Origin of the sequence: Leptolyngbya sp. FACHB-321 (assembly GCF_014695975.1) — a bacterium.
Taxonomy (GTDB): domain Bacteria; phylum Cyanobacteriota; class Cyanobacteriia; order Leptolyngbyales; family Leptolyngbyaceae; genus Stenomitos.
Genome location: NZ_JACJPI010000070.1, coordinates 57,672 through 99,176 on the forward strand (window position 1 = coordinate 57,672; position 41,505 = coordinate 99,176).

A 41,505-nucleotide genomic window follows, 5' to 3' on the forward strand; every position below is an offset into this window, starting at 1 on the left:
CGTCGTACGCCTGGTGTCCCAGAGCCAATCCAAACTTTGTACGTGCCCGCCTGCCAGTCAGTATCCGCAAGGCTGGCATCCTTCCCAGCTTTGGAATCATCACTGCAACGCACGCTCCCCTGCGGACCCTGAACGACCAGCGTAGTGTCGCTGCCGCCACTATTGACACGCAACCTCAAACTGGAGACGTTTTGTTGCAGAGTCAGAATGTGGTCTGGGGTTGGGTCGCCAAAGCCACGGCATCTGTTGTTGTTGCGATCGCGATTGCTAATAATTGCAGGCAGCGAAGTCGTTCCTCCCGTAGTACCCGTTAATGACCCTGACTGCTTCTCAGCGCTCAAGGTGAGACTGCCAAAATTGGCTTGTCCAAAGGCTGGTAATGCACTCAAAACTGCCAGTGAGACTAGCCAAACACTCCATTGCAAGCGACGTGCCATATCCTCTTCCCCTTTTCGTAATGGATGTTGTGTGTGACCTGATGCAGCACTTTCAATCTGCGATCGCTCATGCGACCCTATTACCATCATCGCTCGCGTATCGTGACGACGACGAATTGCTTTCACATCAGCATTCATGACAGCCGCCTCAACGCTGAGGTAAATGGTCGGCTCAATTAGATAGGGGGTTTAATCTAGACCAAAACTCACATTAGCTCAGACACGGCTGCTTGTTTCAATTGACTCTGCTTGGAGAGCGAAGTTCCCTCAGTTTTACATGGCGAGACTGGTAGCTAGTGCGGAATGAAAGTTTGCAGGAAGGAATGAGAGCAGGCGTTTTGGTAAAGGTATAGCAGTATAAATGCGATCGGCTTCATCCCGTCTTGTTGCATTTTTTAGAGTAGGCTCACTGGCGCTTCATCACTGCTTCAAAAGAAACGGAAAAGCCACAACATTACTTTAAGGTTTCCTCACTTTTATGGCTGTGTTGCGCTTGAAGGATGCCATAGAATGTAATTAACAAGCGTAAGCTGCTCTACTCTCAAAACGTCACGTTACCAGGTAATTAGTTGAAGGGTTGCTCCATTAAGGTCAACACCCCTATCTCTACCAGAGCGTGTTCAGCATCTATCATTGGTTCCGGCATACGCCACAAGCAATTACTTTGTGGCATAGGATTGAATTAAGAGAAAGGTCAATGATGGTAATGCCTGCGTTTTTTACGAGTGCGCCGTTGCTGGCTGCATTGATGCCAGTGCTTTCAGGGCTTCAGCAGTATGAGAGATGAAATCTTAGACCGACAGCCAGAACTCGTGGAGTATGTTGGCAGTCGTGATATTCTGACTCAACTGAACAGTGGTCAATTGTTAATGGTCAATAGCCGCAGACGTAACGGTTTGATCATTTACAAGCGGTTTCATGCTGAGTTTGCCGGACCGGGAGCAGCGATTGGCAGTTTCTTCGATATTGATTGCCAGCGTGCGGTTGCAGTCGGTGATCTCTCCCTTGTCTATCCAGAGACGCAGGAAGAACGTCAAAATGCTTATAAGATTCGACGGCAGTGGATTCGCTTAACTCAGCAATTGACTGATAACCCGGTGCCGTTGCAACGGGCGCAAATGATTTTGAACCAATTTGAGAACTACTTTGGTGCTGAGATGGTGGCGGAGTTGCCTGATGAGGCATTTGCCTTGCTAGTTGGTGTGCTGCCACAAACCATCAGGATGATGCGACGAAGCACTGACAATCTTGAGCTTAGAGTCAAGCTTTAACAAACATTGCTGCTTTTGATCTAAATATCAACTACAGTGAGCCGCTACCCAAGTAATAGAGCGAGCAGTCGAAGGTATCGTTTTTTTTCGCTAACGCAAAATTAATTTTTCGGGCTAGTTAACTTGCAATTACAGTTAGCTAGCCCTTATTGCCCTTCTGTCTCAAGTAAAGCGATCGCTCGTGCTTAGGCTGGATAAATTCGCAGACGGCGATTGGGTTCATCACCAAAACTGCGAGACTTCAGGTGGTAGTGTTCAACTAACTCATGCTGCATTTTGCGAACAATCGCAGAGCGGGGTAAAAGCTCCACAGGCTGCCCTTTAGGAATAACGATTTGTTCAACAGCGAGTCTTGCTTCTTCCAGTGCTTCGATTTCGTCGTCACTGCCACTGCTGGAGAATAGACTAAGGTCTGCAATCTCAGGCGTACCAGAGTCATCAATATCCAGCATTCGTCGCAAACCGTGAGCAATTTGAGGAATGGTGCTGGCTTTGATAGTGTGGATTGGCACCTGACGCGCCTTAGCAATATGACGCAGCTTGGAATGATTTTTGACATGCGATCGTAAGGCTAAAACAGCATCTGCATGGTCAATATCTTTGGTCAATACCACAGGTAGACTCAGCGTACGAATCACCTGGTCAAGCTGATGGCGACTGACTGCGTACGGGTATACATGCAGCATATCCTCACCATTCGGACCCACGCGCTGCCCCAGCCCTGTCTCACCAAAAGTTGCAGCAGCTTCGGTATCTAGCACCTCATGCAGAAAGGTAGCGTTGCTGCCAAAGTGATCTTGCAGCGATTCATCCAACATCTGTTCAAATTGCTGCTCATCTGGCGACAATTCTGACAGTGCCCTAGACGGCGGGCGCATCTGCCCAGACGATCGCCAGCCACGGCTTTGCACTCCACCTAGCCGCCCAGAGCTACTCATGAAAGCAGAGCGATCGCTAACATCACTTTGGCTACCCAGTGGATTAAGGGTAGTGCGAGCGGGTGTCAGACCACTACGGGTTGATCGCCGTCCCGGAGCATCTGACTCTGCACTCGACAGCTCATGGGTAATAATCACTTTCCCAGTTTCGCTTAGTGCACGCACCTGTGGATTGGGCTGGCGACCCCGCAGCAGGCTATCCACAGTTTCAGCTACCTGTTCATGCACAACCCAGCGCTGCCGCTCCAGCATTTCCACCGCGATGTCAAAGGTCGGTGGAGCTTTGCGCTCCAACACACTTTTTTGGCTACCACGGCGGCGGGCTTCTTCATCACCTAGCGTCACTGACTGGATGCCACCAACCAGATCTGAAAGCGTCGGGTTTTTGATCAAGTTCTCCAACCGATTACCGTGGGCAGTACCAACCAGTTGCACGCCACGTTCGGCAATTGTACGGGCTGCTAGTGCTTCCAACTCAGTACCGATTTCATCAATCACAATCACTTCCGGCATATGGTTTTCCACTGCCTCAATCATGACCTGATGTTGTAGTTCGGGACGCGCAACCTGCATCCGACGCGCTCGACCGATCGCAGGGTGGGGCACATCACCATCGCCAGCAATTTCGTTTGAGGTGTCAATAATGACAACGCGCTTCTCTAAATCATCTGCCAGTACACGGGCAATTTCTCTCAGCGCAGTAGTTTTACCCACACCTGGACGACCCAGCATGAGAATCGATCGCCCACTTTCAACCAGATCACGAATCATGCCGATCGTGCCAAAGATGGCACGCCCTACCCGGCAAGTCAAACCAATGACTTCACCTCGACGGTTGCGAATAGCGCTAATGCGATGCAATGTTCGTTCGATGCCTGCCCGATTATCGCCACCAAAGTCACCCACTTTAGTAATGCACTCATTCAGGTCTGCCTGCGAAACCAACGTTTCAGATAAATATTCTGCTAGACCGGGAAAGCGTGCTTCTGGACGGCGACCAATATCTAAAACGACTTCAACTAGCGTCTCTTTCTGAGGATGCTGCTCCAGGGAAAGGCGAATCGCGTCAGGCAAGATTTCTAGCAGCTTCGTTAAGTCATCTGTAATTTGCATACCAACACGGTTAGAAGCATCGGCAGAAGCGGATGTATCGGCAACGTTGTGCTGGTCCAACGAAGGTAGCGACGGTTGTAGCTTACTACCAGAACCGTCAGAAGACCCGTCAGAAGAATGAATGCCGTTAGGGTTTACCATTTGCTTACTAAAGGGAAAGAACAAGCGCAGCGGACAGAAGAGGTGGATAGTGGCTAACTCAGACGCGCTGTCAAAGGTTTAAGCGCATAAGCTGGCTGTCGTTAAAAGTTTTTAGTTGAGAGACAAGTGAGTGTGCCAATGTCACTGCCTGCCAGAGCAAAGCAGGCGCTTCCTCTAAATGCATCGGCAGTGTTCGTCCTTGATGCTTTATCAAAACGTTGCGGGACTCAGGAGAGTCTAACAACGGGGTGCCAACCATCGCAGCGCATTCTGAGTCATCCGCCTCTAGCCCGATCGCATCAAGCTGATTGAGGATCGGCGTGAGTAACGTACGAGCATAGCTACCATATGCAACTCCGGAGATATAGGAAGACCGCTGCTTGCTGGAGTGAGTCTCTAGCGGCTCCCTAGCAGCACCTACTGCTATTGCTGAAAGCCTGGGCGACGGTTGCAGCAATCCCAGCGCTTTAAGTTTCGGTACTGTATGGTGGTTAGTGCCTCCCGCTAACTGGATAGAACCCGGCAAGTTAGCCGCCAGAACTTTTTGACCCAGCTTGACTGCTGCCCTAGTAGTACCTATACCAATATCACCACTCATAGGACGACCATCCAACTGCCAAACCAACGGGCAGGGGAGCGGCGAAATCAAGTTGTACAGTGCTCGTAAATAGTCAATTAAACCGTCACCATCAGGACAACTAATGGCAATCAGCTTTAGATCACCCACCCAAGGCACGATCACCTCCCACAGCCGTCGAAACGCATCCAGCCGTCCGATTTGTGTATGAATCTCGATCGCATCTACACCTGCTTGCAGCACAAGAGGCACGATCACCGCTGGCGTAGAGCCATATGAATGCGTTGATATATGCTGTATGGGGCAAACTGGCAAACAGCGCCCACACCCATAGCACCGATCGCTCACCACGCCAGCGATCGGTTCAAGCACAGCAACACTTCCCTCAAAAGCATTGCCTTGTGCAGGACTTTCGCCTAGTGGGCTAGCACCTGTTGGTGCAGTATGGAACACGATTGCTTGCGCTGGGCAGATCGACTCACAGGGTCGTTTGCAGTCTGGTGGACAGGTAGCAGCATCAAAGTCAGCCTTGCGAAAATGAGGATCTTCGCCGTCATTCAGGCTCACCATAAGCCAAGGCAAACCACGCATGGGGAAGCGCTCATCACCCTTAGTAGCGGCGAGGTCAGCAGCAAGCTTTAAGGCCGTCTTTGCAGTCAAAATTACAGCCGGGTCAGCGGCGACATCAATACAATCCGCTCCGGCTAGCGTATACGCCAGTACCAGGCTTCGGATGGCTGGAAGGTGTTGAAAACTGGCTCCGCAAATGAGTTTAAACCAGTGCCCTTCTCTTAAAGATTGCAGAGGGTAGTACAGATCAGTCACCCCTACATCCTAGTACCCTGTACTAAAAAATACGAGGTATCTACAGAACTCTTTTCATCAACCGAGGTGATTCTACGCCGAAAGTAACGCCTTTGTCAGTGGTGCCCAACGGAATGCGCGATCACCGCCCAGTTCTACTACCACTTTCAAACGCGGTTCAACCTTAGGCAAGGCTACCAAGTATTCCAGCTCTTGGTTGGTCAAAATAGAACCCTCAATAATCCACAGCACTAAGCCTTTAGCAGTTGCTGGCAGTTGCTCAATTTGATAACTGACGAGCGGTGGAACGTAGTGCGTTTCGCCAACCGCTGGACCTGTACTAGTAGTTTTCTTGCCCAAGTGCGGCGGACGCACACCATGTACGCTTGTTAGATAAGCAGCCAGATCGCCTAAGCCACGAGCTGTAATGCTAAGCGACACATAACCTGTCGCCCGAATACGTCGTCGATATCGTCCCTCGAAGCCGCCTTCTAAAGGAACATACACACCTAAAGCGCCCTCTGTCTCTAAATCACGAATAAGCTGCTTGCCAGTTGTCAGTAGCGCCATCGATCTTCACTCCACCTAACTGATACGTGCTGAGACGTTGCCCTAACGGTATTTGATCGCCCAAGACCGTCCCTATCAAGAACTGTACCGGAACAGGAACTACTTTGAGCAAGCAAGATACTCACAATCTACAGCCTTAACTATAAAACTGAATGCCACTCTCGACTGCATACCAGTAAGAATGTTGAAAAATGGCAGCACAGTTATATAGTTGTAAGGCTATTGGGTGTTACTGAGAGATTCAGTTGATCGCGCTAGAGCGATCGCTGCCTCAGCAAAGAAGTTTCCAAGAGCACTAGACAATCAGGGAAGAATTGCCTTATAGTTAATAACTGCTGCCGAGTTATGCAAAAGCATTCCAGGCTAGAGTCTGAAACTGCAATAAGCAGCACTTTAGCACTAACTGGAAAATGACTTCCGCCTTATAGGGATACTGAGTAGCTTGCTACGCAAGTCCTGGCGGAACTAGCTAATAAATGTAGCGCTTGTTAGATGTCATCAGCTTTATCGGCTGATGAAGCGATTGGTGAGGTTTGTTCATCCTGGTGCTATCCAGACTTTTGGGTTGCATAGTTGATGACGTGACTGAGCTTTAAGAGCAGTTCAAACAAGGAAAGCAGCTTCGAGATTCTGAGCTGTAGAGCCTAAGTTTTAACGTGTAGAAATGGAGTCTAGTCACCGTGTCTGTTGGTATCCTTGGCACAAAACTCGGCATGACCCAAGTGTTTGACGAAGCAGGAAAAGCGATTCCTGTGACGGTCATTCAAGCGGGACCATGCACTATCACGCAAGTGAAAACAGTCCAAACAGATGGCTATTTTGCCGTTCAGGTTGGATACGGTGACGTGTCTCAAAAAGCGCTGACGAAGCCAGAGCTGGGGCATCTTGCAAAATCGGGTGCTTCTCCCGTACGACACCTTCATGAGTATCGTCTTAAGACTGCAGGCGAATTTGAGTTGGGTCAGCAGTTAAAGGCAGATGCCTTTGAGGTTGGGCAAGTTGTTGATGTCATTGGCACCAGCATCGGTCGTGGGTTTGCTGGGTATCAGAAGCGTCACAACTTTAAGCGCGGACCAATGGCACACGGTTCTAAGAACCATCGCGCTCCAGGTTCTACCGGAGCCGGTACAACACCTGGTCGTGTCTACCCCGGTAAGCGGATGGCTGGACGATTGGGCGGTGGGCAAGTAACCGTTCGCAAGTTGACGGTGGTGCGGGTTGACATTGAGCGCAATCTCCTGCTGATCAAAGGTGCGCTTCCTGGCAAGCCCGGTGCCTTGCTTAATATCGTCCCAGCGACGATCGTCGGTCGACAGTAGAGCGTTTCGGTTGGAATGCACCTCTACGCTGAATGAGAGACAAGGGTAAAACTATGGTTGATTGTGTCGTTAAGAATTGGCAGGGCGAAGAAGCGGGTACTGCTTCTTTGGACTTGAAGGTAGCAGACGAAGCGAATGCTGCTCACGTTGTCCATCGTGCTCTGACCCGACAGTTGGCAAATGTACGTCAAGGTACTGCCTCCACAAAGACCCGTGCTGAAGTACGCGGGGGTGGACGCAAACCTTGGCGACAAAAAGGGACAGGGCGTGCTCGTGCAGGTTCTAACCGTTCACCGTTATGGCGGGGCGGTGGCGTTATCTTTGGTCCAAAGCCAAGAGACTACACTCTTAAGATGAATCGCAAAGAGCGGCGTTTAGCGCTTCGCACCGCGCTTCATAGCCGACTTGAAGATCTGGTAGTTGTACAAGATTTTGCTGACCAGTTGACTCGTCCCAAGACTAAAGAAGTGGTAAAGGCTTTAGCCGGTTGGGGCATTGAGCCTAGATCAAAAGTGCTGTTGATTGTTGGAGAGCGAGATGAAAATGTCTATCTATCTGCTCGCAATATTGACAATCTACGACTGATCTCAGCAGGAAACCTGAACGTGTTCGATCTGCTTGCAGCCGAGCGCATTGTGGCAACGGCATCAGCTCTTACGAAAATTCAGGAGGTTTATGGTGACTGAGTATAACGCTGGGGCACTAGCTGATTTAGTACGTCGTCCGATCGTGACTGAGAAAGCTACTCTTTTGCTAGAGAACAATCAGTACACGTTTGAGGTTGATCCGAGAGCGAAGAAGCCAGAAATTAAGGCGGCGATCGAGACGCTCTTTGAAGTCAAGGTGGTTAACGTCAGTACCCAGAATCCTCCCCGTAAAGCACGTCGTGTCGGTAAGTTCGCTGGGCATCGACCACAGTACAAACGAGCTGTTGTCACTTTGGCGGCTGGAGACTCTATTACACTCTTCCCAGAAGTTTGACCCATCACAAAGGTTAGAGGCTCTGTCTCTAGCGGGCAACGTCTAACCTTCAATATTGCAAAAATCCCCAAGAGCTTAACGTTATGGGCATCCGTTTTTATCGACCGACTACTCCTGGTACACGCACCCGCTCAGTTTCTGCTTTTTCAGAAGTAACAAAGAGCGAGCCAGAGAAGTCTCTGACGCACTCAAAGCACCGACCCAAGGGGCGTAACAATCGTGGGGTCATTACGTGCCGTCATCGTGGTGGTGGACATAAGCGTCTTTATCGCATCATTGATTTCAAGCGCGACAAGCATAATATTCCTGCCAAGGTTGTTGCGATCGAGTACGACCCCAACCGGAATGCGCGAATTGCACTGCTCTTCTACCAGGATGGCGAGAAGCGATATATTATCCATCCAGCTAATCTAGCAGTTGGCACTATTATCCGCTCAGGTCCCGATTCTCCGTTTGAAATTGGCAATGCGTTGCCGCTTGGAAATGTTCCGCTTGGTACGACTGTCCATAATGTTGAGCTAGTACCTGGAAAAGGTGGACAGATTGTACGTGCTGCTGGTGCAGGCGCTCAGGTCGCAGCGAAAGAAGGAAACTTCGTCACACTGAAACTCCCGTCTGGAGAAGTACGTTTGATTCGTCGTGAGTGTTACGCAACGATTGGCTCAGTAGGCAATGGTGATATCCGCAACACCAGCTTCGGCAAGGCTGGTCGCAAGCGCTGGAAAGGTCGTCGCCCAGAAGTTCGAGGCAGTGTCATGAACCCAGTGGATCACCCCCATGGTGGTGGTGAAGGTCGAGCACCGATCGGTCGCTCGGGTCCTGTCACACCTTGGGGTAAACCAACATTGGGATACAAAACTCGCAAGAAGAAGAAACTCAGCAACGCCTTAATTGTGCGTCGTCGCCGGAAGTCTTCTAAGCGAGGCAGAGGCGGTCGGGATTCATAAATGACGGGTAAATGACGGAGGGGAGATAGACTATGGCTCGCTCACTAAAGAAAGGTCCGTTTGTTGCAGATCATCTGCTTAGTAAGATTGAAGCGCTGAACGTTAAGGGCGATAAGCAGGTAATTAAAACTTGGTCACGTGCGTCCACCATCCTGCCCCAGATGATTGGTCATACGATCGCAGTGCATAACGGGCGGCAACACGTTCCGGTTTATGTTACAGAGCAAATGGTTGGGCACAAACTGGGGGAATTTGCCCCTACCCGGACGTTTCGCAGTCACGCTGGTGGCGACAAGAAAGCACGTCGATAACGAATTGAGCGGATGCCGCTGACAGCTAAAGGAAAAATGTATGGCTATTGATACCACCACTGAAACTAAAGCGATCGCTCGGTACATTCGAATGTCACCGCACAAAGTTCGGCGAGTGCTTGACCAGATTCGGGGGCGCTCTTACCGAGAAGCGCTCATTATTCTAGAGTTCATGCCCTATCGTGCGTGTGAGCCTGTATTAAAAGTACTGCGCTCGGCTGCTGCCAACGCTGAACATAATGGGGGCCTAAGCCGGGCTGAGTTGTTGGTCAGCCAAGCCTTTGCTGATCAAGGACCATCTCTTAAGCGGTTCCGGCCTAGAGCGCAAGGGCGAGCTTACCAAATTCGGAAGCCCACTTGCCATATCACGATCGCGGTAGCTCCTGGTGCCGCAGCCGAGTAGATAAACGAACTCCTACTCAACATTTGATAGGCGGTTACAACCGTCATTGAGATTTAACTGCTTACTGGAGGACGCATTCGTGGGACAGAAAATTCATCCAACCGGGTTCCGCCTCGGCATTACCCAAGAGCACCGCTCTCGCTGGTTCGGCGACCATAAGCGGTATCCTGAACTCCTGCAAGAGGACTACAAAATCCGGCGCTTCGTTGAAAAAAATCTCAGCAGCGCTGGAATTTCAGAGGTTCGGATTGAACGCAAAGCGGATCAGATTGATCTAGAAGTTCGCACTGCGCGACCGGGTGTGGTAGTTGGTCGTGGTGGCACTGGTATTGAGTCCTTACGAGTGAGCTTACAAGCAGTGTTAGGCGGTGGTGATCGCCAGATTCGCATCAACGTTGTGGAAGTAGCAAGAGTTGATGCTGATGCTGCGCTGATTGGCGAATATATTGCCCAGCAGCTTGAGCGACGGGTTTCCTTCCGCCGAGTCGTACGTCAAGCAATTCAGCGTGCCCAACGCGCTGGCATTGAAGGTATCAAGGTTCAGGTTAGTGGTCGGCTCAATGGGGCAGAAATCGCTCGCCCAGAGTGGACTCGCGAGGGTAGAGTTCCCTTGCATACGCTTAGAGCTGACATTGATTACGCTTACTGTACTGCTCAAACAATCTTTGGCACATTAGGCATCAAAGTCTGGATCTTTAAGGGCGAAATCATCCCAGGGCAAGAGCAGGAACCTGCTCCAACTAATAATCAACCTCGCCGTCGTCAGCAACGTCGCCGCCAACAGTTTGAAGATCGATCGAATGAAGGGTAAGGGATAAAGGGTGAAGGGATGATTCAATCAATCTCTCTAGCTCCTGACTCCTGACTCCTGGCTCCTGAATTCTCAAGGTATGAGTCATGTTAAGTCCAAGAAGAACAAAATTTCGGAAACAGCAGCGCGGACGGATGAGCGGTCTGGCAACTCGTGGCAACGAACTTGACTTCGGTGAGTTTGGTTTGCAGGCGCAGGAGCCATCCTGGATTACGGCTCGACAAATTGAAGCTAGCCGTCGTGCGATGACTCGCTACATCCGTCGGGGTGGCAAGATCTGGATTCGGATTTTTCCCGATAAGCCTGTAACAATGCGTCCGGCTGAAACTCGGATGGGTTCTGGTAAAGGTGCCCCTGAGTTTTGGGTTGCTGTTGTTAAGCCTGGTCGGATTATGTTTGAGATCTCTGGCGTTACTGAAGAGATAGCAAGAGAAGCGATGCGCCTTGCCTCGTTCAAGCTACCGATCAAAACCAAGTTTATTAGCCGCGCAGCGGAGGAGTCCTAAGCTATGCCTCTTCCTAAAATTGATGAAGTCCGTGATTTGAGTGATCAAGAGCTTGACGAGCAAATTGTTGCAACAAAACGACAGCTCTTTGAATTGCGTTTCCAAAAAGGCACGCGCCAACTGGATAAATCTCATCGCTTTAAGCACACCCGTCATCGTCTTGCTCAATTGCTAACGATCGAACGAGAGCGGCAGTTGGCTTCAAAGGTCGAGGGCTAAGGGCTAAGGAATAAAAGCAGTTAGGGATTGTTAAGTAACCCGCTGTTGCTTCGCTCCCCTCAGTCTTTATCCTCCACCTTTTATCCTTTATCCTTCCTTTTACCCGGATACCTTCCATGGCAGCAAAAGAAAGAGTTGGCTTAGTTGTCAGCGACAAAATGGAGAAAACGATCGTCGTAGCAGTAGAAAGCCGTTCTGCTCACCCTAAGTACGGCAAGATCGTAGCTCGCACCAAGCGTTACAAAGCGCATGACGAAGAAAACAAATGCAAAGTGGGCGATCGCGTTCGCATTCAGGAGACGAGACCGCTAAGTGCTACAAAGCGCTGGACCGTAACTGACATTCTTACCACAGCGGCTCAAGCATAGTCGGAGGAACCAATGATCCAACAAGAGTCTTACCTGAATGTTGCAGATAACAGCGGCGCTCGCAAGCTGATGTGTATTCGTGTCATCGGTGGCGGCAACCGCCGCTACGGTGGTGTGGGTGACATCATTATTGCAGTCGTTAAAGATGCCATTCCCAATATGGCAGTCAAGAAGTCTGATGTTGTGCGTGCCGTAATCGTCCGCACTCGCAAAAGTCTTCGTCGCGACAGTGGTATGAGTATTCGTTTTGATGATAATGCGGCTGTACTGATCAACAATGACGGTAATCCCAGAGGTACCCGTGTTTTTGGTCCGGTTGCCCGTGAACTACGTGACAAAAACTTTACTAAAATTGTCTCCCTCGCTCCGGAGGTTCTGTAATGACAAAGGTTAAACCAGCTCCAGTTCGACACAAGCTGCACGTCAAAAAAGGGGATACCGTTCAGGTTATCGCTGGTAGTGATAAAGGCAAAGTAGGTGAAGTACTGCAAACCCTGCCAAAAACGAACAAGGTTGTTGTCAAAGGCGTTAACATCCGCACCAAGCACGTTAAGCCTCAGCAAGAAGGTGAGACGGGGCAGATCGTAACCAACGAAGCGCCGATTCATAGCTCTAATGTAATGCTTTATTCTGAAAAGCAAAAAGTTGCGAGTCGTGTTTGCTACACCTTTGATGCAGAAGGTCGCAAAGTGAGAATGCTTAAAAAGACAGGTGAAACGCTGGATTAGCACAAAGTTCTTAGAACTTTTCGTTAAGTCAGTGTAGGGGGAATAACACAGCCTCTCAGACTAGCGATTTCTATAGAAACTTTCATGCATAGCCAAGGCAGTTAGTTAACAACTACTTCCCTGACCAAGCCCAGGGGTGATTAAGGAACGAAGACAATGGCAGAACGACTCAAGACTTACTATCAAGAAAAAATTGTTCCTAAACTTATGGAGCAATTTAGCTACACCAATATCCATCAGGTGCCGAAAGTCATTAAGGTAACAGTGAACCGAGGGATGGGTGAAGCCGCTCAAAACGCAAAGGCATTGGAGGCTTCTCTGGCTGAGATTAGTCTTATTACCGGACAAAAGCCAGTTGTGACGCGCGCTAAGAAGGCGATCGCGGGCTTCAAGATTCGTCAAGGAATGCCTGTAGGTATTATGGTGACTCTGCGATCTGGGCGTATGTATGCGTTTCTTGATCGCCTCGTTAATCTTACGCTTCCACGCATCCGAGATTTTCGTGGGATCAGCCCCAAGAGCTTTGATGGGCGAGGAAACTATACATTGGGCTTGCGCGAACAGCTGATCTTCCCTGAAGTGGAATATGACAGCGTTGACCAAGTACGTGGTATGGACATCTCGATCATTACTACGGCACACACCGATGAGGAGGGTCGCGCCTTGCTGAAAGAACTGGGCATGCCCTTCCGGGATAACTAAGGCAGCTTTATCAAGGGAAAACTATGGCGGCACACGACACTATTTCAGATATGCTGACGCGCATTCGGAATGCCAACTTGGCGCGTCACCAAACAACCGAAGTTCCATCCACAAAGATGACCCGTAGTATCGCTAAGGTTCTGAAAGAAGAAGGCTTCATTGCCGACTTTGCAGAAGCTGGTGAGGGTATTAAGCGGAATTTGGTCATTGCGCTGAAATATAAGGGCAAAACGAAGCGACCCATTATTACAACGCTGCGGCGCGTTAGCAAGCCCGGTTACCGCGTCTACTCAAATCGGCGAGAGCTTCCTCGTGTCTTAGGTGGCATTGGCGTTGCCATTATTTCCACTTCTAGTGGAATTATGACTGATCGTGAGGCACGGCGCACTGGGTTGGGTGGAGAAGTGCTGTGCTACATCTGGTAAGCCAGTTCTTAGTTTTTGGCAATTAGTTTTTAGATCACTTGTTTACGATCGCTAAGTAACCAGCAACTAATAACTAATAACTATTTATGTAGGAGTAGTCAGTTATGTCTCGCATTGGTAAACGCCCTATTGATATTCCTGGCAAGGTGACCATAACGATTGACGGGCAATTTGTTACGGTTAAAGGTCCAAAGGGTGAGTTATCTAGAGTCTTGCCTGGAGAAGTTGCCGTTGCTCAAGATGGAGAAACCTTGCTGGTCACTCGTCAGGATGAGTCTCGTGCTGCACGACAACGCCACGGGCTTTGTCGCACTTTGGTTGCAAACATGGTTGAAGGGGTTTCGCAAGGATTCCAGCGTCGGTTAGAAATCCAAGGTGTGGGCTACCGTGCTCAAATCCAGGGTCGAAATCTGATACTTAACGTGGGTTACAGCAAGCCAGTTGAGCTAGAGCCTCCAGAGGGGATTCAGGTTGCTGTCGAAAACAACACGAATGTCGTAGTTAGTGGTATCGACAAAGAAATTGTCGGCAACACAGCTGCTCGCATTCGTGCTGTTCGTCCGCCAGAACCTTACAAGGGTAAAGGGATTCGCTATGCCGGTGAAGCGGTCAGACGCAAAGTTGGTAAGGCAGGGAAGAAGTAAGCATGAAATTAACTCGTAAAGAATCAACACGTCGTCGTCATAGCCGGGTGCGTCGTCGCATCACCGGGACCTCAGAACGTCCTCGTTTAGCTGTGTTTCGCTCAAATCAGCATATCTACGCTCAGGTGATTGATGACGTCGCGCAGCATACTTTAGTAGCTGCCTCCACACTTGACCCTGATTTGAAAGTTTCTTTAAGTTCGGGATCAAATTGTGATGCGTCGATCGAAGTTGGTCGGCTAGTAGCAGAGCGCTTACTGGCAAAGGGTATTAAACAGGTTGTCTTTGATCGCGGTGGTAGCCTTTATCACGGTCGCGTGAAAGCATTGGCAGATGCCGCTCGTGAAGCTGGACTCGTTTTCTAATGGCTGTTAGCTGCTAGCGACTAGCTGTCAGCGCAAATGAACAAACACTAGCAACTAACAACTAGCAACTAACAACTTGGAGCAGATATGGCAAAGGGTCGTAAAAGTCCTAAAAGTAAGGAAAAAGAGACAGATTGGCAAGAGCGGGTAGTGCAAATCCGCCGAGTCACTAAAGTTGTGAAGGGCGGTAAAAAGCTCAGCTTTCGAGCGATCGTTGTCATTGGTAACGAGAAAGGTCAGGTTGGTGTTGGCGTTGGCAAAGCAAGTGATGTTATTGGGGCTGTCAAAAAAGGCGTTGCCGATGGTAAGAAGCATTTAGTTGATGTGCCGCTTACCAAGTCCAACTCGATTCCCCACCCTGCCAACGGTACTGGTGGAGGTGCCAAAATTATGATGCGTCCAGCAGCACCAGGGACTGGTGTTATCGCTGGGGGCGCTGTTCGTACTGTGCTAGAGCTTGCAGGTGTCCGTAACGTACTGGCGAAACAGCTTGGTTCTGGTAACCCGTTGAACAATGCTAGAGCAACAGTAAATGCGCTCGAAACGTTACGTACGTTTGCTGACGTTGCTGAAGAGCGTGGTATTCCAATCGAAAATCTCTACGCTTGAGCAGCGATTCGTTTTTAGTTGTTGGCTTTTAGTGGTCAAGGCTAAAACTAATCACTAACCACTGGCGACTAACAACAATCAACCAGGAAAAACTATGAGACTTGATGACGTTACGCCACAAGATGGCTCTAAAAAGCGCTCTCGGCGAGTGGGTCGCGGTATTGCGGCTGGTCAGGGGGCGAGCTGCGGTTTCGGAATGCGGGGGCAAAAATCACGCTCAGGTCGTCCGACCCGTCCTGGCTTTGAAGGTGGACAAATCCCTCTTTATCGTCGTTTGCCGAAGTTAAAGCGCTTTCCAATCATAAATCGTACAGACTACACCATTATTAATATTGGTGCTTTGTCTACACTGCCTGCTAATACAGATGTCACTCTCACATCGCTGCTTGAGGCTGGCATTGTCACTCATGATGATGGTCCGCTTAAACTGCTAGGTGATGGTGAGGTAACAGTACCCTTGACAGTTCGTGCTGCTGCTTTTAGTGTTTCTGCTCGCGCTAAGATTGAGGCAGCGGGCGGCACATGGGAACTGCTTGGTGCTGACTAAGTCGTGTCACGTTGTGTCTATATCCCCTTGCTGATGTTTTGGTCAACGGTACTAAGCTCAAGCAAGTGAATGAGAGGCAGCTGTGAAACCCCTTTCCCAAAGGACATAAACGTAGAGGAACTGCTTCATGGATAGTAGTCGAGATAGAACACCAAGTGCTCAAGAAACGTTTGCCCAGATGGCTCAGGCGGCAGGACTACGCGGTCGCATACTCCTTACCATCGGTATGCTCATCCTGATACGGTTAGGTATGTTTCTACCTTTACCGGGAATTGATAGGGCTGCTTTTTCTCAAAGCATTCAAAATAGCCCATTAATTGGCTTCCTGGACGTGTTTTCTGGTGGCGGCATTGCTGCTTTGGGAATTTTTGCACTTGGCATTCTGCCTTACATTAATGCGTCTATTATCTTGCAGCTTCTAACCTCAGCGTTGCCAGCGCTCGAAAATTTGCAGAAAAATGAAGGTGAAGCAGGTCGCCGCAAGATTTCGCAGATTACACGCTATGTCTCACTCGGCTGGGCGATTGTTCAGAGTGCTGGTATTGCTGTTTGGGTTCGTCCTTATGCCGATAGCTGGGGACCAATTTTTGTTGTGCAGACAGTCTTAGCACTGACGGCTGGCTCCATGTTTGTCATGTGGGTGGGTGAATTAATCACCGAGCGAGGCATTGGTAATGGTGCCTCACTGCTGATCTTTGTCAACATTGTTTCCAGTTTGCCACGCTCAGTGGGTCAAACATTAGAGCTAGCACAGAGCGGCGATCGCAACGTGGTGGGTGGCGTTATCATGCTGCTCGTCGTTTTCCTCGTCATGATTGTGGGTATTGTCTTCGTTCAAGAAGGTAGCCGTCGTATTCCCATCATCTCAGCACGTCGTCAGGTTGGGCGGCGAACCTACATGGAGCGCAACAGCTATCTGCCACTGCGGCTCAATCAAGGTGGGGTTATGCCCATCATTTTTGCCTCTGCTGTGCTGGTTCTTCCTGTGACGCTAGCTCAATTTACAAAGAACGATATAGCGATCCAAATTGCTAATTACCTCAGCCCTAATGGAAGTATGCCGTGGGTTCATGCGGCCCTCTATCTGCTTTTGATTCTTTTCTTTAGCTACTTTTATGCTTCGCTGGTCGTTAACCCTGTCGATATGTCCCAAAACTTGAAGAAGATGGGGGCTAGTATCCCAGGCATTCGCCCGGGCAAAGCAACTAGTGACTACATTGAGCGTGTTTTGAACCGCCTTACGTTTTTAGGTGCTATTTTCCTTGGCTTAGTGGCAATCGTACCAACAGCCGTAGAGGGAGCAACTAACGTGAGAACGTTTCAGGGTATTGGTGCAACCTCTCTACTTATCCTGGTAGGCGTGGCAATCGATACGGCGAAGCAAGTGCAGACTTACGTAATTTCCCAGCGCTATGAAGGAATGGTGAAGCAATAGTGGCTCGTCTCATTTTTCTCGGTGCTCCAGGGGCAGGTAAGGGAACGCAGGCGAAAGCTTTAGCAGCGTTTAGTCATATTCCACACATTTCTACTGGGGATATTTTACGAACGGCGGTTGCTTCACAGACTCCACTAGGTTTAAAAGCACAGTCCTACATGGATCAGGGCAACCTTGTCCCTGATCTGCTTGTAATCGATCTAATCCGTGATCGATTAAGTCAGTCAGATGCTCATAGCGGCTGGATTTTAGACGGTTTTCCTCGCAATGTTGCTCAGGCTGTGTTTCTGGATGAATTGCTGGTAGATATTTCTCATGCATACGACTACGCAATTAATCTGGATGTCCCAGACGATGTTCTTGTGCAGCGATTGCTTGGGCGTGGACGACAAGATGACACTGAAGAGGTTATTCGGCGACGCTTACAGGTCTATCACGACCAGACTGCTCCGTTGATTGACTTTTATCAGAGTCAAGATAAGTTTCTGTCCATTAACGGCAATATTCCTCCAGAGGCTGTAACTGAGGAACTTAGAGGGCTGGTTCAGAAAGCGGTGGTTGACTCTTAACGGGTACTTAAAAGGCAGCATCCTCTTTACGCAGTTGCTATGACACTGGTTACATCCTGCTTGCTCGTACGCTATCGCTGCCATACTTAAAGTTAATAACTTAAACTTAGAGAAGAAACGTTACCCAACAATGATAAGAAATCAAGTTTGATCATTACTTAGTAGAGGAAAGCACATTGTCAAAGCAAGATCTAATTGAAATGGAAGGCACGGTCACCGAATCGCTGCCCAACGCTATGTTTCGAGTCAACCTTGATAACGGGTTTAATGTCCTGGCTCATATTTCTGGCAAGATTCGCCGCAATTACATCAAAATCCTTCCGGGCGATCGAGTCAAGGTCGAGTTGACACCTTACGACCTGACCAAAGGTCGTATTACGTATCGCTTACGTAATAAAAAGTAGTTTGTTAATGGGTTGCGTTTTATGGCTGAAGGTACTAAAGATTCAGAATCTTAGAACAAATATTTGACAATCACCCTTTGATTTTGATAGCATATAACGTTTGTAATACTGGCGAAAACGAGTCATGAAAGTCCGGGCATCTGTTCGTAAGATCTGTGAGAAATGCCGCGTTATTCGTCGTCGCGGCAGAGTGATGGTGATCTGTCTAAACCCGAAGCATAAGCAACGTCAAGGCTAAGGCATATACCAAGACAGGGATTGCCAGAGACGTTCTAGACGAGTGTAGGAACTTAGCAGGCAAGAGTCGAAAGTTTAGTAGTAGAAGACTGGGAGAGAATAGCGTGGCACGGATCGCTGGAGTAGACTTACCTCGCGACAAGCGGATTGAGATTGGTCTCACATATATATACGGAATTGGGCTGACCCGTTCCCAAGACGTTTTGAAAGCAACAGGTGTTAATCCAGATACTCGCGTCAAAGATCTGAGTGACGCTGATGTTTCTTTATTGCGTGAAGAAGTTGAAGAGAACTACCAAATTGAAGGTGATCTAAGACGCTTGGAGTCGATGAACATCAAGCGATTGATGGATATCGGCACCTATCGCGGTCGTCGTCATCGTCTTGGTCTTCCTGTTCGTGGTCAACGTACTCGTACAAATGCTCGTACCCGGCGAGGCGGTCGTCGCACAGTGGCTGGTAAGAAAAAGGCACCTAGTAAGAAATAGGTAAGTAGTAGTTGGCGCAAGCTTGTTGAAGTAATCGCTTCGCTTACTAGCAATAGGCTTGTGCTTTTAGTTAACGCTACAGCTACTTGTACATTTTTAGTCAAACACGTTACACACAAAATTAGAGAACTGACATGGCGCGACAACCAGCTCGAAAAACCGGAGCACGTAAGCAGAAGAAGAATGTACCGAGTGGCGTAGCCTACATTCAATCCACGTTTAACAACACGATCGTGACGATCTCAGATACCAACGGAGAGGTTATCTCTTGGGCGTCTGCTGGCTCTAGTGGCTTTAAGGGTGCTAAAAAAGGTACTCCCTTTGCGGCACAAACAGCGGCAGAAAGTGCCGCTCGACGTGCCGCCGATCAAGGTATGCGTCAACTTGAAGTAATGGTTAGTGGTCCTGGCGCAGGTAGGGAGACAGCAATCCGTGCACTTCAAGGCTCTGGATTAGAGATTACCCTCATTCGAGATGTAACACCAATTCCACATAATGGTTGCCGCCCTCCAAAACGCCGCCGAGTCTAGATAGACTTGCTTTCGTCATGTTGGTTTAGATATGTGTGAGGTTGTGAGCTTAGAGCATTACTCTCCATAGCGACTTCGTTATTCACTATCACATTGTTCGTACGTTCAGAGTTGAGTCAGTAAGGCGTTTGCCTTTCACTAAGAAGCGGGGAGGTTGCTACATGGCACAGTTTCAGGTCGAATGCGTTGAATCCAAAACAGAACGGGATCAAAGCCAGAATAGCCGCTTTGTCATTGAGCCGTTGGAGCGCGGACAGGGTATCACGTTAGGCAATGCTCTCAGGCGTGTTTTGCTATCAAATCTAGAGGGCGCAGCTGTCACTGCTGTACGCATTGCCGGTGTAAATCACGAGTTTGCTACTATTCCGGGAGTGCGCGAAGACGTTCTCGATATTCTGCTGAACATGAAGAAGGTTGTGCTTAAGAGCCATTCTTCTCAGCCACAAATTGGGCGTTTGCTAGCGCAGGGTCCCGCAACTGTCACAGTAGATCAGTTTGACTTGCCGTCTGAAGTAGAACTCGTTGACCCGAATCAGTATGTCGCTACATTGTCGGCAGGTTCCACTCTAGAGATGGAGTTTCGGATCGAGCGAGGGAAGGGCTACCGTACGGTTGAAAGAGGTCGAGATGAGACAGCCGCTTTAGACTTTCTGCAAATTGATTCACTCTTTATGCCAGTTCGCAAAGTGAATTACATTGTCGAAGATGCAAGAGCTGGCGGTTTGATCGAGCGCGATCGCCTAATCATGGAAATTTGGACGAACGGTAGCCTGACACCACAGGAAGCGTTAAGCCAAGCAGCAAACATCTTGGTTGATTTGTTTAACCCTCTTAAAGAAATCACTTTTGAGCCATCAGACGAAGAAGATGGGGATGAAGAAAATCCGGCTAATCAAATCCCGATTGAAGAACTTCAGCTTTCGGTACGTGCTTACAACTGTCTGAAGCGCGCTCAGATTAACTCAGTGGCAGACTTGCTGGACTACAGTCAAGAAGATTTGCTAGAAATCAAAAACTTTGGTCAGAAGTCTGCTGAAGAAGTAGTTGAAGCCTTACAGCAACGCTTAGGCATCACCCTACCGCAGGAAAAGTCTTCCAAATCTAGCTAGCATTCCGATTTTGCTTGCTAACGACTACTTGTTACTGACAAGCAATAGATTAACAACTACTCAATTTAACGTGAAGTCTTATGCGTCACCGCTGTCGTGTTCCTCTACTTAGTAAACCTGCTGATCAACGTCGTGCTTTGCTACGCTCGTTGACGACAGAATTAATTCGTAATGGTCGCATTAAAACGACCAAAACCCGCGCTCGTGCTGTACGTTCTGAGGCAGACCGTATGATTACGTTAGCTAAGGACGGTTCTCTGGCAGCACGTCGGCAAGCGATAGGTTACCTGTTTGATAAGCAGTTAGTCCATGCCTTGTTTGAGCAAGCAGCGTCTCGCTATGGCGATCGTCAAGGCGGCTACACTCGCATTATCCGTACTGTTCATCGTCGCGGCGATAATGCCGAGATGGCAATCATTGAGTTGACCTGATTTCATGCTGTCTTCTGCTTCTCCACTGACACAGCGAGTTGCCCTGGTAATCCAATACCTGGGTACTCGTTTTCATGGATGGCAGCGGCAACCCAAGCATCGAACGGTGCAGGAAGAAATCGAAACAACCTTAGAAGCAGTACTGGGATTCCCTGTTCGCATTTATGCGGCTGGCAGAACTGATTCTGGCGTTCATGCCGCTGCACAGGTTGCCCATTTTGATGCACCTGCACATATCCCAGCTCACCGTTGGGCAGCTATTCTTAATGCTCGGCTGCCAGACGACGTTTTAATTCGTGCCTCGGCGATCGTAGATTCTACTTGGCATGCTAGGTTTTCAGCGATTTGGCGACGTTATCGCTACACGCTTTATACTGATCCTCGCCCTAACTTATTTGTTCGTCCTTTTGCGTGGCACTATTACTACGAACCGTTGGATGAGTCGCTCATTCGGGCTGCATTATTGCCACTTATTGGACGACATCATCTGGCAGCTTTTCATCGTGCTGGGTCAGATCGTCCTCACTCCTGGGTTGATGTTCAGGCAGCAGAGTGTAAACGTGATGGGGCGCTGGTTTATATTGAAGTGCAGGCAAGCGGCTTTCTCTACGGCATGATGCGTCTGTTAGTAGGAATGTTAGTACAGGTTGGGCGTGGCGTACGATCGCCTGGCAACTTTACTGAGGTCTGGAAACAGGAGCACCGAGACCAGGTAAAGTATGCCGCGCCAGCACAAGGGCTTTGCTTACTGCGGGTTGGCTATGCAGAGTTTCCCTTCCCCCCTGAGGTCTGGTATGACACTCAGCCAGCGCTATCCTTAGCGGCATTTCCTGAGCGATCGCTGGTCATCTAAGACCTTAACCCTGTTTGCCGCCCGTCATGCCCATTCACATTTCAAGCACACGAGACTACTATGACTAAGACTTACCTTCCACCTATCGATTCCATTGAGCGCAATTGGTACATTGTTGACGCAGCGGATCAGCGACTTGGTCGCCTGGCTAGCGAAATTGCGACTGTATTACGCGGCAAAAACAAGCCAACATTTACGCCTCATATGGATACAGGCGATTTTGTCATTGTGATCAACGCTGAGAAAGTTGATGTGACTGGCAGGAAACGCAGCCAGAAACTGTACCGTCGTCACTCTGGTCGTCCTGGCGGGATGAAGACTGAAACCTTCGCAAAACTTCAGGCACGGATACCGGAGCGTATTATTGAGCAAGCCGTTAAAGGAATGCTGCCTAAGACTACTTTGGGACGGCAGCTTTTCACAAAGCTTAAAGTCTACGCAGGTGCCGACCATCCGCATCAGGCTCAAATGCCTCAAGTTCTAGCAATTCAGACTATTCCAGGAGAACAACACTAATGCAAGCTATTGACCAAGGACGAGTCGTTTATTTAGGAACGGGTCGCCGTAAAACAGCAGTAGCTCGGGTACGTTTAGTGCCTGGGACTGGTCAGTTAACTATCAATGGCAAGCCTGGTGATTTGTATCTCCAGTTCAATGCCGATTACTTAGCGGCTACCAAAGCACCCTTGGAAACGTTGGGGCTAGAAGGTGAATACGATATTTTAGTCAACGCTCATGGGGGCGGTTTGACTGGGCAAGCTGATGCAATGCGTCTGGGCGTTGCGCGAGCACTCTGTCAACTCGACCCTGACAATCGTAAGCCATTGAAAATTGAAGGCTATCTGACCCGTGATCCCCGTGCTAAAGAGCGCAAGAAGTACGGGTTACGCAAAGCGCGTAAAGCACCTCAATTCTCGAAGCGGTAGAAAACTGCTGGCATTCAGGTATCAACTACTGCTTTTAATAAGGTTAGAGGTTGAGCGCTAAGATTGATTAATGAGATGGAGACGTTGGAGAGTTAATAATGCCTAAGCCTGATATTCATCCCAAGTGGTATCCCGATGCAAAGGTTTTTTGCAATGGTGAAGTGGTTATGACCATTGGTTCCACCAAGCCTGAACTGCACGTTGATGTGTGGTCTGGCAATCACCCCTTTTACACGGGTACGCAAAAGATTATTGATACCGAAGGTCGGGTTGATCGCTTCTTACGTAAGTACGGCATGTTAGAGGGTGAAGAGGGAGCAGACGTACAGCCTCAGAAGAAGAAGAGACGGTAGAGCGGCTGGTTTTTAGATGAGACATACACGCTTGAGCGTTAAAACGTTCAGGCGTGTATCTGTGATCTCAAAATTTAAGTCGATATTTTACTCTATTGTTTTCGAGAGTTTTGTCCTATGGCTGAAGCATATCTACTAGATAAGCTGCGATCGGTTGAGCAAACATTTGATGAGTTGACTCGTCGCTTGGCAGACCCAGATGTAGCAAAAGATCCTGGTGAATTTCAGCGGGTGGCAAAGAGCCGATCGTCACTCGAAGAAGTCGTCAATACGTTTGCTGATTGGAAAACAACTCAACAATCGCTTGCCGAAGCAAAGCAAATAGTGAAGGAGTCAGGTGGCGATTTAGAACTGCATGAAATGGCAGCCGCAGAAGCTGACGAACTTGAAGCCAAAACTGCTGAACTAGAAAAACGCCTGAAGATTTTGCTGCTGCCAAGCGATCCAAATGATGACAAGAACATCATGTTGGAAATTCGTGCTGGAACAGGTGGCGACGAGGCAAGTATCTGGGCGGGAGATCTGGTGCGGATGTATTCGCGCTATGCCGAAACTCAAAACTGGCGAGTGAAACTGGTTAGTGAGTCGTTAGCTGATATGGGGGGCTGCAAGGAAGCCATTCTAGAGATTCAGGGCGATCGTGTTTATAGCAAGCTTAAGTTTGAGGCAGGCGTTCATCGGGTGCAGCGCGTACCTCTGACAGAAGCCTCTGGTCGTGTGCATACGTCTACGGCAACGGTGGCAATTATGCCAGAGGTGGATGAGGTAGAGATTCACATCGACCCCAAAGACATTGAACTAACCACAGCGCGATCGGGCGGTGCTGGTGGACAGAACGTTAACAAGGTGGAAACTGCTGTTGACTTGATGCACAAGCCGACCGGAATTCGCATTTTTTGCACAGAAGAACGCTCGCAGCTCCAGAACCGCGAGCGAGCCATGCAAATTCTGCGGGCAAAACTCTACGAATTAAAACTGCGTGAACAGCAAGAAGCGGTAACATCCATGCGGCGATCGCAGGTGGGTACTGGTTCTCGTTCCGAAAAGATTCGCACCTACAACTACAAAGACAATCGCATCACCGATCACCGCTTGGGGCAAAACTTTTCGTTAGCACCCATTTTGCAAGGTGATATTGAGGAAGTGATTCAAACTTGCATTTCCCAGGATCAACAAGAGCGGCTGGAGGCTTTGGCTGCTGAAACAAACGGACAACCATCACTGGTTTAACTAGCAACGGGTTAATGCTTACGCTCGCCGTACCAGTGAATCGCCTGATTGCACGTCAAACCAGTGGGTTTCGTTGGGTGGAATGGTGAAAGCGAGTTCTCGGTTAGACCAATGCTCTGGTGGCAGCAGCGTTCGCAGGATAATGGGATCACCCTGAGCGTTGGCTACTTTAATGCTGACCAGATTGTGCATCCCCAAGTTTTCGACAAGAAAGACTCCTCCTTTAACCGTGGCGGCAGCCTCGGTTTCAGCAAGCTGAAGGTGTTCCGGGCGAAGACCCAGCACGATCTGGGGTGGCACCGTTGGCAAATCGGGCAGTCGAATTTTAAAGTCTCCTAGCAAGGCGTAGTTGCCCTGGCAGGGAAGCGTAAGCAGATTCATTTGCGGGCTGCCGACAAAACCAGCGACAAACTGATTGGCTGGACGATCGTAAATCCGCTCTGGTGCATCTAACTGTTGCAGATAGCCATTGTTAAGTACGGCAACCCGCGTTGAGAGCGTCATGGCTTCTGTTTGGTCATGGGTGACATAAACCACAGGCGCTTTCTGCACCGAGAAAATCTGCTTCAGGTCAGCGCGGACATGTTCTCGCAGCAAGGCATCCAGGTTGCTAAGGGGTTCATCTAGCAAAAAGACATCCGATCGCCGCACTAAAGCACGTCCTACAGCGACTCGTTGCCGTTGACCACCCGAAAGCTGCCCCGGTTTGCGCTGCATCAGGTCATCCAATCCCAGAATCCCAGATACTTCGGTAATGCGCTTTTCGATTTCATCCGTCGGTACTTTCTTGAGTTTTAACCCAGCACGAAGGTTTTCGCGCACGTTCAAATGCGGGTAAAGCGCGTAGCTCTGAAACACCATTGCGATGTTGCGATCGCCCGGTCGTTTAAAGGTGACATCGCGATCGCCAATCAGCACTTGTCCTCGCGTCGGCTGCTCCAAACCAGCAATCATGCGTAAGATCGTTGATTTGCCACAGCCGGAGGGTCCCAGTAGACTCAGCACCTCTCCGTCTTCAACAGCCAGACTAATGTCTTTAACTGGAATCACTTTAGGGGTGAATGTTTTGTTGAGATTTTTAAGTTCGAGTCGAGACATGGGAGGGAAGTATAAAGGATAGAAAATGTAGCTTGCTTCTACGAAGTAGTAGGCTAAAAAGCTTTTAGCCTTTTACGGCTCCAGCGGTTAAGCCCTGCACAATCTGGCGTTGGAAGAAGAGGACGAGGATGACAAGGGGAATGGTGCCGATAACAGTCGCTGCTGCGATCGGGCCGTAAGGAATTTCAAAGACGGATGAGCCACCAATTTGGGCGGAGGCAACTGGAATGGTTTTCATGCTTTCTTCGGTGAGGAAGGTAAGAGCAAAAATGTATTCGTTCCAGGCAAAGATGAAGGTGAGAATGCCCGTTGTGACGAGGGCTGGTAAGGTCAACGGCATGACGATTTGAATCAACATTTGCCAGATGGAATAGCCATCTACTTTGGCAGCGTCTTCTAGATCTTTGGGTAACTGCTCAAAAAAGCTCTGCATGACCAGAATGGTCAGAGGTAGGTTAATTGCTGTGTATGGAATGATTAGCGCCAGGTAGTTGTTACCTAGATGGAAAAACTGCACGATTTCGAGTAATCCTTGAAGCAGCAAAATGCCAGGAAACAGGGTGATGAGTAAAACGGCTGCTTGAACGACTTTTCTGCCTAAAGGACGCAAACGGGCAAGTGCATAAGCGGCTGGAGAACCAATCGCCAAACACGCAATCGTCGAAATTAAAGACACGATCGCGCTGTTTAAGATGTAGCGCATAAACGGGCGACGGCTAAACAATTCAATGTAGTGATTGAGCGTCAGCCGAGTGGGGAAATAGACATTGGGCACTGCCGAAATATCTTCATTGACCTTAAAGGACGTTAGCACCTGCCAAAGCATAGGAGCCAAACAAAAGATAGCGATCGCAACCACTGCTAGCCAAAACAAGATTTTGCCTAGAGAAACGGACTGCCGCTTAGGAGGAGCAGGAGTATTAATTGATCGGTTGGAATCCAGTGCCGTTGCCATTTTTAAGAGTTGTTAGTGGTTAGTTTTTGGTTGTTAGACAAAGAGAGAGATGGTTGTAGTTATTAGTTGTTGGTTGTTAGACCGGAGAAAGCTAATAGTTTTGGTGGTTAGGCGGGAAAAAGTAGTTAGGTTTAATTTTTTAACTTCATATTTACTTCCTATTGCTCTAACAACCAAAAACTAACAACCAAAACTTTCTATGCCACTGTTCTTGATCGCGATCGTTGGATTAAGATACTGCCAATAATCACTGCAATTACAAGTAGCAAAAACGTGATGACGATGAGAGCGGATGCGTAACCAAAATCGAGATACCGCATCGCATTGGAGTAAATATAGAGCGATACTACTTCTGTTGAACCACCGGGACCGCCGCCCGTCATTACTTGAATGAGGTCGAAAATGCCAAACGCCTGGGCGAAGCGAAACAGCATGGCGATGATAATTTGCGGCAACAGCAGTGGCACCGTAATCTGCCAAAAACTTTGCCACGGCGTTGCCCCCTCCAACGAGTAGGCTTCATACAAATCGCCGGGAATGGATTGTAGTCCCGCCAGCAGCAGCAGACTGATAAAGGGTGTTGTCTTCCAAACGTCTGCGAAGATGACGGCGATCGTCGCCGTGAGCGGCTCACCCAACCAGTTAATACCCGTGGTAATCAGCCCTAAATTCCGCAAAATGTCATTGGCAATGCCGTACTGATCGTTAAAAATCCACGTCCAGCCCAGGCCAATCAGCGCTGTAGGCAACGCCCAGGGAATGATTGCCACTGTGCGAAGAATGTTACGACCACGAAACGGCTGATTCAGCACCAGCGCAATGCCCATGCCTAAGATTAGTTCCAGCAGAACCGAGATAGCGGTAAACCGGGTGGTCACGCCCAACGTTTGCCAAAAATGCCCGTCGCCGATAATGCGTGCATAGTTACTAAAACCCGCAAAGACTGGCTTTAGCTCCGTTCCCAGGTTTTGAGCAAACAGCCCCAACCAGATTGATCGCGCGATTGGGTAGGCAAACACTAACAAAAGCACCGCGATCGACGGCAGGAGTAAGTACAACCCGACGCGCTGTTCCCGTGACTGAATTGTTTTGCCGTTTGTCGCTTGCATGGGTGAAGGAAAGGCTAAAGGATGAAAGGCGGAGAGAAGGAGGCAGGGGACAGAGGTGGCAGGAGAAGCAGGGGAAGAAACTTCAAACTAACAACTAACAACCTTTCTGGTATGCCCGTAGGGCTTTACAGCTAACAACTGTTTCAACTCTTCTTCCCAGCTTCTAACAAGCGTCGTGTTTCACCAGCGGCGGCTTTCATGGCTTGTTCTGGCGGTTGTTGATTGGTCAGAGCTGCGCTGAGGTAGCGTTGGAGAATGTCGGATGCTTGCGCGTATTGGGCGATCGACGGACGCAGAACCGCTTGATCCACGACTTTGAGCAGTTGGGGATAGTGACTGTATTTGGCAACAATCTCTGGATCGTTAAATAGGACGCGGCGGCTAGGGACGTAGCCTGACTCTAGAATGTATGCTTTTTGAGGCGCTTGGCTGGTGAGAAATTTCACTGCCTTCAAGGCTTCTTTGGGATGTCGAGTGGTTTTGGCAATGCCAACCCCCCAGCCACCTAAGCAAGACCCGCCAACTGGTTGACCAGACGCTGGCACCATCGGCATAATACCTACCTTGCCTTTGATGCGCGAGTCCTCTTTGTTGACTAACTCCCACGCATAGGGCCAGTTACGCAGAAAAACAGCATCACCCGCTTGAAAGATGCGTCGCGTATCTTCTTCAACGTAGGTTGTCACACCAGGGGGTGAAACGCCTTGGGCGATTGTCTGCCGCAAAAATTCAGCCGCGCGTACAGCTTCGGGGCGATCAAGACCCACATCCAACGATTGCGGATCGATCCAGAAGCCACCATAGCCTTTCAGCACTTCCACAAACATGGTGATCAGCCCCTCATACTGGCGACCCTGCCAGAGGTAGCCCCAACGGGCTGCTTTCTTATCTTGCAGCGTCTTCGAGATGCTTATGAGATCATCGAGCGTTTTAGGAGGCTGTAATCCGGCATTCTCAATCAGGTCTTTGCGGTAGTAGAGGACACCGGCATCCGATCGCACCGGCATCCGATAAAGCCGCTTTTCGTAGCGTCCACTTTCCACAGCTTGTGGCGAAAACCCAGCGAGATCTTGCTGCGAAACTTCATCAGTGAGATCTAATAACCAGCCCGCTGCCGCAAATTTGGGCGTCCAGACCACATCCATATTGATGAGATCGTAGGGAGAGTTGCCCAACAGAAACGAGGTGGTGTAAAGGTCTTCGTTGATGTTCGCCGAGTTGGGACCTTCATCCAGTTGAATGCGAATGCCCGGATTCTCCGCTTCAAATGCTTTAACCAACACTCTGTAGGGCGGAATGTCGGGAGCCAACATTAGCAGCCGCAGCGTGACTGGCTGCTGTGACAACACAACCGGAACGGCAACCAGCAAGGCACTCAGCACCGTTAAGGCAATCCAGCCACCGATGCGAAAGCGTCGCGATTGGTGCCAACGTTGAGTGAAAAACTGTCTGAGTGATCGTACAAGGTTCATTGGAAAAGCCCAAGCTAAGACTGTAATACCATCAAAATCGTTTCAGTTTTGCAGTCATTTAATCATTTAGGAGCCTGAACCCAGTTACAAAGTTTTTTGCAAAAAGTTTTAACAAATACCCATCTTTGAATCTTAGGAACCCAGTAGTTAAACTATGCCTAGGCTCGAATTTATCAAGCGCTTAGTCTTAAAACTCACATTTTAATGAGCTTATGAAGTTCTTAGTTTCAGGTTACAAATGATCGCAGATTACAGGGTCTATCCAAAGAATTATTTAAGTGAGTACTCTATTAATTTTGTTAAAGATACCTGCAAATAGATTAAAGGATAGCTCTTGACGTATGTTTAGGCTTACCAAAAAACAAATTTTTGCAGGTTTCGGCAATTACTTACTGATAGATAGCAGTGCCTGAATAAGCAAAGTATAAGCAATTTAGAAAGCATGCAGGCGCTAATAGATAACGTTTTCAAGTAAGAACCGCTATATGTCATCCCCTGAAGCTATCGCGATCGTGTCCGTCGAAGAACCTTAACCTCAGGCTTATTTCAATCAAGTTACAAACCGTATTGAAATAAGCCTGAGAGCTGCAAATAAACCAAAGCTAATTGAAGCAACAAACGCTTTAGAAATAGAAAACAGTTCGCAACACGCCAATAAAGATATCGTCATTGCGAATGTCATGATTGGGTGCTGTTAGCCAGATTACACCGGGGGTGATAGCAATATTGTCGCTGATACGGAAGCGATAAAAGCCTTCCACATGAAGCGATGTATTGCGATCGGCTTGTCCACCATTCACGTTATTAGTCAGGCTAGTTAACTTTGGCTCCATCCCCACCAAAATGCCGCCCAAGTCACCTTTTCTACCCAAATCGGGAAACGCAAGCCCAATCATCCAGTTCCAGACATCACCATCGCCCTTGCCAACGTAGCGCTGTTGAGAGTAACCGACCCAACCAGCGAGAGCTAAGTTGGGGCTAAAGTTGATGTTGCCTGACAAGCCAAAAGCGTTAGTGCTTACAGCGGTACCAAAGTTACTGTTTGCCAAATTACTACCAGTCGCGCCCAAGCTAGAGGAGATATCCGGTTGCACCTTACTAGGAAACGGACTGTAGGCATTGACGTAGGTAAACCCAATCCGGCTAGATGGACTTAAGTTAACAATAAGCTGTGCCAGGGCACCATATTGACCATTGAATAAGCCATTTTTAACACTGGGATCGTTCGCATTCGGCACCAGATAGCCCAGATTTAATTCCAATGTGTCGTTAAAGAGATGACGGAGACCAAAGCCCGTACCGCCAGAGTAGTTGTAAATCGAGTTACGCAGACCAAACAGCGAAACGGCACCCCCATCAAAGTAAGGATTTAACTGCTGTGAGGCATCGATATCAACAAAGCCATTACCTGCGCCTGCAAGATAGATATTGGTGCGAGGACCGATCGGAAAGCGGTAGCGCAACAACCCAATACCCACTGAGCCACGACTATCGCCGTCAAATTCAACACGTCCTTCATTAGTGCGCAAGGCACCGAGACCAATACCTGTAACTGTGGTGCCCCCAAGAGGAGTAACATTGTTTGCTTGAAACCGAGTCGTGAGCTGATCCCTACCGCTAAAGCTCGTTTCTAGATTCAGTCGCACTCTGTAACCGAAAGTAGGAATGCGATCGGCTTCTGTGCCATCGGCACGATCGCCACCTAAAACACTGACGATGCCAAAGACGTTTTCACCCGTCAGCTTAGTAGTGGTAGAAAACTGCTGCCGTTCTAGTGTGGCAGTCTGCGCCTCTAGTGCCCCTACCTGCCCCCGAAGTGTAGCTAGTTCGGCAGCAAATTCTTCTTGCAAGCGTTGAAGCACTATTAAATCTTCTTTTTTCACCAGATCAGCAGTGCCAGCAGCAATCAATTCATTGATGCGATCCATGCAAGCATTTAATCCAGCCGCAAATTCGTAGCGAGTTAGCGCCCGGTTGCCACGAAACGTGCGATCCGGATAACCCACAATACAGCCGTAGCGCTCTACTAGCGACTGTAAGGCTTGAAAAGCCCATTCCGTTGGTTGAACATCCGACAATTGTGAAACCGAGGTCACTTGTAACATAGGTTCGTCATCGGTACTGTCTTGTATAGCAACGCTATCTGCCATTTGCTGACTTAACAGGCGAGGAGATGGGTCTGCTGCTTGACGATCCATCGTCCGAGTGGGAACCGCGCTCGCCGACTGGAATCCAAAATGGGAAACTATTAAAACGGTTGAACTTAGTAATAAGTTATGAAGCAAATAATTCATTGTTTAAACTCCTCAAACAACAACTTTGATGCATGAAGCAAAACTTCATGCACCACCTTTAAAGTCAGTAAATTATGTTGATTTAGCCCTTACTTTCATTAGCAAGGCAAAGCTTGCACTAAATGAAAACATTTAGTAGCGGGAACAGACACAACAGCTTGCCTATCCAAAGATAGCGATCGCGGCAAAGTCCTTAAATTAACAATCTCCACGCAGATATGAAGCTATTCGAGCCAGAAGTGTATGTCACCAAGAACAACCAATGCAGATTTGTTTCTTTACAATTCAAGCTTTGATTGCATCTGGATAAATCTGACTCAAACCTTGATTTGTCAAGGTTTTTCGCGGGATTAACTCTAACTTACTGCGGTAGAAAGATAGCTCACATCTTTCTCGAGAAGGACATTAAAGTTTTAGTTAGAAAGCTTTACACGTTTAAACCGTTGATAGTAATACTGTAAATTGATTTAAGTCTCAGCGTATTAACTGAGATTGTATTGCCAAACACGTTGCTTAGATTTCAAGAGAAATTTTTAGAGGTAAATAGCAGTGGAGAATGCTAACAAAAAACATAATTCCGTGTAAAAAGATGTTGTATGAGGACACTGGTATCTTGACGATCGTTTCCAATGTGCAACAGCAATTCGCAGCGTTGAATTATTTCCGTTGTGCCTTTCAATCTGCCAGTTCCATACCTTTATTGATTTTGATGAAGCAGCAGAGCCATCAAGTATAGCCAGCTGAGGCTCTCCAGCTACACTTTGGCTGAGACCACCACCACAATTGCCGAGCTGGTGCTAATTAAGTACCGCTATCTAAGCAAAGCCAGAAGCCTCACCGGGGTATAAGTTTTAAGTTTGGCAGCCTGCTCCCTTGCTTCCCCAGACTCCCTTGTTAAAAATGCCTTTATGCCAGTGGAAAGAACACCTGAAAATAGGTGGACAAAATAGCATCACCCAGAAACACCACGATCGCTGCACCCAGTGCTAGATAGGGACCAAATGGTACGGCTTGGCGACGATCGATCCAACCTAGTGCGATCGCGCCCCCACCTGCAAAGGCACCGATCGCACAGGCAAGAAAGCCTGCCAGCAGGAGATATTTCCAACCTAACCATGCGCCCATCATGGCAGCGAGTTTGGCATCGCCCGCGCCCATGGCGGCTTGTCCTAAAGCGATGGAACCAGCGATCGCAATTAGCTCTAGCAACCACAGACCAACAACAGCACCCAAAACGCCATGCATCAGTTGTGTAAGGGCATCGGACAGACTGGCACTGATGGAAAAACCAAGGAGTGCTTGAAAGACTAACCCGAGCGCCAAGCCCGATTGTGTCAACGGATTCGGCAGGGTCATTGTATCCAGGTCGATGAGCGACAGTGATAGCAGCCAGCTCAAAAAAGCCCAGTAGCCGATCGTTTGCCACGACCAGCCAAACGTCCAGAAGGTAATGACAAACAAAAATCCCGCCATCCCTTCGACCAAAGGATAACGGGCAGAAATTGCATTTTTGCAGTGCCGACAGCGACCCCTCAGCAACAGCCAGCCAAATACTGGAACATTCTCACGCTTGCCTAGCCGATGCAAACACTTAGGGCAACGCGACGGCGGATAAGCTAGTGATATCCCTGCAGGCAACCGATACACCACTACATTCAAGAAGCTACCAACAGAGGCTCCCAGAATGAAAACGACGATTGTCGTAAACAAATCAAAGAAGAAATCCATGCAGAACAGGGGCTAGGGAACGCATCGCAACAAGCGACTTACAACACTTAAGTTACCCTGTTAGCACAGAAAAAGTGTGGTTGAGCCATACGAAGCAGCAACTCAAATCCCCGACTTCTAGCCCAGGTTGTCAGTGCCTCCACCAGTAAAGAAGTTGGGAATTTAGCACTACACGATCGTCCCTCTTTACCCGACTCCCGACTCCCTATTCCCCCTAATACATCTCCGACTCAATCTGACTAAATGGTACAAAGCATTCTTGGGGCAGCAAAACGGGCTTACCAGAAAAAATCAGCTTGCCCCGATGCGTAAAACGATTGATAGCAACCCCAAGCGGACGCTGAATCAAACCGGGATGCACTTCGTAGTAGGTCGTGTAAATGAGCCGCGCTGAGCGAATCAGAGCGGGGTCCAGTAACGCCGTAAAGTCCGAGTCATCCACCCTGCTTTGAGTCTGTCTTTGCGAAGCGTATACCACCGTTTTGCCCCTTTGTTTTTGCTGACTTTAGTATATCTGTACGTTCTCGACAAGGGTAGCTCTCAACACTTCGCTTGAAAGTGCGCTTGCTGGTCTGATGCCTGAAGCTGCCGAAACCTCGTAAAAGTATACTCAGGTTCAACGGTTTGGAGTTGCTCGCGCTAATTCTTGATAAAACTACATAAAACTAAAACTACATAGTATGAAGTGCCTGGATAAGCGCGTCGCCCATTGCTCGACAGCCAAGCAACGTCATACCGTCCGACATAATATCGCCTGTGCGCTTGCCCTGATCCAGTACTGTTAGCACTGCCTGCTCAAGGCGATCGGCGGCTGTCGGTTGATGCAAGCCATAGCGCAACATCATTGCTGCGCTCAAAATCTGTGCCAGCGGATTCGCCTTATCCTGCCCAGCAATATCGGGGGCAGAACCATGGACTGGCTCAAAGACACCAGGACCCGATGCACCCAAACTGGCAGACGGCAGCATCCCGATGCTTCCAGTCAGCATTGCCGCTGCGTCAGAGAGGATATCGCCAAAGAGATTGCTGGTGACAATCGTGTCGAACTGCTTGGGATAACGCACAAGTTGCATGGCGGCATTATCCACGTACATATGTGAAAGCTCGACATCAGGGTATTCTGCGGCAAGGGCAGTGATGCGATCGCGCCATAGTTGCGACACTTCCAGCACATTTGCCTTATCCACTGAGCAAAGCTTCTTACCGCGCTTCTGGGCTGTCTCAAAGCCAACGCGACCAATGCGATCGATTTCCGACTCGGTGTACGCCATCGTATTGACGCCGCGCTTCTCACCTGTTTCGGTAGCAAAAATGCCTTTGGGTTGCCCAAAGTAAACGCCACCCGTTAGTTCCCGCACGACCAGGATATCTACCCCTTCCACGATTTCGCGCTTCAAGCTAGAGGCATCAACCAACTGAGGCAGAATTTTGGCAGGACGCAAATTGGCGAAGAGTCCTAACCCAGCACGCAACCCCAACAAACCTGTTTCAGGACGTAGATGACGAGGCAGTGAATCCCATTTATAGCCACCGATCGCCGCTAGCAAAACCGCGTCACTGTTTTTGCACAGCTCTAGTGTCTCGGCGGGAAGTGGTTCACCTTTGGCATCGATCGCCGCTCCACCCATCAGCGCTTCTTGAAAGGCAAACGTTAGATCCAGTTGCTTACCAATCACCTGCAACACGTCAACGGCAACTGCCATAATTTCGGGACCAATGCCATCGCCAGAAAGAAGCGTGATGCGGTAATGCTGAGTCATAGTGCGCTGTGAATTCAAATGCTAGTTTTTGTTGCTGCCGCGTTGCCGTGCCGCAACAAAGCAGCTGCAACGAGCGTGTTACAGGGTCACTATCATACCGCGAGAGGGGCTACCGGAAGGCAGACATCTGGTGAGCGGTGGCTAAGTTTTAAGGGTTTTTGCCTGACTCTTGCTGATCGATCGCCCGTTCGGTACGAGCATTTGGATTCGTCTTGGGTTTCCAAACAGTGAATGAATTCGTCATCCAGTTGTCGAGCGCAACACGAGTGTTGAAGCTGGCGCTACGCATCGGTTGAGGCAGAAATTGATCACCAAAACCAATGAAGACGAGAGCCAAAATCAGAAAAAGGGGAATTGCCGCTTTGGAGTTAAACATGGCTGGGATAGGCAAGCGCTTTGTGAAGTGAGTAAGGTCATTATTCCCATCGTGTGATGAGGCGATCACACCCTAAATGAAGCTGATGCATACAGGGCTAGCCCTGTTGCAAAGCAGAGGCGATTGCAAATTGCAAAGTAGATGCTGTTGCAAAGAAAACTGTTGTGAACCAGCGATCGTGCGAGGCGGAAACGTGAAGCGATTGACCAATTGCACCCAGCAGTAAACCTTACTGCTTTGCCAAGTCTATCGTTCATTCAACAGAACTGACAGTATGATGGGGCGCAATGGTGGACTGGATCTGCGGTGATCGTGCCTCAGCTTCCAGACTGACTCGGTTCATTGTTGGCGGAGAGTGCGTTATGGCGTGTCATGCAGGATGGTTAGGGCGATCGATCGGTGTTGCTCTCATGCTTTTAACACTGCAAGAGGGTGGAGGGCGATCAACCACGGCTGTAAAGGCAGCAGACGTATCTAACAGCGATACTGCGCTGTCACAGCTATCACCGCAAACCCTCGCGCAGACAACGGGTGATCCAAATGCTGCCCCCCTTTACCCCCCTGCTGCGCCGCCGCCCACAGTAGCACCCTTACCCGAGCAGAGGCAGCAGCTAGAAGAGTCAATCAATGCTGATTACCGGGTCAGCGCCTTGCAGCCAGGTAGTAAAGGCGCATTATGGGTTGGTTCGTGGCAGGGGTTAGCGCAGATTAATCCCGAAAGTGGCAAAGTTCGGGCAAAGATCAGCCTGCCGAATCGAACAGTCGGTGCTTTAGCGCTCGATCGCGTGGGGCGGCTCTGGGTTGGCACGTATGAGGGTTTAGCTCGAATTGATCCCCGTACGGGTGCAGTCACAGCACAAAATTTCGCGCTCCCGTCTAATCGTGTGCTGTCGTTACTGATTGATAAACGCGGCTATCTTTGGGTCGGCACTGATAACGGCTTGGCACTGATCAGCCCTGATCAAGGCTTACTGATGACAACAGTAAAAGATTTGCCTGGAGTAAGCGCGAATGCTCTGAGTCTGGATACAGACGGCAACCTGTGGGTAGGGACATTAGATGGCTTAGTGCAGATCAATACCGCCAGCGCCGAAGTTATCAAGCGAGTCAGCAATCTACCCGGTACAACGGTGCAAACGCTGGCGCTTAGTAAATGGGGAACCCTCTGGATTGGTACACCTAACGGCTTACTAGAACTTGATAAAGCTGGGCAGCAAGTGCGATCGGTTACCCCGCTCCGTGGACGTAACGTCACAGCGCTTCAGTTCGATAAGGTCAACAGTTTGTGGGTTGGCACAACAACCGGGTTACTGCGAATTAACCCGTTTAACGGTGCGTCTGCGGGCGCGATCGCAAGACTGCCGTCCAGTCGTATCCTTTCGCTTTCCCCCGATACTGGCAACAAGCTTTGGGTTGGCACCAGCGAAGGGCTTGCTTGGGTCAGCATGACAACGTTCCGCACGGGGGCACACAATACGTTCAGTCGAAGCGGGCAATGAAGATACGGGTATGGGTTGCAGGGTGTAGGGTGGAGGAAGACGAGATGTTGTACCTTGCTCCCTAGCAAAGAGAATGTGAGGACAACCATTTAGCAGCAGGGCATTCAGTTACCTGTATCGCTCTTACTGCTTTCCTCCTCTGTAACCTCTTTCCTACACCTTCTCCATCGCCTCCCAATGCCAGTGACAACCCATCAACTGATCCAATGGAAACAGCAGGAACGCTCGATCGTGGCGTTGACCGCCTGGGATTATGCGATCGCCCATGTGTTAGACGCAGCAGGCGTTGATCTAATTTTAGTGGGCGATTCGCTGGCAATGGTGGCATTAGGGTATGACACGACGCTACCAGTAACGTTGGATGAGATTCTCCATCATGCTAAAGCAGTACGACGCGGCGTAAAACGGGCGCTGCTAGTGGCTGACCTACCCTTCATGAGCTATCAAGAAAGCGTGCAGCAGGCGCTACATTCAGCCGGACGTGCGTTGAAAGAGACGGGCGTGCAGGCAGTCAAGCTGGAAGGTGGCAACCCAGCGATCGTCGCAACAGTAGCTCAACTGGTGCAGGCTGGCATTCCCGTGATGGGTCATGTCGGGTTAACGCCGCAAGCAGTGCATCATCTGGGCTATCGCCAGCAAGGGCAATCGCCTGAAACCGCAGACCATATCTTGGCAGAGGCGATCGCGCTAGAGCAGGCTGGAGCATTTTCAATTATTTTGGAGCATATTCCCAGTGACCTTGCTCAACAAATCACGCAAAAACTGACGATCCCCACAATTGGCATTGGTGCAGGTCCACATTGCGATGGGCAAGTTTTAGTGACGGCTGATTTACTAGGTCTTTCGGTGCGTCAGCCACCCTTTGCGAAGTCTTACGTCAATCTGAGGGAAGTGATTACTCAGGCAGTACAAGACTATGACGCTGAAGTTCGAGAGGGAAAGTTTCCCTCAAAGTGAGGGATAGAAGCCTGGAGACTATGTTCTACCGCAGCCCCAAGTCGAATTAGTCTAGGATTGAAACAGCGACAGAGAGGAACGCGATCGTGACGCTTACTAAAGTACGCCTGTGGACCGTCGATGAATATCACCACATGACTGCTGTTGGTATCCTTGCCCCTGAAGAGCAGGTTGAATTGATTGAGGGACAAATTATCCCGATGGCAGCTAAAAATCCTCCTCATGCAGCAACCAACCTCTGTGCGGCTGATCACTTCAGACAAGCCCTCATAGGGCAAGCTTTGGTAAGGATTCAAGATCCCATTCGACTGGGTGAGTATTCTGAACCCGAACCAGATATTGCGATTGTCCGGCTAGATTCTCGAAAATATATTGATCACCACCCCGCTCCAACAGAAATCTTCTTGCTGATCGAAGTTGCAGACACAACGCTAGCATTTGATCGCGGACAGAAAGCAAACCTCTATGCGAAAGCGGGGATCGCGGATTACTGGATTCTGGACGTGAACGATCGCCAGGTCTATGTCTTGCGTGCACCAACGCCTGAAGGTTATCAGCAGGAAACGGTGTTTGGCTCGGATGCAGTACTGGCTCCACTTGCCTTTCCAGGGGTAGACGTTTCGCTCCAGCAGCTCTTTCCTTAGCGATCGCTTCTCTTAGCGATCGGTCTTCTTGTATGTGACAAACCCATCACAGCAAAACACATTATCAGCGTTTGAATCGGTTAGCCAGTCAGTAATAATCTGCGTCATGATGAAGAGACGAATGCTTTTAGAAGCCAGTGCCGCGATCGTTGGCGTAACCTGGCTATCACACTATCTATCTGGACGCTACCTATTGGGGAAATCGCAGAGCATGACAGCTACAAATCACGACTTCGAAATTAAAAAAACAGATGACGAGTGGCGGGAAATTCTTACACCAGAGCAATTTCGAGTTTTGCGTCAGCACGGTACCGAACGTGCTCGCACCAGCCCCCTCGATAAACAATACGACAAAGGCACCTATGCTTGTGCAGGCTGTGGTTTGCCCCTATTTGTCTCAGACACAAAGTTCGATAGTGGTACGGGTTGGCCCAGTTTCTTTAAGCCAATCGATGGCGCGATCGAAACAACCGTTGATAAATCACTGTTTATGACCCGCGTTGAAACTCATTGCAGTCGCTGTGGTGGGCATTTGGGTCATGTGTTTAATGATGGACCGGCACCCACTGGCCAACGCTACTGCATGAATGGCGTTTCACTTAAATTCATTCCAGGCTAGCGTGCTATTAATTTTTGAGAAGTTGAAACCCCTCTCAAATAACTGCTTATACCTCTGATGCGCCCTACCGTTTGGCAGGGCGCATCAGTTTGTTTTGGTAAATATGTTGTCAGTTCGCGATCGCGTTTGGACACATCAGAGGCACAGAGGCTTGCCAACCTAGTATATTCGTGCAGTCAGCATCTCTTTGAACTTAGCGCCTTTTGAGAGTAGGAAAAGGTACTGCGTTCGTTACTGAGATACCGACCCAGCAAGCCCTTTCCAGCCGTGACGAGCCTACCCCTTCAGAGTTATAGCAGTTGAAGAGAACGGTAGGACAAACATAAGCCTTGAAACGTCCTTTAAGCAAGGCTTCTATTTATCCCTCATCCTTGATCATTTTGCTATAAGTCAAATCAAGTTGAGCAACAGTCCTCCTACCGTCCTCCTACACCTGTAGTGCCACCAGTACCTGTAGCGCCACCAGTAGGCGTAACAGATGGAGCCGTTGATGCTCCTGGTATTAATGCTCCTGGTGTAGTTGTTGGACGCGTATTAGTCGGTGCCGTGGTTGAGCCAGGTCGTAGGCTACCTGGAGTGACACCTGGCGTGTTTAACGTGCTGCCCGGTGCATTCAAGGTGCCATTGGTCGAATTGTTCGGTGTAATGATCACGGTTGAGGGCGTTGTTGCACCACCAGTTGTTGCACCGCCAGTTGAAAGACCAGAAGGAACTGTTCCTGCTGGCGTTGTTACCGACGTGCCATAGGATGGCGTTACAACCCCATAGGAGCCAGTTGGAGCCGTGACGTTGCCACCCGATGTACCTGTGGGAGACACAGTTCCCGAGGGTGCAGAGATTGTGCCATTGTTAGTGCCATTGATGCCGCCCGATGGAGAGGCATTGCGATCGGGAACTATGTCAGATGGCGTTCTTGTATTACCCGGAGGTACGGTAGGAGTTACTCCCGTTGTAGGAGCCGCTGGCGTGACTCCCGTTGTAGGGCTTGCTGGAGTTACGCCTGTTGTAGGGCTTGCTGGAGTGACTGCCGTCTGAGCCAACACTTGTGAAGCAGGCAGTGCAGCCAAAGAAACTGCACCCACTGCACCTGCTAGATAAATCAAAGACGTTAATCGTTGCATCTGGGTTAGTCCTGCGTATGCTCTACACCTTTTAGACTAAAAGCGATCGCATTTAAAACCACCCATCTTTGGTCGTACCAAAACTGTAATCGCGCTCTATCTATGCATAGATGTCCGTGAAGCAATGTAGTCCTCAAGCCGTATTGACTTTCTTACTGCTAGTACTAAAAGCGCCACGTTAGATAGAGGTTCCGCACTACGATCATGCGTATCGTCAAGATTATGAAACAATTGCAGCAGGAGAATCTTAATGGCTGATTCGTTCAAAAAAGGCGATCGGGTTGAATGGAAAAGCGCTCAGGGAAACGTTAAAGGAGTTGTGAAACGCAAGCTAACAGAGCCAACGGACATTAAAGGGCATCATGTCGCTGCCTCAGATGACAACCCTGAATATCTAGTTGAGAGCGATCGTACTGGAAAAGAAGCTGCCCATAAGCCCGAAGCTCTTAAGCTGATCGAATAACGCTGCTTTCGCTGCCATCAACGATTCCGTTCTCAGCATGAACTACAATTTCTTGTTGACGACAACTCTCAGGTGAAACTCTCTGGCTGAGGTCTCAATGGAAATTGGAGCGCAGTTAAAACGGCAGCGAATTAAGCACATTGTTAGCAGTTACCAGCTAGATGGCGACGAAACAGAGATGTTCGATCATGCCTTAGAACTGTTGCTTGATTGCTATCCCCTACCTTTAATCGAGCTGGCTCTCGTCGAAACCTTAGTCGATAGCTGGCTCCAAATACCGCTACTACGCGGCTGCAAATTTCTTGACAAGGCGCATGAGCAGCTTCAAGCCTGGGAAAACCAGACCTTGCAACAAGACTCAGTGGCACCACCCTGCACTAGCGCCATCTCACCCGAGCAATTTCAGCAGATTACCGGTCTTGACCCTGCGCCTATCTATGGTGCTGACCAGCCAGTATCCCCGCCACCCATCCACTCCTGAGGCAGCAACTTTGGCATGTATGTAGCGCCATGTGATAGAAGTCACTCAAAGCACTTAAATTGATCACCAAACGCAGCAAGATTTATCACATTTAACCCGCCTGTCTGTCACCAGAACGCGAAGAAAAACGCTTGATACTAAGAACATCGCGTTCTGTAGAGCCATCATGGTTAAGATTCTTCCACTGCCCTGCGCTATTTCTGAACTGTTTGCCCAAGTCAGCGCCTCTGGCAAAATCACGATCGCTGATCGCTATGGCATTTTGGCAGTGTTGCTGTATGAACCTACTTGCGAAGAAGACCTCTACTGTATTGATCGCATCCTGTATGCCCTACGTAAAGGGCGGGTGCAGTTGACTCATGAGCTTTCGGCCCTTCCCTAGTCGGTAGCCCGTAGTAATGACTGTGCAGAAGGTGCTTACCAGGGGAAACGATCCATAACGGTTGAGCGCTAGAGATACAGTCTTTTGACGACCTTCTAACGATAATGAAATTACTGCGAATCGCTTAGTAGCTAACCTGAGTTCGGGATAAGAACTGGGACAAGAAAGGGGCAAACCCGATAGGCTGAAAATGCAAAATCTCATGCCTGGTTTGCCCTCATGCTTAGTCTAGAAGCACTTTTTTGC

The 41,505-nt window shown here is 49.2% G+C and carries 53 protein-coding genes (1 of these 53 cut by a window edge); 39 read left to right on the forward strand and 14 right to left on the reverse strand.

Going from position 1 to position 41,505, the window contains the following annotated elements:
* Positions 1-575, reverse strand: partial view of a hypothetical protein gene (locus H6F76_RS19120; protein ID WP_199322215.1) — the 5' portion only. Its footprint begins 28 nt before the window's first position; the window shows 575 of its 603 coding nt (coding positions 1-575); it begins with the start codon at positions 573-575; its stop codon lies beyond the left edge, outside the window.
* 638 nt (positions 576-1,213) lie between these two features.
* On the opposite strand from H6F76_RS19120, the gene H6F76_RS19125 reads away from it, so the two are divergent.
* Complete coding sequence (locus H6F76_RS19125) at positions 1,214-1,708, forward strand: hypothetical protein (RefSeq protein WP_190448303.1); 495 nt, start codon at positions 1,214-1,216, stop codon at positions 1,706-1,708.
* 185 nt (positions 1,709-1,893) lie between these two features.
* Here the strand turns inward: H6F76_RS19125 and H6F76_RS19130 are convergent, their stop codons facing one another.
* From H6F76_RS19130 to H6F76_RS19140, 3 genes are all read right to left on the reverse strand, one after another.
* The gene (locus tag H6F76_RS19130) at positions 1,894-3,759 is read right to left on the reverse strand and encodes a R3H domain-containing nucleic acid-binding protein (RefSeq protein WP_190448374.1); all 1,866 of its coding nucleotides are present in this window, start codon (positions 3,757-3,759) and stop codon (positions 1,894-1,896) included.
* Between the two features lie 211 nt (positions 3,760-3,970).
* The gene (locus tag H6F76_RS19135; protein ID WP_190510691.1) at positions 3,971-5,302 is read right to left on the reverse strand and encodes an LdpA C-terminal domain-containing domain; all 1,332 of its coding nucleotides are present in this window, start codon (positions 5,300-5,302) and stop codon (positions 3,971-3,973) included.
* Positions 5,303-5,374: 72 nt separating this feature from the next.
* Positions 5,375-5,851: an NAD(P)H-quinone oxidoreductase subunit N gene (locus tag H6F76_RS19140; protein WP_190448301.1), complete on the reverse strand. Its 477-nt coding sequence runs from the start codon at positions 5,849-5,851 to the stop codon at positions 5,375-5,377.
* 680 nt (positions 5,852-6,531) lie between these two features.
* On the opposite strand from H6F76_RS19140, the gene rplC reads away from it, so the two are divergent.
* The 31 genes from rplC (at position 6,532) to prfA (ending at position 24,301) form a co-directional block, all read left to right on the forward strand.
* The gene (rplC, locus tag H6F76_RS19145) at positions 6,532-7,170 is read left to right on the forward strand and encodes a 50S ribosomal protein L3 (protein WP_190510693.1); all 639 of its coding nucleotides are present in this window, start codon (positions 6,532-6,534) and stop codon (positions 7,168-7,170) included.
* Between the two features lie 53 nt (positions 7,171-7,223).
* Complete coding sequence (rplD, locus tag H6F76_RS19150; protein ID WP_190510695.1) at positions 7,224-7,856, forward strand: 50S ribosomal protein L4; 633 nt, start codon at positions 7,224-7,226, stop codon at positions 7,854-7,856.
* Positions 7,846-8,151, forward strand: a complete 306-nt coding sequence (locus H6F76_RS19155) for a 50S ribosomal protein L23 (protein WP_190448297.1) — start codon at positions 7,846-7,848, stop codon at positions 8,149-8,151. The genes rplD and H6F76_RS19155 overlap by 11 nt, the downstream gene beginning before the upstream one ends.
* Before the next feature lie 83 nt (positions 8,152-8,234).
* Positions 8,235-9,098 carry a 50S ribosomal protein L2 gene (gene rplB, locus H6F76_RS19160; RefSeq protein WP_190448295.1) on the forward strand — a complete coding sequence of 288 codons (864 nt, stop codon included), beginning with the start codon at positions 8,235-8,237 and terminating at the stop codon, positions 9,096-9,098.
* A gap of 32 nt (positions 9,099-9,130) precedes the next feature.
* Positions 9,131-9,409, forward strand: a complete 279-nt coding sequence (gene rpsS / locus H6F76_RS19165) for a 30S ribosomal protein S19 (RefSeq protein WP_106256534.1) — start codon at positions 9,131-9,133, stop codon at positions 9,407-9,409.
* Positions 9,410-9,449: 40 nt separating this feature from the next.
* Positions 9,450-9,812, forward strand: coding sequence for a 50S ribosomal protein L22 (rplV, locus tag H6F76_RS19170; protein ID WP_190448293.1), 363 nt, complete (start codon positions 9,450-9,452; stop codon positions 9,810-9,812).
* Between the two features lie 79 nt (positions 9,813-9,891).
* The gene (gene rpsC / locus H6F76_RS19175) at positions 9,892-10,623 is read left to right on the forward strand and encodes a 30S ribosomal protein S3 (RefSeq protein ID WP_190448290.1); all 732 of its coding nucleotides are present in this window, start codon (positions 9,892-9,894) and stop codon (positions 10,621-10,623) included.
* A gap of 86 nt (positions 10,624-10,709) precedes the next feature.
* Positions 10,710-11,129 (forward strand): 50S ribosomal protein L16, encoded by a 420-nt coding sequence (gene rplP / locus H6F76_RS19180; protein WP_190448288.1) that lies wholly within the window; start codon positions 10,710-10,712, stop codon positions 11,127-11,129.
* A gap of 3 nt (positions 11,130-11,132) precedes the next feature.
* Complete coding sequence (gene rpmC, locus H6F76_RS19185; RefSeq protein WP_190510697.1) at positions 11,133-11,348, forward strand: 50S ribosomal protein L29; 216 nt, start codon at positions 11,133-11,135, stop codon at positions 11,346-11,348.
* A gap of 116 nt (positions 11,349-11,464) precedes the next feature.
* Positions 11,465-11,716 carry a 30S ribosomal protein S17 gene (gene rpsQ, locus H6F76_RS19190; protein ID WP_190448284.1) on the forward strand — a complete coding sequence of 84 codons (252 nt, stop codon included), beginning with the start codon at positions 11,465-11,467 and terminating at the stop codon, positions 11,714-11,716.
* Between the two features lie 12 nt (positions 11,717-11,728).
* Positions 11,729-12,097, forward strand: a complete 369-nt coding sequence (rplN, locus tag H6F76_RS19195; RefSeq protein WP_190448281.1) for a 50S ribosomal protein L14 — start codon at positions 11,729-11,731, stop codon at positions 12,095-12,097.
* A complete protein-coding gene (rplX, locus tag H6F76_RS19200) occupies positions 12,097-12,444 on the forward strand; it encodes a 50S ribosomal protein L24 (RefSeq protein WP_199322216.1) in 348 nt (115 codons plus the stop codon). Before rplN ends, rplX begins: the two co-directional genes overlap by 1 nt.
* Positions 12,445-12,600: 156 nt before the next feature.
* On the forward strand, positions 12,601-13,146 hold the full coding sequence (rplE, locus tag H6F76_RS19205; protein ID WP_190448280.1) for a 50S ribosomal protein L5: 546 nt from the start codon (positions 12,601-12,603) through the stop codon (positions 13,144-13,146).
* A gap of 23 nt (positions 13,147-13,169) precedes the next feature.
* Complete coding sequence (rpsH, locus tag H6F76_RS19210) at positions 13,170-13,571, forward strand: 30S ribosomal protein S8 (RefSeq protein WP_190448279.1); 402 nt, start codon at positions 13,170-13,172, stop codon at positions 13,569-13,571.
* Between the two features lie 104 nt (positions 13,572-13,675).
* Positions 13,676-14,215 carry a 50S ribosomal protein L6 gene (gene rplF, locus H6F76_RS19215; protein WP_190448278.1) on the forward strand — a complete coding sequence of 180 codons (540 nt, stop codon included), beginning with the start codon at positions 13,676-13,678 and terminating at the stop codon, positions 14,213-14,215.
* A gap of 2 nt (positions 14,216-14,217) precedes the next feature.
* Positions 14,218-14,580 (forward strand): 50S ribosomal protein L18, encoded by a 363-nt coding sequence (gene rplR, locus H6F76_RS19220; protein ID WP_190448277.1) that lies wholly within the window; start codon positions 14,218-14,220, stop codon positions 14,578-14,580.
* 87 nt (positions 14,581-14,667) lie between these two features.
* A complete protein-coding gene (rpsE, locus tag H6F76_RS19225; protein ID WP_190448275.1) occupies positions 14,668-15,189 on the forward strand; it encodes a 30S ribosomal protein S5 in 522 nt (173 codons plus the stop codon).
* Between the two features lie 94 nt (positions 15,190-15,283).
* Positions 15,284-15,736 (forward strand): 50S ribosomal protein L15, encoded by a 453-nt coding sequence (gene rplO / locus H6F76_RS19230; RefSeq protein WP_190448272.1) that lies wholly within the window; start codon positions 15,284-15,286, stop codon positions 15,734-15,736.
* A gap of 127 nt (positions 15,737-15,863) precedes the next feature.
* A complete protein-coding gene (gene secY, locus H6F76_RS19235; RefSeq protein ID WP_190510699.1) occupies positions 15,864-17,171 on the forward strand; it encodes a preprotein translocase subunit SecY in 1,308 nt (435 codons plus the stop codon).
* Positions 17,171-17,740: an adenylate kinase gene (locus H6F76_RS19240; RefSeq protein WP_190510701.1), complete on the forward strand. Its 570-nt coding sequence runs from the start codon at positions 17,171-17,173 to the stop codon at positions 17,738-17,740. Before secY ends, H6F76_RS19240 begins: the two co-directional genes overlap by 1 nt.
* Positions 17,741-17,916: 176 nt before the next feature.
* A complete protein-coding gene (infA, locus tag H6F76_RS19245; protein ID WP_106256564.1) occupies positions 17,917-18,144 on the forward strand; it encodes a translation initiation factor IF-1 in 228 nt (75 codons plus the stop codon).
* Positions 18,145-18,268: 124 nt separating this feature from the next.
* Entirely contained in the window at positions 18,269-18,382 is a 114-nt protein-coding gene (gene rpmJ, locus H6F76_RS19250; RefSeq protein ID WP_190510703.1) for a 50S ribosomal protein L36, read from the forward strand.
* A gap of 103 nt (positions 18,383-18,485) precedes the next feature.
* Positions 18,486-18,869: a 30S ribosomal protein S13 gene (gene rpsM / locus H6F76_RS19255; RefSeq protein WP_190510706.1), complete on the forward strand. Its 384-nt coding sequence runs from the start codon at positions 18,486-18,488 to the stop codon at positions 18,867-18,869.
* A gap of 134 nt (positions 18,870-19,003) precedes the next feature.
* Complete coding sequence (rpsK, locus tag H6F76_RS19260; protein WP_106256517.1) at positions 19,004-19,399, forward strand: 30S ribosomal protein S11; 396 nt, start codon at positions 19,004-19,006, stop codon at positions 19,397-19,399.
* Positions 19,400-19,560: 161 nt separating this feature from the next.
* Positions 19,561-20,508 (forward strand): DNA-directed RNA polymerase subunit alpha, encoded by a 948-nt coding sequence (locus H6F76_RS19265; RefSeq protein ID WP_190448261.1) that lies wholly within the window; start codon positions 19,561-19,563, stop codon positions 20,506-20,508.
* 80 nt (positions 20,509-20,588) lie between these two features.
* Positions 20,589-20,939: a 50S ribosomal protein L17 gene (rplQ, locus tag H6F76_RS19270; protein ID WP_190448259.1), complete on the forward strand. Its 351-nt coding sequence runs from the start codon at positions 20,589-20,591 to the stop codon at positions 20,937-20,939.
* A gap of 4 nt (positions 20,940-20,943) precedes the next feature.
* Positions 20,944-21,792, forward strand: coding sequence for a tRNA pseudouridine(38-40) synthase TruA (gene truA, locus H6F76_RS19275; protein WP_190510708.1), 849 nt, complete (start codon positions 20,944-20,946; stop codon positions 21,790-21,792).
* 60 nt (positions 21,793-21,852) lie between these two features.
* Entirely contained in the window at positions 21,853-22,308 is a 456-nt protein-coding gene (gene rplM, locus H6F76_RS19280) for a 50S ribosomal protein L13 (RefSeq protein WP_190448255.1), read from the forward strand.
* Positions 22,308-22,718, forward strand: a complete 411-nt coding sequence (gene rpsI, locus H6F76_RS19285) for a 30S ribosomal protein S9 (protein WP_190448253.1) — start codon at positions 22,308-22,310, stop codon at positions 22,716-22,718. The genes rplM and rpsI overlap by 1 nt, the downstream gene beginning before the upstream one ends.
* Positions 22,719-22,816: 98 nt before the next feature.
* On the forward strand, positions 22,817-23,071 hold the full coding sequence (gene rpmE, locus H6F76_RS19290; RefSeq protein WP_190510709.1) for a 50S ribosomal protein L31: 255 nt from the start codon (positions 22,817-22,819) through the stop codon (positions 23,069-23,071).
* A 117-nt stretch (positions 23,072-23,188) separates the two neighbouring features.
* Positions 23,189-24,301: a peptide chain release factor 1 gene (gene prfA / locus H6F76_RS19295; protein WP_190448249.1), complete on the forward strand. Its 1,113-nt coding sequence runs from the start codon at positions 23,189-23,191 to the stop codon at positions 24,299-24,301.
* A gap of 18 nt (positions 24,302-24,319) precedes the next feature.
* Here prfA and H6F76_RS19300 read toward each other — a convergent pair whose 3' ends face one another.
* From H6F76_RS19300 to H6F76_RS19340, 9 genes are all read right to left on the reverse strand, one after another.
* Entirely contained in the window at positions 24,320-25,399 is a 1,080-nt protein-coding gene (locus H6F76_RS19300) for an ABC transporter ATP-binding protein (RefSeq protein ID WP_190510711.1), read from the reverse strand.
* A gap of 64 nt (positions 25,400-25,463) precedes the next feature.
* Entirely contained in the window at positions 25,464-26,354 is an 891-nt protein-coding gene (locus tag H6F76_RS19305) for a carbohydrate ABC transporter permease (RefSeq protein WP_190448245.1), read from the reverse strand.
* A gap of 197 nt (positions 26,355-26,551) precedes the next feature.
* Positions 26,552-27,463, reverse strand: a complete 912-nt coding sequence (locus H6F76_RS19310) for a sugar ABC transporter permease (protein ID WP_190510713.1) — start codon at positions 27,461-27,463, stop codon at positions 26,552-26,554.
* Between the two features lie 143 nt (positions 27,464-27,606).
* On the reverse strand, positions 27,607-28,935 hold the full coding sequence (locus H6F76_RS19315) for an ABC transporter substrate-binding protein (protein ID WP_190510715.1): 1,329 nt from the start codon (positions 28,933-28,935) through the stop codon (positions 27,607-27,609).
* A 623-nt stretch (positions 28,936-29,558) separates the two neighbouring features.
* Complete coding sequence (locus tag H6F76_RS19320; protein WP_190510717.1) at positions 29,559-31,229, reverse strand: iron uptake porin; 1,671 nt, start codon at positions 31,227-31,229, stop codon at positions 29,559-29,561.
* Between the two features lie 906 nt (positions 31,230-32,135).
* Positions 32,136-32,957 (reverse strand): A24 family peptidase, encoded by an 822-nt coding sequence (locus tag H6F76_RS19325; protein ID WP_190510719.1) that lies wholly within the window; start codon positions 32,955-32,957, stop codon positions 32,136-32,138.
* A gap of 214 nt (positions 32,958-33,171) precedes the next feature.
* Positions 33,172-33,399 carry a hypothetical protein gene (locus tag H6F76_RS19330; RefSeq protein ID WP_219904056.1) on the reverse strand — a complete coding sequence of 76 codons (228 nt, stop codon included), beginning with the start codon at positions 33,397-33,399 and terminating at the stop codon, positions 33,172-33,174.
* 229 nt (positions 33,400-33,628) lie between these two features.
* Positions 33,629-34,717, reverse strand: a complete 1,089-nt coding sequence (leuB, locus tag H6F76_RS19335) for a 3-isopropylmalate dehydrogenase (RefSeq protein ID WP_190510721.1) — start codon at positions 34,715-34,717, stop codon at positions 33,629-33,631.
* 148 nt (positions 34,718-34,865) lie between these two features.
* Entirely contained in the window at positions 34,866-35,093 is a 228-nt protein-coding gene (locus H6F76_RS19340; RefSeq protein ID WP_190448231.1) for a hypothetical protein, read from the reverse strand.
* Positions 35,094-35,455: 362 nt separating this feature from the next.
* On the opposite strand from H6F76_RS19340, the gene H6F76_RS19345 reads away from it, so the two are divergent.
* The 4 genes from H6F76_RS19345 to msrB all read left to right on the forward strand — a co-directional run bounded on the left by H6F76_RS19345 (position 35,456) and on the right by msrB (position 38,812).
* Positions 35,456-36,592, forward strand: coding sequence for a two-component regulator propeller domain-containing protein (locus tag H6F76_RS19345; RefSeq protein ID WP_199322217.1), 1,137 nt, complete (start codon positions 35,456-35,458; stop codon positions 36,590-36,592).
* 177 nt (positions 36,593-36,769) lie between these two features.
* The gene (gene panB / locus H6F76_RS19350) at positions 36,770-37,549 is read left to right on the forward strand and encodes a 3-methyl-2-oxobutanoate hydroxymethyltransferase (protein WP_190510723.1); all 780 of its coding nucleotides are present in this window, start codon (positions 36,770-36,772) and stop codon (positions 37,547-37,549) included.
* An 86-nt stretch (positions 37,550-37,635) separates the two neighbouring features.
* Entirely contained in the window at positions 37,636-38,193 is a 558-nt protein-coding gene (locus H6F76_RS19355) for a Uma2 family endonuclease (protein WP_190510725.1), read from the forward strand.
* Between the two features lie 109 nt (positions 38,194-38,302).
* Positions 38,303-38,812, forward strand: coding sequence for a peptide-methionine (R)-S-oxide reductase MsrB (gene msrB / locus H6F76_RS19360; RefSeq protein WP_190510748.1), 510 nt, complete (start codon positions 38,303-38,305; stop codon positions 38,810-38,812).
* A gap of 416 nt (positions 38,813-39,228) precedes the next feature.
* Here msrB and H6F76_RS19365 read toward each other — a convergent pair whose 3' ends face one another.
* Positions 39,229-39,933, reverse strand: coding sequence for a hypothetical protein (locus tag H6F76_RS19365; RefSeq protein ID WP_190510727.1), 705 nt, complete (start codon positions 39,931-39,933; stop codon positions 39,229-39,231).
* Between the two features lie 250 nt (positions 39,934-40,183).
* Between H6F76_RS19365 and H6F76_RS19370 the strand changes: the two genes are divergently transcribed.
* The 3 genes from H6F76_RS19370 (at position 40,184) to H6F76_RS19380 (ending at position 41,259) form a co-directional block, all read left to right on the forward strand.
* Positions 40,184-40,396, forward strand: coding sequence for a DUF2945 domain-containing protein (locus H6F76_RS19370; protein WP_190510729.1), 213 nt, complete (start codon positions 40,184-40,186; stop codon positions 40,394-40,396).
* Between the two features lie 97 nt (positions 40,397-40,493).
* Complete coding sequence (locus tag H6F76_RS19375) at positions 40,494-40,877, forward strand: hypothetical protein (protein WP_190510730.1); 384 nt, start codon at positions 40,494-40,496, stop codon at positions 40,875-40,877.
* A gap of 166 nt (positions 40,878-41,043) precedes the next feature.
* A complete protein-coding gene (locus H6F76_RS19380; protein ID WP_190448219.1) occupies positions 41,044-41,259 on the forward strand; it encodes a hypothetical protein in 216 nt (71 codons plus the stop codon).
* Positions 41,260-41,505 lie beyond the last annotated feature (246 nt).

Bases quoted from the DNA above. Each gene is read 5' to 3' on its own strand.
- H6F76_RS19125 (WP_190448303.1), top strand. From the start codon at position 1,214: ATGAGAGATGAAATCTTAGACCGACAGCCAGAACTCGTGGAGTATGTT.
- H6F76_RS19130 (WP_190448374.1), bottom strand. From the start codon at position 3,759: ATGCAAATTACAGATGACTTAACGAAGCTGCTAGAAATCTTGCCTGAC.
- H6F76_RS19140 (WP_190448301.1), bottom strand. From the start codon at position 5,851: ATGGCGCTACTGACAACTGGCAAGCAGCTTATTCGTGATTTAGAGACA.
- rplD (WP_190510695.1), top strand. From the start codon at position 7,224: ATGGTTGATTGTGTCGTTAAGAATTGGCAGGGCGAAGAAGCGGGTACT.
- H6F76_RS19155 (WP_190448297.1), top strand. From the start codon at position 7,846: ATGGTGACTGAGTATAACGCTGGGGCACTAGCTGATTTAGTACGTCGT.
- rplB (WP_190448295.1), top strand. From the start codon at position 8,235: ATGGGCATCCGTTTTTATCGACCGACTACTCCTGGTACACGCACCCGC.
- rpsS (WP_106256534.1), top strand. From the start codon at position 9,131: ATGGCTCGCTCACTAAAGAAAGGTCCGTTTGTTGCAGATCATCTGCTT.
- rplV (WP_190448293.1), top strand. From the start codon at position 9,450: ATGGCTATTGATACCACCACTGAAACTAAAGCGATCGCTCGGTACATT.
- rplP (WP_190448288.1), top strand. From the start codon at position 10,710: ATGTTAAGTCCAAGAAGAACAAAATTTCGGAAACAGCAGCGCGGACGG.
- rpmC (WP_190510697.1), top strand. From the start codon at position 11,133: ATGCCTCTTCCTAAAATTGATGAAGTCCGTGATTTGAGTGATCAAGAG.
- rpsQ (WP_190448284.1), top strand. From the start codon at position 11,465: ATGGCAGCAAAAGAAAGAGTTGGCTTAGTTGTCAGCGACAAAATGGAG.
- rplN (WP_190448281.1), top strand. From the start codon at position 11,729: ATGATCCAACAAGAGTCTTACCTGAATGTTGCAGATAACAGCGGCGCT.
- rplX (WP_199322216.1), top strand. From the start codon at position 12,097: ATGACAAAGGTTAAACCAGCTCCAGTTCGACACAAGCTGCACGTCAAA.
- rplE (WP_190448280.1), top strand. From the start codon at position 12,601: ATGGCAGAACGACTCAAGACTTACTATCAAGAAAAAATTGTTCCTAAA.
- rpsH (WP_190448279.1), top strand. From the start codon at position 13,170: ATGGCGGCACACGACACTATTTCAGATATGCTGACGCGCATTCGGAAT.
- rplF (WP_190448278.1), top strand. From the start codon at position 13,676: ATGTCTCGCATTGGTAAACGCCCTATTGATATTCCTGGCAAGGTGACC.
- rplR (WP_190448277.1), top strand. From the start codon at position 14,218: ATGAAATTAACTCGTAAAGAATCAACACGTCGTCGTCATAGCCGGGTG.
- rpsE (WP_190448275.1), top strand. From the start codon at position 14,668: ATGGCAAAGGGTCGTAAAAGTCCTAAAAGTAAGGAAAAAGAGACAGAT.
- rplO (WP_190448272.1), top strand. From the start codon at position 15,284: ATGAGACTTGATGACGTTACGCCACAAGATGGCTCTAAAAAGCGCTCT.
- secY (WP_190510699.1), top strand. From the start codon at position 15,864: ATGGATAGTAGTCGAGATAGAACACCAAGTGCTCAAGAAACGTTTGCC.
- rpmJ (WP_190510703.1), top strand. From the start codon at position 18,269: ATGAAAGTCCGGGCATCTGTTCGTAAGATCTGTGAGAAATGCCGCGTT.
- rpsK (WP_106256517.1), top strand. From the start codon at position 19,004: ATGGCGCGACAACCAGCTCGAAAAACCGGAGCACGTAAGCAGAAGAAG.
- H6F76_RS19265 (WP_190448261.1), top strand. From the start codon at position 19,561: ATGGCACAGTTTCAGGTCGAATGCGTTGAATCCAAAACAGAACGGGAT.
- rplQ (WP_190448259.1), top strand. From the start codon at position 20,589: ATGCGTCACCGCTGTCGTGTTCCTCTACTTAGTAAACCTGCTGATCAA.
- truA (WP_190510708.1), top strand. From the start codon at position 20,944: ATGCTGTCTTCTGCTTCTCCACTGACACAGCGAGTTGCCCTGGTAATC.
- rplM (WP_190448255.1), top strand. From the start codon at position 21,853: ATGACTAAGACTTACCTTCCACCTATCGATTCCATTGAGCGCAATTGG.
- rpsI (WP_190448253.1), top strand. From the start codon at position 22,308: ATGCAAGCTATTGACCAAGGACGAGTCGTTTATTTAGGAACGGGTCGC.
- rpmE (WP_190510709.1), top strand. From the start codon at position 22,817: ATGCCTAAGCCTGATATTCATCCCAAGTGGTATCCCGATGCAAAGGTT.
- prfA (WP_190448249.1), top strand. From the start codon at position 23,189: ATGGCTGAAGCATATCTACTAGATAAGCTGCGATCGGTTGAGCAAACA.
- H6F76_RS19300 (WP_190510711.1), bottom strand. From the start codon at position 25,399: ATGTCTCGACTCGAACTTAAAAATCTCAACAAAACATTCACCCCTAAA.
- H6F76_RS19305 (WP_190448245.1), bottom strand. From the start codon at position 26,354: ATGGCAACGGCACTGGATTCCAACCGATCAATTAATACTCCTGCTCCT.
- H6F76_RS19310 (WP_190510713.1), bottom strand. From the start codon at position 27,463: ATGCAAGCGACAAACGGCAAAACAATTCAGTCACGGGAACAGCGCGTC.
- H6F76_RS19315 (WP_190510715.1), bottom strand. From the start codon at position 28,935: ATGAACCTTGTACGATCACTCAGACAGTTTTTCACTCAACGTTGGCAC.
- H6F76_RS19320 (WP_190510717.1), bottom strand. From the start codon at position 31,229: ATGAATTATTTGCTTCATAACTTATTACTAAGTTCAACCGTTTTAATA.
- H6F76_RS19325 (WP_190510719.1), bottom strand. From the start codon at position 32,957: ATGGATTTCTTCTTTGATTTGTTTACGACAATCGTCGTTTTCATTCTG.
- leuB (WP_190510721.1), bottom strand. From the start codon at position 34,717: ATGACTCAGCATTACCGCATCACGCTTCTTTCTGGCGATGGCATTGGT.
- H6F76_RS19340 (WP_190448231.1), bottom strand. From the start codon at position 35,093: ATGTTTAACTCCAAAGCGGCAATTCCCCTTTTTCTGATTTTGGCTCTC.
- H6F76_RS19345 (WP_199322217.1), top strand. From the start codon at position 35,456: ATGGCGTGTCATGCAGGATGGTTAGGGCGATCGATCGGTGTTGCTCTC.
- panB (WP_190510723.1), top strand. From the start codon at position 36,770: ATGCCAGTGACAACCCATCAACTGATCCAATGGAAACAGCAGGAACGC.
- msrB (WP_190510748.1), top strand. From the start codon at position 38,303: ATGAAGAGACGAATGCTTTTAGAAGCCAGTGCCGCGATCGTTGGCGTA.
- H6F76_RS19365 (WP_190510727.1), bottom strand. From the start codon at position 39,933: ATGCAACGATTAACGTCTTTGATTTATCTAGCAGGTGCAGTGGGTGCA.
- H6F76_RS19370 (WP_190510729.1), top strand. From the start codon at position 40,184: ATGGCTGATTCGTTCAAAAAAGGCGATCGGGTTGAATGGAAAAGCGCT.
- H6F76_RS19375 (WP_190510730.1), top strand. From the start codon at position 40,494: ATGGAAATTGGAGCGCAGTTAAAACGGCAGCGAATTAAGCACATTGTT.
- H6F76_RS19380 (WP_190448219.1), top strand. From the start codon at position 41,044: ATGGTTAAGATTCTTCCACTGCCCTGCGCTATTTCTGAACTGTTTGCC.